The sequence below is a fragment of the Agrobacterium sp. CFBP 3001 genome (assembly GCF_027871605.1).
Taxonomy (GTDB): Bacteria; Pseudomonadota; Alphaproteobacteria; order Rhizobiales; family Rhizobiaceae; genus Agrobacterium; species Agrobacterium leguminum.
In genome coordinates this window covers 1-57,671 of the sequence record NZ_JAQAHD010000011.1, presented here as the reverse complement: position 1 = coordinate 57,671, position 57,671 = coordinate 1, and the positions used below count along the sequence as shown (strand labels likewise).

47 protein-coding genes, 2 tRNA genes and 1 other RNA gene (1 of these 50 running past the window's edge) are annotated in these 57,671 nt (G+C 60.0%); 38 read left to right on the top strand and 12 right to left on the bottom strand.

Annotation, left to right across the window (positions count from 1 at the left end):
• The 6 genes from PH605_RS15175 to tkt all read right to left on the bottom strand — a co-directional run.
• A protein-coding gene (locus PH605_RS15175) for a TRAP transporter large permease (RefSeq protein ID WP_142845343.1) crosses the window boundary here: on the bottom strand, positions 1–1,585 show its 5' portion. The gene continues 293 nt to the left of window position 1, outside the view; 1,585 of the gene's 1,878 nt are visible here — the first part of the coding sequence; it begins with the start codon at positions 1,583–1,585; its stop codon lies off the left edge, out of view.
• Between the two features lie 680 nt (positions 1,586–2,265).
• A complete protein-coding gene (locus PH605_RS15170) occupies positions 2,266–3,291 on the bottom strand; it encodes a class I fructose-bisphosphate aldolase (RefSeq protein ID WP_003523197.1) in 1,026 nt (341 codons plus the stop codon).
• A 191-nt stretch (positions 3,292–3,482) separates the two neighbouring features.
• The gene (locus tag PH605_RS15165; RefSeq protein WP_080854256.1) at positions 3,483–4,685 is read right to left on the bottom strand and encodes a phosphoglycerate kinase; all 1,203 of its coding nucleotides are present in this window, start codon (positions 4,683–4,685) and stop codon (positions 3,483–3,485) included.
• Between the two features lie 67 nt (positions 4,686–4,752).
• The gene (locus PH605_RS15160; protein ID WP_142845342.1) at positions 4,753–6,618 is read right to left on the bottom strand and encodes a potassium/proton antiporter; all 1,866 of its coding nucleotides are present in this window, start codon (positions 6,616–6,618) and stop codon (positions 4,753–4,755) included.
• Between the two features lie 329 nt (positions 6,619–6,947).
• On the bottom strand, positions 6,948–7,958 hold the full coding sequence (gene gap, locus PH605_RS15155) for a type I glyceraldehyde-3-phosphate dehydrogenase (protein WP_059755800.1): 1,011 nt from the start codon (positions 7,956–7,958) through the stop codon (positions 6,948–6,950).
• A 62-nt stretch (positions 7,959–8,020) separates the two neighbouring features.
• Entirely contained in the window at positions 8,021–10,003 is a 1,983-nt protein-coding gene (gene tkt, locus PH605_RS15150; protein ID WP_142845341.1) for a transketolase, read from the bottom strand.
• Positions 10,004–10,328: 325 nt separating this feature from the next.
• On the opposite strand from tkt, the gene PH605_RS15145 reads away from it, so the two are divergent.
• From PH605_RS15145 to PH605_RS15115, 7 genes are all read left to right on the top strand, one after another.
• Positions 10,329–10,601 carry a DUF4164 domain-containing protein gene (locus PH605_RS15145; RefSeq protein ID WP_035263131.1) on the top strand — a complete coding sequence of 91 codons (273 nt, stop codon included), beginning with the start codon at positions 10,329–10,331 and terminating at the stop codon, positions 10,599–10,601.
• A 10-nt stretch (positions 10,602–10,611) separates the two neighbouring features.
• The gene (locus tag PH605_RS15140; protein WP_003523207.1) at positions 10,612–10,989 is read left to right on the top strand and encodes a cell division protein ZapA; all 378 of its coding nucleotides are present in this window, start codon (positions 10,612–10,614) and stop codon (positions 10,987–10,989) included.
• A gap of 79 nt (positions 10,990–11,068) precedes the next feature.
• Positions 11,069–11,227, top strand: a non-coding RNA gene (ssrS, locus tag PH605_RS15135) — 6S RNA.
• A 230-nt stretch (positions 11,228–11,457) separates the two neighbouring features.
• Complete coding sequence (locus PH605_RS15130) at positions 11,458–12,720, top strand: hemolysin family protein (RefSeq protein ID WP_020812224.1); 1,263 nt, start codon at positions 11,458–11,460, stop codon at positions 12,718–12,720.
• The gene (locus PH605_RS15125) at positions 12,720–13,337 is read left to right on the top strand and encodes a 5-formyltetrahydrofolate cyclo-ligase (protein WP_065656491.1); all 618 of its coding nucleotides are present in this window, start codon (positions 12,720–12,722) and stop codon (positions 13,335–13,337) included. Before PH605_RS15130 ends, PH605_RS15125 begins: the two co-directional genes overlap by 1 nt.
• 174 nt (positions 13,338–13,511) lie before the next feature.
• Positions 13,512–14,336, top strand: a complete 825-nt coding sequence (locus tag PH605_RS15120) for a TIGR00282 family metallophosphoesterase (RefSeq protein ID WP_003523211.1) — start codon at positions 13,512–13,514, stop codon at positions 14,334–14,336.
• A 114-nt stretch (positions 14,337–14,450) separates the two neighbouring features.
• On the top strand, positions 14,451–15,293 hold the full coding sequence (locus PH605_RS15115) for an MBL fold metallo-hydrolase (RefSeq protein ID WP_059755787.1): 843 nt from the start codon (positions 14,451–14,453) through the stop codon (positions 15,291–15,293).
• A 38-nt stretch (positions 15,294–15,331) separates the two neighbouring features.
• On the opposite strand, the gene PH605_RS15110 is transcribed toward PH605_RS15115, so the two are convergent.
• Complete coding sequence (locus PH605_RS15110) at positions 15,332–15,835, bottom strand: pyridoxamine 5'-phosphate oxidase family protein (RefSeq protein ID WP_065656489.1); 504 nt, start codon at positions 15,833–15,835, stop codon at positions 15,332–15,334.
• A 194-nt stretch (positions 15,836–16,029) separates the two neighbouring features.
• Here PH605_RS15110 and PH605_RS15105 point away from each other — a divergent pair, with 194 nt between their 5' ends.
• Entirely contained in the window at positions 16,030–16,776 is a 747-nt protein-coding gene (locus PH605_RS15105) for a YebC/PmpR family DNA-binding transcriptional regulator (protein ID WP_003523214.1), read from the top strand.
• 54 nt (positions 16,777–16,830) lie between these two features.
• Here PH605_RS15105 and PH605_RS15100 read toward each other — a convergent pair whose 3' ends face one another.
• Together PH605_RS15100 and PH605_RS15095 are read right to left on the bottom strand one after the other, a co-directional pair.
• On the bottom strand, positions 16,831–17,832 hold the full coding sequence (locus tag PH605_RS15100; RefSeq protein ID WP_142845340.1) for an LLM class flavin-dependent oxidoreductase: 1,002 nt from the start codon (positions 17,830–17,832) through the stop codon (positions 16,831–16,833).
• A gap of 131 nt (positions 17,833–17,963) precedes the next feature.
• Complete coding sequence (locus tag PH605_RS15095) at positions 17,964–20,273, bottom strand: methyl-accepting chemotaxis protein (RefSeq protein WP_142845398.1); 2,310 nt, start codon at positions 20,271–20,273, stop codon at positions 17,964–17,966.
• Positions 20,274–20,520: 247 nt separating this feature from the next.
• On the opposite strand from PH605_RS15095, the gene ruvC reads away from it, so the two are divergent.
• From ruvC to PH605_RS14975, 24 genes are all read left to right on the top strand, one after another.
• A complete protein-coding gene (gene ruvC / locus PH605_RS15090; protein WP_003523217.1) occupies positions 20,521–21,033 on the top strand; it encodes a crossover junction endodeoxyribonuclease RuvC in 513 nt (170 codons plus the stop codon).
• A gap of 32 nt (positions 21,034–21,065) precedes the next feature.
• Positions 21,066–21,683 (top strand): Holliday junction branch migration protein RuvA, encoded by a 618-nt coding sequence (gene ruvA / locus PH605_RS15085; protein WP_003523218.1) that lies wholly within the window; start codon positions 21,066–21,068, stop codon positions 21,681–21,683.
• A gap of 125 nt (positions 21,684–21,808) precedes the next feature.
• Positions 21,809–22,849 carry a Holliday junction branch migration DNA helicase RuvB gene (gene ruvB, locus PH605_RS15080; RefSeq protein ID WP_031234297.1) on the top strand — a complete coding sequence of 347 codons (1,041 nt, stop codon included), beginning with the start codon at positions 21,809–21,811 and terminating at the stop codon, positions 22,847–22,849.
• A 52-nt stretch (positions 22,850–22,901) separates the two neighbouring features.
• Positions 22,902–23,120: a DUF2945 domain-containing protein gene (locus PH605_RS15075; RefSeq protein ID WP_080629651.1), complete on the top strand. Its 219-nt coding sequence runs from the start codon at positions 22,902–22,904 to the stop codon at positions 23,118–23,120.
• A gap of 36 nt (positions 23,121–23,156) precedes the next feature.
• Complete coding sequence (locus PH605_RS15070; RefSeq protein WP_142845339.1) at positions 23,157–23,738, top strand: DinB family protein; 582 nt, start codon at positions 23,157–23,159, stop codon at positions 23,736–23,738.
• A complete protein-coding gene (locus PH605_RS15065; RefSeq protein WP_078052024.1) occupies positions 23,735–24,259 on the top strand; it encodes an NUDIX hydrolase in 525 nt (174 codons plus the stop codon). Before PH605_RS15070 ends, PH605_RS15065 begins: the two co-directional genes overlap by 4 nt.
• Positions 24,256–24,792, top strand: a complete 537-nt coding sequence (locus PH605_RS15060; RefSeq protein WP_020812214.1) for an NUDIX hydrolase — start codon at positions 24,256–24,258, stop codon at positions 24,790–24,792. Before PH605_RS15065 ends, PH605_RS15060 begins: the two co-directional genes overlap by 4 nt.
• Complete coding sequence (gene ybgC, locus PH605_RS15055; RefSeq protein WP_065656478.1) at positions 24,789–25,229, top strand: tol-pal system-associated acyl-CoA thioesterase; 441 nt, start codon at positions 24,789–24,791, stop codon at positions 25,227–25,229. The genes PH605_RS15060 and ybgC overlap by 4 nt, the downstream gene beginning before the upstream one ends.
• 261 nt (positions 25,230–25,490) lie before the next feature.
• Positions 25,491–26,210 carry a protein TolQ gene (tolQ, locus tag PH605_RS15050; protein WP_003523238.1) on the top strand — a complete coding sequence of 240 codons (720 nt, stop codon included), beginning with the start codon at positions 25,491–25,493 and terminating at the stop codon, positions 26,208–26,210.
• Between the two features lie 52 nt (positions 26,211–26,262).
• Positions 26,263–26,721 (top strand): protein TolR, encoded by a 459-nt coding sequence (gene tolR, locus PH605_RS15045; RefSeq protein WP_003523240.1) that lies wholly within the window; start codon positions 26,263–26,265, stop codon positions 26,719–26,721.
• 9 nt (positions 26,722–26,730) lie between these two features.
• Positions 26,731–27,900, top strand: a complete 1,170-nt coding sequence (locus PH605_RS15040) for a cell envelope integrity protein TolA (protein WP_003523241.1) — start codon at positions 26,731–26,733, stop codon at positions 27,898–27,900.
• 20 nt (positions 27,901–27,920) lie between these two features.
• Complete coding sequence (gene tolB / locus PH605_RS15035; RefSeq protein ID WP_003523242.1) at positions 27,921–29,228, top strand: Tol-Pal system beta propeller repeat protein TolB; 1,308 nt, start codon at positions 27,921–27,923, stop codon at positions 29,226–29,228.
• 210 nt (positions 29,229–29,438) lie between these two features.
• Positions 29,439–29,972: a peptidoglycan-associated lipoprotein Pal gene (gene pal / locus PH605_RS15030; protein ID WP_003506243.1), complete on the top strand. Its 534-nt coding sequence runs from the start codon at positions 29,439–29,441 to the stop codon at positions 29,970–29,972.
• Between the two features lie 158 nt (positions 29,973–30,130).
• Positions 30,131–31,147 carry a tol-pal system protein YbgF gene (ybgF, locus tag PH605_RS15025; RefSeq protein WP_161987909.1) on the top strand — a complete coding sequence of 339 codons (1,017 nt, stop codon included), beginning with the start codon at positions 30,131–30,133 and terminating at the stop codon, positions 31,145–31,147.
• Between the two features lie 27 nt (positions 31,148–31,174).
• Complete coding sequence (tilS, locus tag PH605_RS15020) at positions 31,175–32,512, top strand: tRNA lysidine(34) synthetase TilS (protein WP_142845338.1); 1,338 nt, start codon at positions 31,175–31,177, stop codon at positions 32,510–32,512.
• 154 nt (positions 32,513–32,666) lie between these two features.
• Entirely contained in the window at positions 32,667–34,613 is a 1,947-nt protein-coding gene (gene ftsH, locus PH605_RS15015) for an ATP-dependent zinc metalloprotease FtsH (protein ID WP_065656475.1), read from the top strand.
• Positions 34,614–34,801: 188 nt separating this feature from the next.
• Positions 34,802–36,154: a phosphoglucosamine mutase gene (gene glmM / locus PH605_RS15010; RefSeq protein ID WP_142845337.1), complete on the top strand. Its 1,353-nt coding sequence runs from the start codon at positions 34,802–34,804 to the stop codon at positions 36,152–36,154.
• Positions 36,155–36,340: 186 nt separating this feature from the next.
• Complete coding sequence (locus PH605_RS15005) at positions 36,341–37,186, top strand: outer membrane protein (RefSeq protein ID WP_142845336.1); 846 nt, start codon at positions 36,341–36,343, stop codon at positions 37,184–37,186.
• A gap of 213 nt (positions 37,187–37,399) precedes the next feature.
• Positions 37,400–38,578 (top strand): phosphoserine transaminase, encoded by a 1,179-nt coding sequence (locus PH605_RS15000; RefSeq protein WP_065656473.1) that lies wholly within the window; start codon positions 37,400–37,402, stop codon positions 38,576–38,578.
• Positions 38,579–38,661: 83 nt separating this feature from the next.
• On the top strand, positions 38,662–40,257 hold the full coding sequence (serA, locus tag PH605_RS14995; RefSeq protein ID WP_003523252.1) for a phosphoglycerate dehydrogenase: 1,596 nt from the start codon (positions 38,662–38,664) through the stop codon (positions 40,255–40,257).
• A gap of 223 nt (positions 40,258–40,480) precedes the next feature.
• Entirely contained in the window at positions 40,481–41,569 is a 1,089-nt protein-coding gene (locus tag PH605_RS14990) for a Tim44 domain-containing protein (protein WP_142845335.1), read from the top strand.
• A 475-nt stretch (positions 41,570–42,044) separates the two neighbouring features.
• Entirely contained in the window at positions 42,045–43,235 is a 1,191-nt protein-coding gene (locus PH605_RS14985) for an OpgC family protein (protein ID WP_142845334.1), read from the top strand.
• Positions 43,236–43,441: 206 nt separating this feature from the next.
• Positions 43,442–44,638: a tRNA 2-thiouridine(34) synthase MnmA gene (gene mnmA, locus PH605_RS14980; protein WP_035264186.1), complete on the top strand. Its 1,197-nt coding sequence runs from the start codon at positions 43,442–43,444 to the stop codon at positions 44,636–44,638.
• 135 nt (positions 44,639–44,773) lie between these two features.
• Positions 44,774–44,850, top strand: a tRNA-Met gene (locus PH605_RS14975).
• 807 nt (positions 44,851–45,657) lie between these two features.
• Here PH605_RS14975 and PH605_RS14970 read toward each other — a convergent pair.
• Positions 45,658–45,732, bottom strand: a tRNA-Gly gene (locus PH605_RS14970).
• 253 nt (positions 45,733–45,985) lie between these two features.
• Between PH605_RS14970 and PH605_RS14965 the strand changes: the two genes are divergently transcribed.
• From PH605_RS14965 to pbpC, 6 genes are all read left to right on the top strand, one after another.
• Complete coding sequence (locus PH605_RS14965) at positions 45,986–46,495, top strand: prolyl-tRNA synthetase associated domain-containing protein (protein ID WP_142845333.1); 510 nt, start codon at positions 45,986–45,988, stop codon at positions 46,493–46,495.
• A gap of 54 nt (positions 46,496–46,549) precedes the next feature.
• The gene (gene trxA / locus PH605_RS14960) at positions 46,550–47,518 is read left to right on the top strand and encodes a thioredoxin (RefSeq protein ID WP_003523262.1); all 969 of its coding nucleotides are present in this window, start codon (positions 46,550–46,552) and stop codon (positions 47,516–47,518) included.
• A 69-nt stretch (positions 47,519–47,587) separates the two neighbouring features.
• Complete coding sequence (locus PH605_RS14955; protein WP_161987908.1) at positions 47,588–48,259, top strand: LON peptidase substrate-binding domain-containing protein; 672 nt, start codon at positions 47,588–47,590, stop codon at positions 48,257–48,259.
• A 10-nt stretch (positions 48,260–48,269) separates the two neighbouring features.
• The gene (locus tag PH605_RS14950) at positions 48,270–48,458 is read left to right on the top strand and encodes a Trm112 family protein (protein WP_003523265.1); all 189 of its coding nucleotides are present in this window, start codon (positions 48,270–48,272) and stop codon (positions 48,456–48,458) included.
• A gap of 118 nt (positions 48,459–48,576) precedes the next feature.
• Positions 48,577–54,033: an alpha-2-macroglobulin family protein gene (locus PH605_RS14945; RefSeq protein ID WP_142845332.1), complete on the top strand. Its 5,457-nt coding sequence runs from the start codon at positions 48,577–48,579 to the stop codon at positions 54,031–54,033.
• The gene (gene pbpC / locus PH605_RS14940) at positions 54,030–56,108 is read left to right on the top strand and encodes a penicillin-binding protein 1C (protein ID WP_161987907.1); all 2,079 of its coding nucleotides are present in this window, start codon (positions 54,030–54,032) and stop codon (positions 56,106–56,108) included. The genes PH605_RS14945 and pbpC overlap by 4 nt, the downstream gene beginning before the upstream one ends.
• A 149-nt stretch (positions 56,109–56,257) precedes the next feature.
• On the opposite strand, the gene PH605_RS14935 is transcribed toward pbpC, so the two are convergent.
• Together PH605_RS14935 and PH605_RS14930 are read right to left on the bottom strand one after the other, a co-directional pair.
• The gene (locus PH605_RS14935) at positions 56,258–56,554 is read right to left on the bottom strand and encodes a hypothetical protein (RefSeq protein ID WP_142845331.1); all 297 of its coding nucleotides are present in this window, start codon (positions 56,552–56,554) and stop codon (positions 56,258–56,260) included.
• 403 nt (positions 56,555–56,957) lie between these two features.
• Entirely contained in the window at positions 56,958–57,338 is a 381-nt protein-coding gene (locus PH605_RS14930) for a hypothetical protein (RefSeq protein WP_142845330.1), read from the bottom strand.
• Between the last annotated feature and the right edge of the window lie 333 nt (positions 57,339–57,671).

The following is a 57,671-nucleotide window of genomic DNA, read 5'->3' as shown; positions in this document are numbered from 1 at the left end:
TCATGAAAATCAGGATCGATACGACCATATAGGTCATCCAGCCGCCCGGCAGATCGGTGATCATCGCGGTCAGCTGGAAGGCAAAGCCGCTCTGCGTCAGCCCCCAGGCCATGGCCGAGGCGCAGCCGAGGATCAGCAGGATCGCCCCGGAAAGGGCGGCCGTCTCCACCAGCATGGAATAGAGCTTTTTGAGGCTGATGCCGCCATAAAGCACCGCACCGATAATCATCGCATAAAGCACGGCAATGGTGGAAACCTCGGTTGCCGTCGCCACGCCGCCGCCGACGAGGCTGCGGATGAGGAAGGGCAGAACCAGCGCCGGTGCTGCAATCAGCGCCGCCTTGCCGACCAGCGGCCACGGGGTGCGTTTTGCGCCTTCCATGTTTTCATGCCGCGCCTTCCAGCGGGCCAGAACGGCCAGCACCAGAAGCAGCACCATGGCGATCATGAAGCCGGAAGTGAACAGGCCGGCAATCGACACGCCCGCCGCCGAACCGAGAACGATCAGCACGATGGAGGGCGGAACCGTATCGGCCATGGCGGCGCCGGTGGCGAGCAGCGCAATCATTTCCTTGGGCTTGTGGCCACGGCGCTTCATTTCCGGAAACAGCGCCGGTGCAACCGTTGCCATATCCGAAACCTTGGAGCCGGAAATGCCCGAGACCAGAAACAGCGATCCGAGCAGCACATAGGACATGCCGGCGCGAATATGCCCGAACATCGAGGATAGCAGCTCGACAATCGCCTTGCCCATGCCGGTGGCATCGAGCACACAGCCCAGCAGCACGAAAACCGGAACCGAGAGCAGAATGATGCCCGACATGCCCTCGTCAATGCGCCCGATCATCACGATGGTCGGAACCCAGGTGGTAAAGGTCAGGTAGGCAAGCGTTCCAAGGCCAAAACAGAAGGCGATCGGTACGCCCAGCACCAGAAACACCGCCACGAACAAGCCGAGGAAGATCGCAAGATTGAAATTGCCGAAAGTTTCGAGCGTCGGCGATGCCAGATAGAGCAGGCCGGAGACGACCGCGACGGTGACAACGGCTGCGATGATGTCCCGCAGATTTTCCCTGCGGAAGAGATTGTTGAGGACCAGCAGCAGCATCAGACAGGCGCCAACCGGCAAGGCCGCGGCGCGGAAGGACATTGGAATATTCAGCGCTGCCGAGGTGACGACCCATTCCTCGATGGCATATTCTATCGCCGGCTTGATAATCGCCGCAAGAAATGTCGCTACCAGCACCAAAGCGAGCGAGTTGACATAGCCCAGAATGCGCTGCGGAAACATGTTGAGAAACAGCGTCAGGCGCAGGTGTTCGCTGCGATCGATGGCAATTGCCGCACCCAGCATGGCAAACCACAGGAAGCTCAACGACGCCGTTTCATCGATCCAGACGATTGGCAAATGCAGGGCATAGCGCGATGTCACACCCAGCAGAAGCAGGCCGATCATCACCGCCAGCAGCACCGCCGCGACAGCCTCGATGGGGCGCATGAACCATGAGCCTGTTACCGGCCCGGTATGCAAAAGCTCTCCATCGAGCACAAATACGTCGTCATTCGCGTTTGCGGTCATGGTCATCGGGGCCTCCTCTCCCACAGAACAACCTTCGCAACGGACTGCGGCAGACAAAGAGAGTTATCCGCGCCCAGGCCAATATCATGACCGACGCATCAGGATATATCTGTCATTGCCAGACCGGCCAGACCCCTCCAAAAGCCTGAAACTAGCGGTATATTGCCTCCACAATATGGACCGTTAAAAAACTATGCATTCGGGATACACAGGAAAAGTGCCGAAATCAACTGTATAAATGCAGTATTGCGCGGTTTTCATCGTAAGCTTATAGGTCCACATAGTGGATCATACTATAATTGATTGAAATTTATCTGTGATGTAACGAGCGCGCAGCAATTTCCGGGGCTTTTCGGAAGCCCGTCGAGACAAAATCGCTTATGATGCCGGGCGAGCCGGATGGTCTGGCGTTACGCGCTGAAGAAGTCGGAGAGCAAATCCGCTGCCTATTGCGGCAATGACGGTCATAAAGTCGTCAGGTTGCACGACTTGAGCGGATAAGGCTGCCCATGGTGGACATGCTTCCACTCAAGTAGCGATGCACAATCAAAACGGTGGAGAATTATCAGTCGGGTAAAATGAAAGACGATTGGGTCCGGGTGACGGAACACGAATGATCTTGCTTTATCAAACGAAGCAGCCGCCCGGTGGGGCGGCTGCTGTTTATCTGATGTTCTCTGTCAGCCTCAGGCTGCCTTTTCGAGTTCCTGCTTCCAGTTACCCTTGGCGGCGAGGCTGTTCATCGCGGCGCGGTGCGTGAAGGCGCGCTGGCCGGCGGCGACATTTTCCTGCTTGCCGCCCCATGTCTTGAGGGCCGTATCCTGAAGCGCGCGGCCGTAGGAATAGGTCAAAGACCAGGGCAGGTCGTAGCCGGCATTCATGGCGGAGAGATGGGCGGTTGCCTCTTCAGAGGACTGGCCGCCGGAAAGGAAGGCGATGCCGGGAACAGCCGAAGGCACGGTCGCCTTCAGAACCTTCACGGTCTTTTCCGCCACTTCCTCGACGGAAGCCTTGCGGGCCTTCTTGCCGTCGATGATCATGTTCGGCTTGAGGATCATGCCTTCAAGGTTCACGCGGGCATCGAACAGATCCGCGAAGACGGTCTGGAGAACCCATTGCGTGACTTCCGCGCAGCGGTCGATGTCATGCGTGCCTGGCTCGCCGTCCATCAGTACTTCAGGCTCCACGATCGGCACGATATCCGCCTGCTGGCAGAGAGCGGCGTAACGGGCGAGCGACTGGGAGTTTGCCTTGATCGAACCCCAGCTCGGACGCTGCTCACCAATGGTGATGACGCCGCGCCACTTGGCGAAACGCGCGCCGGCCTCATGATACTTGCGCAGGCGCTCGTAAAGACCGTCGAGGCCTTCGGTGATGAATTCATGCGGATGGAAAGCCATCGGCTTGGCGCCGATATCCACCTTGATGCCCGGCAGGCTGCCGGCCGCCTTGATGATATCCACGAAAGGCGTGCCATCGGCGGCCTTCTGGAACAGGGTCTCTTCATAAAGGATGACGCCGGAGATGTATTTCTTCATGGCGTCGTCGGAACGGAACAGCATCTCGCGATAATCGCGGCGGGCGGTCTCGGTGGACTCCAGATTGATGCTGTCGAAACGCTTTTTGATCGTTCCCGTGGATTCGTCGGCGGCGAGCAGGCCCTTGCCGTCGGCGACCATTTTGATTGCGATGTCTTCGAGACGTTCGGTCATTTGCTATTCTCCCAAGGCACAATAAATTTCCGATAACAGAAGTTCCAGGGCAGGGAAATGGCACGCTAACTCATTGAAACGATTGAAATGATTTCAATCGTTTGAAACTTTTCCTCCCGGTGCCGCTTACCAAAAAGCAAGGCCGGACAAGCATGGCTTGTCCGGCCTCGTGTCAGGCAAGTAGCATGAGTTTACTTGGCGGCGGTCAGGATGGCAACGCCCGGCAGTTCCTTGCCTTCCATCCATTCGAGGAAGGCGCCGCCGGCCGTCGAAACATAGGAGAAATCCTCGGAAACACCGGCATGGTTGAGCGCGGCCACGGTGTCGCCGCCGCCGGCGACGGAGACGAGCTTGCCGGCCTTGGTGCATTCCGCCGCGTGTTTTGCAGCGGCAACGGTCGCCGCGTCGAAGGGCTCGATTTCGAAGGCGCCGAGCGGGCCGTTCCAGACCAGCGTTTCGGCGCGGGAAATCCAGGCCTTGATGCTTTCAACCGATTTCGGGCCGACATCGAGAACCATGGCATCAGTGGGAATGGCGTTGATGTCGACGATTTCATTGGCCGCACCGGCCTTGAATTCGCGAGCGACGACGCCGTCCTCCGGCAGAACGATGGCGCAGCCGGATGTCGCAGCCTCGATCATGATCTGCTTTGCGGTCTCGGCGAGATCATGCTCGCACAGCGATTTGCCGACCTGCGCGCCGCGGGCGGCGAGGAAGGTGTTGGCCATGCCGCCGCCGATGACGAGGGCGTCGACCTTCTTGACGAGGTTCATCAGCAGATCGATCTTGCTCGAAACCTTGGCGCCACCGACGATGGCGACGACCGGACGGACTGGCTGGCCGAGGCCCTTTTCCAGAGCCTCAAGCTCGGCCTGCATGGTGCGGCCGGCATAGGCGGGCAGGTGGCGCGCCAGGCCCTCGGTGGAGGCATGGGCGCGGTGGGCGGCGGAGAAGGCGTCGTTCACATAGATATCGCCATTGGCTGCCAGAGCTTCGACGAAGGCCGGATCGTTCTTTTCTTCGCCCTTGTGGAAACGGGTATTTTCCAGAAGCAGGATATCGCCATCGTTCAGTTTAGCGACGGCGTCCGCCGCCGGTGCGCCGATGCAGTCGGTCGCGAAGGAAACGGCGTGATCCAATACTTCCTCGACGGCGGGTACGATCTGGGAAAGCGACATGTCGGCCACCGGTTCGCCCTTCGGACGGCCGAAATGGGCAAGCAGAATGACTTTTGCGCCCTTGGAGGACAGTTCCAGAATGGTCGGCGCAACGCGTTCGATACGGGTTGCGTCTGTCACCTTGCCATCTGCGACCGGCACGTTGAGATCAACGCGGACGAGAACGCGCTTTCCGGCAATGTCGTTGAGGTCGTCGAGGGTCTTGAAAGCGGGCATAGGTCGATCCTGATTTGTTGCGAGTTCGGCACGGACCATACTATGCCTGATTGACGACGCAAGCCGGTCAGGCCTCATTTTCTCTTACTGTATTCGCAGCGGCGGGGGCGCTTTCTTCAACGCTGGCGGAGCGTGGCTGGCGCTTCTCTGCCAGATGGTTGCGCACACGATTGAGGATTTCCGAAAAGCTGATGAAGATCGGCAGGCTGGTCGCCGGTTCCACCGGCTCGAGGGAGATGCCCACACCGGTTATCGCCTCGTGTTCGTCCAATGTGCGAACGATCAGGACGATGGAGCCGAGGCGCACGCGGTCGGCATAATCGGCCTTTCCGGCAAGGCGCGCTTCGATGAGTTCTGCGACGCTCATCGCCTGTTCGGCGGGCGAAAGCAGGCCGGGACCATAGGCTGCGTCCAGCTCCTTTGCCGGACGGGCGGGCGAGATCGCGAAGGTGCCGAAGAAATCGGCGTCGTCATCGGCAACCGGCAGGGCGCTGGCGAACAGTCGGTCGATAAGGCGGGAATAGCCGGGCGCGATGAAGAGGTAGACGAGATCGTTCTCCCGCAGCCGCCCGGCATATTGATAGCGGATCGATTTGCCGTCGCGCACCACCAGCGAGGGCATGGCCCAGCGCGGAATACGTTCGCCCTGCATGATGGCGCTGCCCTTGGCGACCCGGTAGGAGATCAGTTCATGATTGGCGGTGCCGGGCAGGTCGACTTCCAGCTTGTCCACCTCACCCATGCGCGGCGGCACGATCAGCCCGAGCCTTGTCGCCACCGGCTTGATGGTCCAGCCCTGCACCAGCAGCGACACCAGCACGATGATGAAGGCGGCGTTGAAATAAATCTGCGCATCGTCAAGCCCGCCGAGAATGGGCATGATGGCGAGCAGGATGGAGACTGCGCCGCGCAGGCCCACCCATGCCACGAAGGAGGTTTCCTGCTGGGTATAGTTGAAGGGCATCAAGCTCAGCCACACTGCAAGCGGGCGGGCGACGAAGATCAGGAAAAGCGCGAGCAGCACGGCCGGAATGGCGATTGCCGGAAACTGCGACGGGGTGGCGAGCAGGCCGAGCATCAGGAACATGATGATCTGGGCAAGCCAGGTCAGCCCCTCATGGAAACGGCGGATGGTTTCCTTGGCGAAAATCCGGCGGTTGCCGGCAACGATGCCAGCGACATAGACCGCCAGAAAACCGCTGCCGCCAATTGTGCCGGTGAAGGAAAAGACGAGCAGCGCCAGCGCCAGCACGAAGATGGGCGCAAGCCCGCGGTCGGCGGCGAACCGATTGACGACGGTGGCGATCATGACGCCGCCGAGCAGGCCGAAAATCACGCCAAGGCTCATCTGCTCAATGAAAAGCAGCAGAAAGCCGCTATCGATGCCGGCCAGCCCCTGGCCCTTGGCGATGACTTCGACCAGGGCAATGGTGAGGAAGATCGCCATCGGATCGTTGGTGCCGGATTCGACTTCCAGCGTCGAGCGCACCTGATCGCGGATATGGATGCCGCCGATGCGCAGCAGGAAGAACACGGCCGCCGCGTCCGTGGAGGCGACGATGGCGCCGAGCAGCAGGCCCTCAAGCCATGAAAGCCCGAGCAGCAGGGCCGCCGCGCCGGCAAAAAAGACGGATGTGAGGATGACGCCGACTGTGGCGAGAGCGACGGCGGGTGCCGCCGAAAGCCGGAAGGACTGGATGGATGTGCCGAACCCGGAATCGAACAGGATGACGGCAAGCACCAGCGAGCCGAGCATATAGGCCAGCGGATTGTTGGTGAATTCGATGCCGAGGCCGTCCACACCGGCCCCAAGGCCGATCATCAGGAAAAGCAGCAGCAGCGGCGCGCCGAAGCGGAAGGCGATAAGGCTCGAAAAGGCGGCGACGAGAACGAGAACGGTTGCGACCAGCAACAGAAGATAAAATGATTCCACGTCCACCGCCTCATTCAAACCGCGTTGATAGACCGCAACCCGTGGCGCAATGAATGCTCTGCGCGTCTGCAGTCAATGCCCCACGGGTTGCGGTCTGTCAGCGCTGTTTCGGGTGGCGTTGAAAGGCGACGCAAGGCGGGGTGTATCGAATGATACGGCAGGGCCGAAGTGCATTGCGCACGACCGTTATCCCTGTGTTTCTTGTCCGTCCCAAAGTGGACCAGACAAAGGCAGGAAATTGAAAACTTGGAGGCACCTGATAGGAAAATCGAAATAAAAAATCCGGCGAGATTGCTCCCGCCGGACCTGCATCCATTAATGCGTCTTCGTTAGATGGTCTTCGCGAAGGCGACGGCCGTGTCCGACATGCGGTTGGAGAAGCCCCACTCGTTGTCGTACCAGGACAGGACGCGCACGAAATTGCCTTCCATGACCTTGGTCTGGTCGTTGGCGAAGATCGACGAATGGCTGTCGTGGTTGAAATCGCGGGAAACAAGCGGCTCGTCCGTGTAGCCGAGGATGCCCTTCAGCTTGCCGTTGGCGGCAGACTTGATCGCTTCGTTGATTTCCTCAACCGTGGTGGCGCGCTTGGCAATGAACTTGAAGTCCACGACCGAAACGTTCGGGGTCGGAACGCGGATCGACGTGCCGTCCAGCTTGCCCTTGAGGTGCGGCAGAACGAGGCCAACGGCCTTGGCAGCGCCTGTCGAGGTCGGGATCATGGACAGGGCTGCGGCGCGGGCGCGGTACAGGTCCTTGTGCATGGTGTCCAGCGTCGGCTGGTCGCCCGTGTAGGAGTGGATCGTCGTCATGAAGCCATGGTCGATGCCAACGACGTCATCAAGAACCTTCACGACCGGCACAAGGCAGTTGGTGGTGCAGGACGCGTTGGAAATGACCAGATGGTCCTTCGTCAGCTGGTCGTCGTTGACGCCGAAAACGACGGTGAGGTCAGCGCCGTCAGCCGGAGCCGAAACGATGACGCGCTTTGCGCCGGCCGTCAGGTGAGCGGCAGCCTTGTCGCGGGCGGTGAAGATGCCCGTGCATTCCAGGGCGATGTCAACGCCGAGTTCCTTGTGCGGCAGCGTTGCCGGATCGCGAACGGCCGTCACCTTGATCGGCTTGCCGCCGCCAACGATGATCGTGTCGCCTTCTACCTTCACATCGGCCGGGAACTTGCCGTGGATCGAATCGTAACGCAGCAGGTGGGCGTTGGTCTCAACCGGGCCGAGGTCGTTGATGGCAACGACTTCGATGTCGGTGCGGCCGGATTCGACGATGGCGCGCAGGACGTTGCGGCCGATGCGGCCGAAGCCGTTAATGGCAACTTTTACAGTCATTTACAGTCTCCCGAACAAGAATGGGCGTGGTCTTTGCTGAATGGTGAGGGCTTGGGAAGCCCTCACGCAAGTTTTGCCTCGACTGCGGCGACAACGGCTTCCGCCGTGATGCCGAAGTGCTTGAAGAGATCCTTCGCCGGTGCGGACGCTCCAAAGGAGTGCATGCCGACGAATGCGCCGTCGGAGCCGATGAAATAATCCCAGCCCTGGCGGATGGCGGCTTCGACCGCGATCTTCACCGGAGCCTTGCCGATGATGGCGTTGCGATAGGTTTCCGGCTGTTCCTTGAAGAGCTCGAAGCAGGGAACGGAAACGACGCGGGCGGAAACGCCCTTGTCCTTCAGCGTTGCGGCGGCCTTCAGCGCCACTTCGACTTCCGAACCGGAGGCGAAGATCGAAACCTTGGCGTCGCTGGCGGATACGAGTTCGTAGGCACCGTAAGCAGAGAGGTTCTTCTCTTCATATTCCTTGCGTGAGGGCGCAAGGTTCTGGCGGGTAAGCGCCAGTGCGGAAGGACGATGCTTCTGTTCCAGCGCGAGCTGCCAGCATTCCGCCGTCTCGGTTTCATCCGCCGGGCGGAAGACGAGCAGGTTCGGAATGGCGCGCAGGGCTGCGATCTGCTCCACCGGCTGGTGGGTCGGGCCGTCTTCGCCGACGCCGATGGAATCATGCGTCAGAACGTGGACGACGCGGATGCCCATGAGGGCAGCCAGACGGATCGATGGACGGCAGTAGTCCGAGAAGATCAGGAAGCCACCGGCATAAGGAATGAGACCGCCATGCAGAGCGATGCCGTTCATGGCTGCTGCCATGCCGTGTTCGCGGATGCCGTAATGCAGGTAACGGCCGGAGAAGTCCGTCGGCGTGATGGACTTCATCTGGCTGGTCTTGGTGTTGTTGGACGGCGTCAGGTCGGCAGAACCGCCGATCATTTCCGGCAGAACGCCGTTGATGACTTCAAGCGAGTCTTCCGAAGCCTTGCGGGTGGCGACCGTCGGGTTGTTCTCGATGATCTTCTTCTTGAAGGCGTCAATCGAGCTGTCGAAGTTGCCGGGCAGGTCGCCGGCGAAACGGCGCTTGAACTCGGCCTTTTTGCCAGCTTCAGTGGCTTCGAGACGGGCTTCCCAGTCCTGGCGGGTCTTGGTGGAGCGCAGGCCGGCCAGACGCCATGCGTCGAGCACGTCTTCCGGGATGACGAAGGCTTCGGCTTCCCAGTTCAGGTGCTTGCGGGTGGCGGCGATTTCTTCGGCGCCGAGCGGGTTGCCGTGAACCTTGTGGGTGCCCTGCTTGTTGGGCGCGCCGAAGCCTATCACGGTCTTGCAGGCGATGAAGGTCGGGCGGTCGGACTTCTGCGCAGCTTCGATGGCGGCGGCAATCGCGTCCGGATCATGGCCGTCGACGCGGATGGTGTTCCAGTGAACGGCCTGGAAGCGGGCGATCTGGTCGGTGCTGTCGGAGAGGCCGACTTCGCCGTCGATGGTGATGTTGTTGTCATCCCAGAACAGAACGAGCTTGTTGAGCTTCAGGTGGCCGGCAAGCGCGATGGCTTCGTGGCTGATGCCTTCCATGAGGCAGCCGTCACCGCACAGGACATAGGTGAAGTGGCTCTGCAGGTCGGAGCCGAATTCCTCTTCCAGCTTGCGCTCGGCAATCGCCATGCCGACGGCGTTGGCGATGCCCTGGCCGAGCGGGCCGGTTGTGGTTTCGATGCCGGTCGCGTGGCCATATTCTGGGTGGCCGGCGGTCTTGGAACCGAACTGACGGAAGCGCTTGATCTCGTCGATCGTCATGTCCTCGTAGCCCGTCAAATAGAGCAGCGAGTAAAGAAGCATCGAGCCATGACCTGCCGACAGCACGAAGCGGTCGCGATCCGCCCAGAGCGGCGCCTTGGGATCGAATTTCAGGTAACGGGTGAAGAGAACGGTGGCGACATCAGCGGCGCCCATCGGCAGACCGGGATGGCCGGAATTGGCCTTCTCCACTGCATCCATGGCAAGAAATCGGATCGCATTTGCCATCCGGTTGTGTTTGTCGCGAGAAATCATGGCTTTTCCGTCTGTTTCCGGGTGAAAGGAGATAGTTTTACGCAACTATCCAAAAAGCGGGTTGATCCATAGCAGGTGAGGCCGGCAAGTCAATAAATCCACGGGCGTTTGCGGTTCGCTGAGGGAGAAAAAATCGTTTAGAAAATCGGGCATCCTGACAAAATCCGTGCGATAGGCGTTGCCGCCTCTTCGTTCATCCACAGAGCAAAACGTCTCAATGCACTGGTTTGATTGACGGGATGGTAAATCGGGTAATAACCTCGTGATTGTTGAAAAGGCCTGAAACCGGACGATTCGGCCGGTGGCGTGCGAGTTGGAAAAAACGATGTCGGCTGACAAGACCGTACAATCTGCGCTGACGGAGCTGAATGCTGCCATCACAAATCTCGAAAATGCCATCGATATGCGTATCGAGCGGCAAAGGGAGACGGGTGAGATCGATAACGAGGTCAAGCGGGTCCATGTCGACCGCGCGAGGCTCGCGCATGAGCTGGATCAGGCCGAGTTTCGTGCCAATCGTCTTGAAGAAGTCAATCGCGAGGTTTCCCGCCGGCTGGTGACGGCGATGGAGACGATCCGCGCGGTGCTGGATCGATAGGAGCGGGCTCATGGCGCAAGTCACAGTTATGATCGACGGCAAGGCCTATCGCATGGCGTGCGAGGCGGGGCAGGAAGACCATCTGACCGATCTCGCAACGAGGTTCGACCGGTATGTCGGGCACCTCAAGAGCCAGTTCGGCGAAATCGGCGATCTTCGCCTGACCGTTATGGCGGGCATCATGGTGATGGACGAGCTTTCCGAACTCAATCGCAAGATCGAGAAGCTGGAAGGAGAGGTCGCCTCCCTTTCCCGCAACCGCGACGGCATGGCCGAGCACCGGGCGAAATCAGACGAGATGGTGGCGCTCGCCATCGGCGATCTGGCCGACCGCCTGAACGGGATTACCGAAAAACTGCTGGCGCGGCCGAAGCCCGCCGCGCATTGATGGCCTGAAGGGTTCTGAGGCGGCAAAATTTCGCGCGCTGCCCTCTGGCGGTTTTCTCCGATCCGTCCTATATCTTCTATGCGTTCTGCGCTTCCCGACAGGAACCACAATCCCTGGGGCCATACTCGATCCAAAGGGAGCTGTCCCTGGCCAGTCCCGTGGGGCTGGACACACGGTGCCCACCTACTTTTGTAGGCACCCAGGATCGTAAATCTCCATCGGTCGCCGTGGATCGCGCTTGAAGTTTCGGATCAACCTCCGGGGCTTCCCTGTATCCTTGATATATTCGACAGTCATTTTTCATAACTGCCGGACGCGGCTTTTTTATATTGCCGTCATTGCAATGGCGGAACAATTCCCTATTATCCGGATTGGTATGTCTGTCATGCCCTTTAAAAAAGGGCGCTGCGGTCAAAACCGCGACGTGCCGTTCAACAGCCCAAAGAGCTAAACTTGTTTACTGAAATTATGATCGTGGTCCTGCTCACCGTATTGAACGGTGTGCTTGCCATGTCCGAGCTTGCCGTTGTCTCCTCCAGACCGGCGAGGCTCAAAGTGCTTGCCACGCAAGGCAGCAAGGGCGCCACAATGGCGCTCAGCCTTTCCGAAAATCCCGGACGCTTTCTTTCCACGGTGCAGATCGGCATCACGCTGGTCGGCGTCCTTTCCGGCGCTTTTTCCGGCGCCACGCTCGGCGCCCGCTTCACGGCGTGGCTTCTGGAGCAAGGCGTTCCCGACCGTGCCGCCGATGCGCTCGGCGTCGGCTCGGTGGTCGTCGCCATCACCTATCTGTCGCTGATCGTCGGCGAACTGGTGCCCAAGCAGATTGCGCTGCGCGATCCCGAAAAGGTCGCCGCCCGCGTCGCCCCCACCATGATGCTGCTGTCCAAGGTCGGCGCGCCGCTGGTGTGGCTGCTCGACCGGTCGGGCAAGGCCGTTCTGGCGCTTCTCGGCCATAGCGGTGAATCCAACGCTTCGGTCACCGACGATGAAATCCGCACGGTTCTGGCCGAAGCTCACAGCGCCGGTGTGATCGAGACCGAGGAATCGGCGATGATCACCAGCGTCATGCGCCTTGCCGACCGCAATGCGCGCGGCCTGATGACGCCGCGACGCGATGTGGAAGTGGTCGATATCGAAGACAGCGCCGAAGAAATCCGCGAGCAGCTTCGCCAGACGCAGCGTTCGCGCCTGCCGGTGCGCAACGGCGCTTCGGATGAAATTCTCGGTGTGCTTTTCGCCAAGGACGCTTTCGATGCGCTGGCTTCCGGCAAGGAACTCAACATTCGCGAGCTTCTGCGGGAAGTGCCGGTCGTATCGGATCTGACGAGCGCGGTGGACGTCATCCAGTCGCTGCGCCGTTCCACCGTGCATATGGTGCTGGTCTACGACGAATACGGCCATTTCGAAGGCATCATCAGCTCCGGCGACGTGCTGGAAGCCATCACCGGTGCGTTCCAGGAAGATGACGATGAGGAGCCGGCCATGGTCGAGCGCGAGGACGGTTCGTTCCTCGTCGCCGGCTGGATGCCCGCCGATGAGTTCGCTTATCGCATGGGTTTCCAGATTGACGAGGATGCCGAGTTCGAGACCGTTGCCGGTCTGGTTCTGGACGAGTTCCGCCGCCTGCCGGAACTGGGCGAACATGTCACCCGCAATGGCTGGCGTTTCGAGGTCATCGATCTCGATGGCCACCGCATCGACAAGGTTCTCGTGAGCCGGGCCGCCTGATGCCCGGTGACGTTGCCGAAAAAGCAAGGCTGCGCGGCGAAAGGCTCGCCGCGCGCGATGCGCTGACGCTGGCGGAGCGCCAGCAGAAGAGCCAGTCCATAACGGCCCATGGCGCCTCCGATATCCCCTTTGCACCGGGCACCGTAATTTCCGGCTTTATGCCGATCCGCTCCGAGGCCGATACCCGGCCGCTGATGGAGGCGTTGCGGACAAGGGGCGGGCGTCTTGTCCTGCCCGTTGTGCTGGATCGTGAAACCATCGTCTTCCGCGCCTTTGAGCCGGATACGCCGCTGGTGAAGACCGGCTTTGGCACGACCGGCCCGGGTGAGGATGCGGAGGTTCTCGATCCGGATATTCTGCTCGTGCCTCTCTCCGTCTTCGATGGCAAAGGTCAGCGGGTCGGTTATGGCGCAGGCCATTATGACCGCGCCATTGCGCGATTGCACGCCAGGGGTCGTCAGCCCGTGCTCGTCGGCGTCGCCTTCGATTGTCAGGAAGTGCCGTCCGTGCCGGCGGAGCCGCATGATGTGTCGCTTCACGCCATTCTGACCGAAAGCGGCCTGCGCTGGTTTTCCGCCCCATTGTCGATCTCCGATAGTGGGCAAAAGGCGCTTTAGCACTTTTTAAAAGATGGATTGCCGGTTAGAGGGTCTCCACTTTTCCTTGAATGGCGAAGACCCTCTAACTCTTTGTTTCGTCGCATTTGCGGACGGGAAACCGGGTTCCACTTTTCCTGGAAATGCACTAGAGGGGACGAAATATAGAAACATGCGCAAGATCGGGGCGGGTGAATGAGGCTTCTTTTTCTCGGAGATATGGTTGGCAAGACCGGACGCACGGCTGTCTGGGAGCGGTTGCCGGGGCTGATTTCCGACCTGAAGCTGGATTTCGTCATCGTCAACGGTGAAAACGCTGCCGGCGGTTTTGGGATCACCGAGGATATCTATCTCGAGACCATCAATGCCGGCGCCGATGTGGTGACGACCGGCAACCACGTCTGGGACCAGAAGGAAGCGGTTTCCTTCTGCGAGCGTCATGACCAGTTCCTCCGGCCCGCCAATTATCCGGATGGTACGCCGGGCAAAGGCTCGGGCATTTTTTATGCCCGCAACGGCGCGCGCATACTGGTTGCCAACATCATGGGCCGGGTCTTCATGCATCCGGAACTGGACGATCCCTTCAAGTCGGCTGAAAACATTCTTGCCGCCTGCCCGCTGAAGGAACAGGCCGACGCCATTATTTTCGATTTCCACGCGGAAGCGACCAGCGAAAAACAGTGTTTCGGCCATTTCGTCGACGGGCGCGCTAGTTTCGTTGTCGGTACCCACACCCATGTTCCGACAGCCGACGCGCAGATATTGAACGGCGGAACCGCCTACATGTCGGATGCCGGCATGTGCGGCGATTATGACAGCTCGCTTGGCATGGAGAAGGAAGAGCCGATCAACCGCTTCATTTCCAAAATGCCGAAGGGCCGTTTCGAGGCAGCCAGCGGACCTGCGACAATCTGCGGCGTCGGCGTGGAGATTTCCGACCGAACCGGACTGGCGGAAAAGATTGCGCCGCTGCGCATCGGGCCGCGGCTTTCTGAAACCCTGCCGTCCTTCTGGGTTTAATCTTCCCCCGAAGCGTTCACAATGACGAGAGGGCGAGCCTTCCACTGCTCTTGTAACTGGACGCTCGCCAAAACCTGCCCCATCCTCTCAGCTTCGCAAGTTCAGGGGAGTGGCATGATGCTGCGCGTGCTAATGCTTGCAATAACGGGGCTGATCGCCTGTTCGGGAGCGGCCTTCTCCCAGACGGCGAGCCGCCCTCCCGTCAGCCAGTGCCAGGCGATCGCCAGCAACATTCCGGGCGTCATGTTCGCGAGCTTCAATCCGCCGGGTGTTCAGCTGGCGCAGGCGACGGCAAAGGAAGAGGTGAAGATCAGCTTCATCGGCCATTCCACCTATCTCATCGAAAGCCCCGGCGGTGTGACGATCGCCACCGATTATAACGGCGTCTATCGTCCGCCCGTCACGCCGACGGTGGTGACGATGAACCGGGCGCATTCGACGCATTTCACGCTCAGTCCGGACCCGGCCATTCAATATGTGCTGCACGGCTGGAGCGATACGCCGGGAGAAAAGGCCGAGCACAAGGTTCTGGTGGGCGATGTCTATATCCGCAATGTCGCAACCGACATCCGCAACCGCTGGGGCGATTACGAATCCTTTCAGGAGAACGGCAATTCCATCTTCATCTTCGAGGTTGCCGGGCTGTGCATCGGCCATCTCGGGCATCTGCATCATGAGTTGACGGATACGCATTATGCCGAGATCGGCCGTCTGGATGTGCTGATGGTGCCGGTGGATGGCGGGCTGACCATGGGTGCCGACAGCATGAGCCGGGTGGTCAAGCGCCTGCGCTCCGCGCTGATCCTGCCGATGCACCGCACCGGCCCGCCACTGGAGCAGTTTCTGACGATGTTCGGCGAGAGTTTCCGCATTGCCTATGCGACCGATCCGGTGATCCGGGTTTCGATGAGAAACCTTCCCCGCCAGCCGCAGATACTGGTGCCAAAAGGCATGTAGCATGGCGACGGGCGGGGAAGGCCGGGGGGAGCCATTTATCAGGCAAAAGTGAGGTGCTGGCGGACGCCGACGTCAGGCGTCTTGTCATCCGACATGTTCGCCTTGGCGATTTCCCAGCCGAATTTCAGCGTGCTGTCCGTCGAAGCCCAGATATCGGCATCGTCGACATGCAACGCCAGCATGATCAGTTGCGGGTCGCTTTTGCCATGTTCGTACCATGCGGCGGTGACCGAGTTCCAATATTCGTCGATCTTGGTCTTGTCGTCGCGCGCTTCGAGGATGCCTGAAAGGCAGGCGTGGTAGTCATGGTCCTTGCCCACCACGCAGAAATGCGCCCGGGAGCCGGATTTCAGCGATTTCACCAGATCGGTGTCTTTTTTGGAGAAAAACCAGACGGTGTTGGTCTTGGGGTCAGCATGAGGCGCCATGGGCTGCATGTGGTTGTGCAGTCCTTCGAGACCGAGCATGCCGGCATGGACGGAATTGATCTCGTCCCAGAGCTGGCGGGCCGGTGCTTCTCGTGCTTCAGTCAGGCTGACCATATGTTTTCTCCTTCGGGTCTCATGTTGCGACGGAGGAAAAATGTCCTGTTCCGCCGCGTTCATGATCAGAACGAAGAGCGGATAAATCGGTTCCTTCCGTTGTTGCAGCAAGAGAAAGCGCTTGCGGGGTTGAATGGCGCGGCTATCGCACTTATAAGGCCCGCAATCTCCAAATTACGACAATCAGGTTTTCCATGGCTGGTCATTCACAGTTCAAGAACATCATGCACCGCAAGGGCAAGCAGGACTCCGTGCGGTCCAAAATGTTTTCCAAGCTTGCGCGCGAAATCACCGTTGCGGCAAAGACGGGCATGCCCGACCCGAACATGAACCCGCGCCTGCGTCTGGCAATCCAGAACGCCAAGGCACAGTCCATGCCGAAGGACAATATCGAGCGTGCGATCAAGAAGGCGTCCGGCGCCGATGGCGAAAACTATGACGAAGTCCGTTACGAAGGTTACGGCCCGGGCGGCGTCGCCGTCATCGTCGAGGCCCTGACGGACAACCGCAACCGCACTGCCTCCAACGTTCGCTCCATTTTCACCAAGGCCGGCGGCGCTCTTGGCGAAACCGGCTCGGTCTCGTTCTCATTCGATCGGGTTGGCGAAATCTCCTACAAGGCTGAAGTCGGCGATGCCGACAAGGTCATGGAAGCCGCCATCGAGGCCGGTGCCGACGACGTCGAATCTTCCGAGGACGGCCACACCATCATCTGCGGTTTCGAAGCGATGAACGAGGTTTCCAAGGCGCTGGAAGGCGTGCTGGGCGAAGCCGAAAGCGTCAAGGCCATCTGGAAGCCGCAGAACACGGTGCCGGTGGATGAAGAAAAGGCGCAGTCGCTGATGAAGCTCATCGACAATCTCGAAGACGATGACGACGTGCAGAACGTCTACTCCAACTTCGAAGTGTCCGAAGAAATTCTCGCCAAGCTTTCCGCCTGACGTCTCATATTTCAAAAAAAAAGCCCCGGTGGCGTCCGCTCCGGGGCTTTTTGTTTAGGCGGCCTTCTTTATGGAGGTCCGCACGTCAGCAAAAATCTCCACGGATCGCAGCCGCTTTTCGATGTCATGGATTGGCATGGAAACGATCAGCTCATCCGCCTGCGTTTCCGCCAGGAAACCGTCGAGATGGCGCTGGATCGTCTCAGGCGAGCCCACGGCGGCGAAACGAAGCGTGTGTTCGACCGAGAAACGTTCCATCTCGTTCCAGTAATCGTCCATGCTGTGCACCGGCTTCGGAAACTGCGTGCGCACGTTGCGGCGCAGGTTGACGAATTGCTGCTGCGACGAGGTGAAGAGATACTGCGCCTCCTCGTCCGTATCGGCGCCGACCCCCATCACACCCACCATCACATAGGGCTTGTCCAGCACTTCTGAGGGCTGGAAGCGCTCGCGATAGATATGGATCGCTTCCATCAGCATGTCAGGGGCAAAATGCGAGGCGAAGGAATAGGGCAGGCCGAGGGCTGCGGCGAGATGTGCGCTGTAGGTGCTGGAGCCGAGCAGCCAGATCGGCACATTCGAATTCATGCCTGGCACGGCAAGAATCGCCTGATCCTGCTGCGGCGGACCAAGGTAACGCTGGAGTTCGACGATATCGTGCGGGAAGTTTTCCGCGCCGGCATCGAGATTGCGGCGCAGCGCCCGTGCCGTGCGCATGTCGGTTCCGGGCGCACGGCCAAGACCGAGATCGACACGGCCGGGAAGCAGCGCCGCAAGCGTGCCGAACTGCTCGGCGATGACGAGCGGGGAGTGGTTGGGCAACATGATGCCGCCGGAGCCGACGCGGATATGTTTCGTGGCCGCGCCCACATGGGCGATGACGAGCGATGTTGCCGCACTGGCAATGCCCGGCATGCCGTGGTGCTCCGCCAGCCAGATGCGGTTATAGCCGTGTTCTTCGGCCTTTATCGCCATTCGGCGGGAGTTTTCAAGCGCCTCGCTGACGCTCTCGCCTTCGCCGATGGGCGAAAGGTCGAGAATGGAAAAGGGGATCATCCGACGCTCCTGCGAAATTGAAATCTTTAGCTGCGGATGTAAGGCGCGTGTCCCGATTTACCAGTGAAGTCGCGCAGAATTGAAGGATGGTTCAAAAAAATTGGGGCCTCCGAAGAGGCCCCTTTGCTTTTTCAGCCTGCCCGCCGAATTTGTCGGGCATTGTGATCGCCCGCCGCATCCCGGTCGGAAGCCAGCGTGAATTGTCCAAGCCTGCCGTCCATTTCGCCCGCTTCGGAGGCGAGATTGTGAATGGCGGCCGTCGTTTCTTCCACCATGGCGGCATTCTGCTGGGTCATGGTGTCAAGGCTGGCGACGGTGCTGTTGATTTCCGAGAGCGTGTTCGCTTCCTCGCGGGTGGAGTCCATGATCTCCTCGATGCGCGTGCTGATGGTCTGCACATGCTTGCCGATGCCGGACAGCGACGTGCCTGCTTTTTCCACCAGCGCCACGCCGGCGGAAACCTCGTCGGTGGAACGTTTCAGCAGGCTGGTGATCTCCTTTGCGGCCGCTGCCGAACGCTGCGCCAGTTCGCGCACCTCCTGCGCCACGACCGCAAAGCCCTTGCCGGCTTCGCCCGCACGGGCTGCCTCAACGCCGGCATTGAGGGCGAGAAGATTGGTCTGAAAGGCGATTTCATCGATGACGCCGATGATCTGGTTGATCTGGCGTGACGAGGTCTGGATCGCCTCCATGGCGGCGATGGTCTGCTCCATCACGCGGCTGGATGCCGTGGCCTCCGCGCTGGCGTCGCGGGCTATCCGCGTTGCCTGTTCGGCGCGTTCGATCTGGTCGCGGACGGCTTCGGTGATCGCCTTGATGGCGCTTGCCGTTTCGGTGATGGAAGCTGCCTGTCGCTCGGTACGTTCGGCGAGCTGGTCGGCACCCACCCGCATCTCCTCGGAACCGCCACGAACGGCGGCGGAGTTGCCGCCGATGGCCTGCATGGTTTCGCTGAGCCGGGAAAGTGCAGTGTTGAAGTTATGGCGCAGGCTTTCGAGATCGTCGGGGAAGACGGTTTCGATACGATAGGCGAGGTTGCCGTTCGCCAGCCGGTCCAGACCTTGATCCAGGGAATGCACGACCATCTGCAGGGTGCCGGCCTCGGCCTCCCGTTCCGCAAGATGCGCGCGGCGGGCCGTTTCGGCTTCCTCCCGCGTGCGCGATGCGGTTTCTTCCATCTCCCGCTGCAGGATGAGCTTTTCGCGGAAACTGCCAAGCGCCTGCGCCATGCGGCCGATCTCGTCCTTCCGGTCCTGATTGCCGATCTCCGCATCGAGACGGCCTGCGGCCACTTCGCCGGTCAATCCTGCAAGCTTTTCCAGCGGTGCGAACAGGCGTCGCGCAAAGAAGGCCGTCGCCGCGCACATGGCCGCCAGAACGCAAAGGCCGATCACGGCGAGCGTGCCGGCAATCGAAACCGAGCCCGCATTCAATTCGCTGCGCAGCATGCTTTCCACCGCGAGATATTTTTCCCCGGCAAAGGAGAATGGGCAGGCATAGGCATTGGCCTCGCCATCGGCACGGTCGATCTTGGCAATCGTCATGCCCGTCGTATTCAGCGCTTGTACATGGAAGCCATAGATTGCCGGATCGAGGCCGACCAGCCTGTTGCCCTCCACGCCGATAACCTTGCCATCGGCGGAAACGATCGCGGACTGTTCGGAACTGCCGGCCGTCACACCCTTCGTGAGGATCTGGCTGAAGACCTCTTCCTTGACCCGGAAGAGGACGATGCCCTTGAAAGCGCCGAACTTGACGACGGGAACGCCGAAATAAATGCCGGCCTCTTTCGTGGCGGCATCGATGCGCAGGCCGGAGAAGCTGGTCTGGGCCACGTCGTTCACGGCCTTTTCGGCATTTGCGGCGCCGCGTGCGAAGGCCGCGCCGAGGCCGCTTTCCGCCCAGGCGCTACCGGTGACGGTTTCCCCGAAAGCCGATCCTTTCAGGTAAGAGTAATAGACCGTGCCTGCGGGATCGATGAAGAGAACGTCGCTAAACGGCGTTCCCTGCAGATAACCGCCAATATCCGTCTGGGTTTTTTCATGGGTGGAATAATAAAAGCCGCTCGGGCTTTCCGGCTTGATTAGCTTTTCCTTTTCGCCGAAGGGGTTTTCCGTGACGAAGACGCGCTGCAGTTCCGCCTTCGCGTCACCGGAGTTTTTCTGCACGGTCGCCCAGCCGCTGCGCATGGAAACGACAGCCATCTGAAGGGATTCGATCTTGGCGATGGAATCCGCCTGCGTTTTCAGCTGCTCAAGACGCTCCTGAAGCATGTCGCCGCGAAAGACGAGAATGCTCTCCATGGATTTCGACGCCTGTTCTTCCAGAACGCCGCTGCTGCTCTGGTAGCCGAGAAGCGTCAGAGCCCCGGTCGAGATCGCCATCAGCGCCAGGAAAATCGCCAGCACTTTGGTGGATATGGAATGAAAACGGTTCAGCATGGCCGATGCAGCCCCCAATGCCCGTATCAGTTCCCGCGCCATGCATGTGGCGCCACCGGATGGCTGATATGGCTCAGATATTATGCTGCGGATCATCATGTCCGCAGCTCCCCTTTTTTATTTTGTGGGGGGAACAATGCGGTACGCGATTTAAGCAGAGGTAAATGCTGCACTGCAAATTTGATGAATGTTGTCGTTTTGTTCACTTATCGCTGGCAGGGTCGCAGCCGGAAAGATAAGGTGCCTCATGCAAAAGACGATTCGAATCATCGGCATTGACCCCGGATTAAGGCGCACCGGCTGGGGGGTGATCGACACCCTCGGCAACAGCCTGCGGTTTGTCGCCTCCGGCACGGTGACGTCGGACGGCGATATGGATCTGGCCTCGCGGCTCTGCCAGCTACATGACGGGCTGGCGGATATCGTGCACAGCCACCAGCCCGACGAGGCGGCGGTGGAGCAGACCTTCGTGAACAAGGATGCGGTTGCGACCCTGAAACTCGGCCAGGCGCGCGGCATCGCCATGCTGGTTCCGGCGCGCGCAGGGTTGCCGGTCTTCGAATATGCGCCGAACGCGGTGAAGAAAGCCGTCATCGGTGTCGGGCACGGCGAAAAGCAGCAAATTCACATGATGCTGAAAATCCTGATGCCGAAGGCCGAATTCAAGGGTAACGATGCGGCGGACGCGCTCGCCATCGCAATCTGCCACGCCCATAATCGCGGCGGTGACAGGATGCGGCGACTGCTGGCGGCCGGTTGAATATTTAAAGTCTCATTGCAGCGGGCGGCATCATGATCGGAAAACTGAAGGGCAGCATCGAGGAAATCGGCGCGGACTATGTGCTGGTGGATGTGCACGGCGTCTGTTACGTCGCCTATTGTTCGGCGCGCACGCTGTCGAAAATCGGCTCCGTGGGGGAGGCGGTGGTGCTGTTCATCGAAACCTATGTGCGTGAGGACCAGCTGAAGCTCTTCGGTTTTCTCTCGGCGCTGGAGCGGGAATGGTTCAACCTGCTGCAGAGCGTGCAGGGCGTGGGCTCGAAAGTGGCCTTGGCCGTTCTTTCCACGCTGTCACCCTCCGAACTGGCCAATGCCATTGCGCTACAGGACAAAACGATGATCTCGCGCGCGCCCGGTGTCGGGCCGAAGGTGGCGGTGCGTCTTGTGACCGAGCTTCGCAACAAGGCTCCGGCCTTTGCGGGAGAGGCTTCCGCCTCAATCGGCCTCAAGCAGGAGCTTGGCGAAGGCGTCGCATCCGCGCCGGTAGCGGATGCCGTCTCCGCGCTCACCAATCTCGGCTACTCGCGCGACCAGGCCGCCAACGCGGTTGCCGCGGCGCTGAAGAACGGCGGGGAGGGCGGCGACAGCGCCAAGCTGATCCGGCTCGGGCTGAAAGAGCTTTCGCGGTAGGCTGGGCGCGGTACACATGCTGGTCGGGCGCGATGTTGAATTTCGTGAAGCGCCTTGGCGTGACAGTCATGATATAGCGGCGAAGACCACCTCATGAATTCGTTTAGAACAATGGAATGCCCTGAATGAGCGATGCGGACAGACTGATTTCGGCGGACAAGCGCGGTGAGGACATCGACACCACCCTGCGCCCGCAGTCGCTGGACGATTTTACCGGCCAGGCGGAGGCCCGCGCCAATCTCAAGGTATTTATCGAGGCGGCCAAGAACCGTGGCGAAGCGCTGGATCACGTGTTGTTCGTCGGCCCGCCCGGTCTCGGCAAGACCACGCTGGCGCAGATCATGGCCAAGGAACTTGGCGTCAACTTCAAATCCACCTCCGGCCCCGTCATCGCCAAGGCAGGCGATCTCGCCGCGCTTTTGACCAATCTCGAGGAGCGCGACGTTCTCTTCATCGACGAAATTCACCGTCTCAACCCGGCGGTGGAAGAAATTCTCTATCCGGCAATGGAGGATTTCCAGCTCGACCTCATCATCGGTGAAGGACCGGCGGCCCGTTCGGTGAAGATCGATCTTTCCAAATTCACCCTTGTCGCCGCGACGACCCGTCTTGGGCTTTTGACGACGCCGCTGCGTGACCGCTTCGGCATCCCCGTCCGGTTGGCTTTCTACACTGTGGATGAGCTGGAACTGATCGTCCGGCGCGGCGCACGGCTGATGGGGTTGAACATGACCGACGAGGGCGCGCGCGAGGTGGCAAGGCGTGCCCGCGGCACGCCGCGTATCGCCGGACGGCTACTGCGCCGCGTGCGCGATTTCGCCGAGGTGGCGCGGGCGGAAGCCGTTACCCGCGAGATCGCCGATGAGGCCTTGACCCGGCTTCTGGTCGACAAAATGGGTCTCGACCAGCTCGACATGCGGTATCTCACCATGATCGCGGTCAATTTCGGCGGAGGCCCGGTTGGCATCGAAACCATCGCCGCCGGCCTTTCGGAGCCGCGCGACGCGATCGAGGATATTATCGAACCCTATATGATTCAGCAGGGCTTCATCCAGCGCACGCCGCGCGGTCGCATTCTGACCGGCACGGCCTGGAAACATCTGGGCATGCAGCCACCCAAGGATCTTGAGGCGGCGCAGTTCCGGCTGACCCTGGAGGAGGATTGAGGGAACAAGCCCGGCGTGCCGGCATTTGATCGTCTTTGGCACGGAGATGATCATGTCGGTGTATCGCAAGGGCACGAAGGTCCGGTGGAACTGGGGCAGTGGCACCGGTGAAGGTAAAATTGTCGAGACTTTCACGGATGATGTCGAACGCACCATCGCCGGCTCCAGAATAAAGCGGAAGGCGAGCAGGCAGGAGCCTGCCTATCTGATCGAACAGGAAGACGGCGCCAGGGTTCTGAAAAGCAGATCGGAGCTTGAGCGCGTCGATTGAACGACGCCGCCCTTCGGCGGCAATGGAGGAGCCTTCATGTCTTACGATCCGCTGCGGGTCTTCCGCAAACTCGCGCGCAACAACCGGCTGGCCAATTTTCGGCTGCATCAGGCCTGTCTTCAGCTTTCGCAGGAAGCGTTCGTCGCCTCCCGCGTGAGTTTCTTTCCAACGCTGCGGGCGACGCTGAACCACATCTACACCGTCGACCGTTTTTATATCGATGCCCTGCAAGGCGGCACGCTCGGCCTTGCGGCCTTTGCTGAAGAAGAGCCTTTCGCCACCATGGCGGATCTGCGTGTCGACCAGACGGAGTTGGACGAGGTGCTGATCGCATTTGTCGACAGCCTCGATGAAGACGGCCTTGTGGCTAACGTCAATGTTCACCGCGGTGCGCGTATACAGCATGATCGCTGCGACGATATCCTGTCGCATCTCTTCCAGCACCAGACGCATCATCGCGGGCAGGCGCATGCGATGTTGTCCGGCACCGCGCTCAAGCCGCCGCAACTGGATGAATTCATTGTGGGAGATGACGCAAAGGCGAGAAAAGATGAGATGGATGCGCTAGGGTGGACAGAAACCGATTTGATGTTTCCAGCCCGCAGGTCAGCGCCATGACACACGATACCAAGCAGGACACCCGCATCCGCATCAAGTTCAAGCCGAAGCGCATTTTTCAGATGCGGGTCGCGGGACTGGCGTTTCGCGATGGCCACGTGCTCGTGCACCGGGCGTCGCATGAAAAATTCTGGACCTTTCCGGGCGGCCGCGCCGAAATGGGCGAACGCTCCGAAGAAACGCTGGCGCGCGAAATGGTGGAAGAGCTTGGCGTCGAGGCCAAGATCGGGCGGCTTCTCTGGGCGGTCGAAAATTTCTTCCACTACGAAGGCAAGGACTGGCACGAACTCGGGTTTTATTACCTGATGGACCTGCCGGAGACGCTGGCCTTTCATCCGACCGATATCATTCACCGCGTTCAGGACGGCGATAACGAGCTGGAGTTCCGCTGGGTCGCCGCAACCCGTCAGGCATTGACCGAGCTTGATATTCCGCCCTATTTCATCGCCGACGAAATAGAGCACCTGCCGAAGGCCACGAGACACCTCGTCTGGCATGACGGCGATCTGGACGATAAATGACCTCTGCCCCTGAACGTCACATGATCCGGCTGGACCGGAAACCGCAGCTTTTCAGCATGCGCGTGGCGGCGCTGATCTTTCAGAACGGCCATGTTCTCGTCCAGCGCGGTGCGAAGGACAGTTACTGGGCCTTGCCCGGCGGCCGTGCCGAAATCGGCGAAAGCTCGCAGGAAACCATCATCCGCGAGATCGGCGAGGAGCTTGACCGGGATTGTTCGGTCGAACGTCTTCTCTGGTCGGCCGAGAATTTTTTCGCCTATGACGATTTTGCGGCGCATGAACTCGGATTTTATTATCTCGTTTCGCTTCGCCAGCCCCTGCCGTTCCATGAAAGCGATATCGTGCATCGGGTGCTGGATGGTGTCGAGGTGGAGTTCCGCTGGCTGCCCGCGCAGCCTTCAGCACTTCTGAAGAGCGATCTGAGGCCCCGTTTCATCGCGGAGCGTATCGAAGCGCTGCCGCAACGGCATGAGCATCTTATTGTCCGCGAAGGACGCCGCGATGCAGTTGAAATTCCCAAGGAGATAGTATGAGCGAGCTTGTGGTTTCGCTTTCGGGTGAGCTTATCGAACATGGCCACCGCCTGACGCAGCGTGTCTATTACGAGGACACGGATTTCTCCGGCCTCGTTTATCACGCCCGCTACCTGCATTTTCTCGAACGTGGCCGCACCGATTACCTGCGCTGCCTCGGCTGCGAGCAAAGCGCGCTTCTGACCGCTGACGAAGAAGGTCTGGTCTTCGTCGTGCATCGCATGGAGATCGATTTCAAAAGCCCGGCGCGGATGGATGACGTCTTGACGATCACGACTATCACCGAGAAGGCCGGCGGCGCGAAAATGGTGCTCAATCAGGAAATCCGGCGCGGCGAAACACTGCTGGTCGCCGCCAAGGTCATCATCGCCGTCATCAACGCCAATGGTCGCCCAAGGCGTCTTCCGGAGACAGTGGCGGAAAAATTCCTGAAGTAATTGGCGGTTCCATCCAGTAAATCCATCTGGCGTGGCCCGGTTGTAACACTCCTTTAACCATAATGGTGTCTTACTTTAGCAACTGGCATTTGTGCGGCGCACGCCTTCCTTTCACCAAATTTATTGGCAAGTAAGGCTTACTGGCAAGTATCGGGGTATGGCTAAGGGGTTGGCGGCTGTTGCCGCAGGACTTCGAGCGTTAACACGCGTTTGAATCGCCCGGTCCCGTACCGGGCGTTTGGATTCGGGGATTGGATATTTATGGAACAGGCAGGTTTGGCAGCGGCGACGCACGATGTAAGTCTCTGGGCACTGTTTATGCAGGCGGGCCTCATCGTGAAGCTCGTGATGATCGGACTTATCGCCGCCTCGGTCTGGACGTGGGCGATCGTCTTTGACAAATATGTGAGCTTCGGCAAGGCAAGACGCCAGTTCGACCAGTTCGAACAGGTCTTCTGGTCGGGCCAGTCGCTCGAAGAGCTTTATCGCACGCTGGCGGAACGCCAGAACGGCGGTCTTGCGGCGATTTTCGTTTCCGCCATGCGCGAATGGAAGAAATCCTTCGAGCGCGGCGCACGCTCGCCCATCGGTCTGCAGATGCGCATCGACCGGGCGATGGACGTGACCATGGCGCGTGAAAGCGAACAATACGAGGCGCGCCTCGGTTCGCTCGCCACCATCGGTTCGGCCGGTCCCTTCATCGGTCTCTTCGGTACGGTTGTGGGTATCATGACCTCGTTCCAGGCGATTGCCGGTTCGAAGTCCACCAACCTTGCGGTCGTGGCGCCGGGTATCGCCGAAGCGCTTCTGGCAACGGCCATCGGTCTTGTCGCGGCTATTCCCGCCGTTATCGCCTACAACAAGTTCACGGCCGACGCGCACAAGCTTTCCGCCCGCATGGAAGGTTTCGCCGATGAGTTCTCCGCGATCCTGTCGCGCCAGATCGATGAAAAACTTCAGACGCGGCAGGCCGCCCAGTAAGCGGCCGCATGCTGTGCAGTAATTTGCCGCAAGGCAAAATGGAGTAAATGATATGGGTATGTCAGCAGGTGGCAGCGGCGGCGGTTCCGGTGGACGCCGGGGGCGCGGCGGACGACGCAGGGGCGGCGCGATCAGCGAGATCAACGTGACGCCGCTGGTCGACGTCATGCTCGTGCTGCTCATCATCTTCATGGTGGCAGCGCCGATGATGACGGTCGGCGTGCCGATCGATCTGCCGCAGACATCCGCCAATGCGCTGAACTCGGACACGCAGCCGATCACCATTTCCGTCAACGCCAATGGCCAGATCCATTTGCAGGAAACGGAAATTCAGGCGGCAGAAGTGGCCGACAAGCTGCAGGCAATCGCCACGACAGGTTATAACGAGCGCATCTTCGTGCGCGCGGATTCCGTTGCCGCATACGGCGTCGTCGCCGATGTGATGGCGCGCATCCAGGCGGCGGGCTTCAAGAATATCGGCCTTGTGACCCAGCAGAAACAGGACAATTGACGTAAAACGATGAAGGGCAGCCTTACCACATCCGCGATCGTGCATGCGTCGCTTCTGGCTTTCGCCCTCGTTTCCCTGGGCTCGCCGGAGCCGCTTGACGTGTCGCAGGCCGAGGCTCTGCCGGTGGAACTGGTGCCCATCGAGGAGCTGAGCCAGATCCAGCAGGGGGACAAGAACGCGCCGAAAGCGGAAAAGTCGGCCCCCGTTCCGACCACGCGTCCGGATATCGTCGAGAACGCCCAGAACGTCGGCAACAACACGGTCGATCTTGACGCGCCGCCGACGCCGACCACCAAGCCGAACGACAATATCAGCGCTGCCGCTCCGCCAAAGCAGGAAAAGCCGCAACCCGTCGTCGACACCAAGGCGAACGAGGTGAAGGAAATCGTCAAGGAAGAAACCTCGGCTCCGAAGCCGCAGGAAATGGCCGCCTTGCCGCAGACCAAGCCCGAGATCGCGCCGCAGCCGAAGACGGAGCCGCCGCCGCAGGAAACGAAGGCCGAAGAGCCGCCGCCCGCGCAGCAGGAACCGGCCGAAATTCCCGTGCCGCAGAACGTGCCGCGCCCGAATTCCCGTCCCGAGCCGCCGAAGCCGGAAGAGCCGAAGCAGGCCGAGACCAAGCCTGCCGAGCAGAAGCCCGCGGAAAAACCGGCCGAGACCAAGCCCGATCAGGCGAAGTCCACCGACAAGCCTTCCGACAAGAAGCCCGGCGAGAAGAAGCAGGAGACTGCGAAATCGGCTTCCTCGAAGGAAAGCGATTTTAACGCTGACGATATCGCTGCGCTTTTGAACAAGCAGGCGCCTTCGGGTGGCGGCGCCAAGCGCTCCACCCAGCAGGCCTCGCTTGGCGGCAAGAAAACGACGGGCGGTTCGACGCTCAGCCAGACGGAAATGGATGCGCTGCGTGGCGCGATCCAGAAGAACTGGCAGATCATTCCCGGCATGGCGGATGCCTCGGACGTTCGCGTTCGGGTCACCATGAAGCTCGACCGTGATGGAACCATCATCGGTCGGCCCGAGATCGAGGCGACCGGCGGTTCCGAAGGAACGCGCCGTGCTCTTTCCGGCGGAGCCTATCGCGCCATCATGCGTTCTGCTCCGTTCACCAACCTTCCTGCCGACAAATATGACGCATGGAACGAAGTTGTCGTGAACTTCGATCCCAGTGAATTGCTATGAATGCTGAAAGGCCTGGCAACATGAAGATATTTTCGCCGATCCGGCTGGTGCTCGCTGTCGCGGCCCTCATGTCGGTTTTCTCCGCACCGGCTTTTGCGCGGGTGGAAATCAACATCAACAAGGGCAATGTCGAGCCGCTGCCCATCGCCATCACCGACTTCATGTCGAGCGACGGCATCGGCGCGCAGGTTTCCGCGGTCATTGCCGCCGACCTGCAGCGTTCCGGCCTTTTTGCGCCGGTCAACAAGAACGCCTTCATCGAAAAGATCAGCAATCCGGATCAGCAGCCGCGTTTCGAGGACTGGAAGGTCATCAACGCCCAGGCGCTCGTGACTGGCCGTGTCACGCGTGAAAGCGATGGCCGCCTGCGCGCCGAATTCCGCCTGTGGGATACGTTCGCCAACCAGCAGATGACTGGCCAGCAGTTCTTTACCCAGCCGGAAAACTGGCGCCGCGTCGCCCACATCATCGCTGATGCCATCTATGAGCGGATCACCGGTGAAAAGGGCTACTTCGACACCCGCGTCGTTTTCGTCTCTGAAAGCGGCCCGAAGACGGCCCGCAAGCGCCAGCTGTCGATCATGGACCAGGATGGTTTCAACGTCCGCAATCTCACCAACTCGAACGACATTGTCCTGACGCCGCGTTTCTCGCCGAACCGTCAGGAAGTGACCTACATGTCCTTCGAAGGCCAGCAGCCGCGCGTCTACCTGCTGCAGCTGGAAACCGGACAGCGCGAAGTTGTCGGCAATTTCCCCGGCATGACCTTCTCGCCGCGCTTCTCTCCGGATGGCCAGAAGGTCATCATGAGTCTGCAGCAGGATGGCAACGCCAATATCTACACGATGGACCTGCGCTCTCGCACCACGACACGGCTGACGAACACGTCGGCGATCGATACGGCGCCGTCCTATTCGCCCGACGGTCAGCGCGTCGCCTTCGAAAGCGACCGCGGCGGCCGCCAGCAGATTTACGTCATGAATGCCGATGGTTCCGGCCAGCAGCGCGTTTCCTTCGGCGATGGTTCCTATTCCACGCCGGTCTGGTCGCCGCGCGGCGATCTGATCGCCTTCACCAAGCAGTCGGGCGGCAAGTTCTCGATCGGCGTGATGAAGACCGACGGTTCGGGCGAGCGCATCCTGACCAGCGGTTTCCACAATGAAGGCCCGACCTGGGCGCCGAACGGCCGCGTGCTGATGTTCTTCCGTCAGAACGCCGGTGCGGGCGGTCCGCAGCTCTATTCGATCGACCTGACGGGCTACAACGAACAGCTCATCAAGACGCCGACTTTCGCTTCGGATCCAGCATGGTCGCCGCTTCTGGACTGATATGACTGCCATGACGGCGCCGGTTCATGCCGGCGCCGTCATGTTTTACTTGATACCATGGGGAAGTGCGCCTCTTTCTTGCCGCAAAGTGTTGTGAGGGAGCAAAAAAATGGGACATTTCCTTTCTGTTAACCATAAGCGTTTGCCGGCTATTAACCGCGATCAGTTAGTGTCCGGCAACGTTATTGAAATCCTAAGGAGAGACCGGCGATGAGCCGTACACACATTTCGGCACTCAGCCCCATGCAGAAACTGGCCCGTAACCCGGCTGTCATCGCCATGACGCTCGCGCTCGCTCTCGCAGGCTGCGCGAACAAGAAGAACATGCCGAACAGCGCCGGTGAACTTGGCCTTGGTGGCGCGGGCTCCGCAACGCCGGGCTCCCAGCAGGACTTCACGGTCAATGTCGGCGACCGCATCTTCTTCGACACCGACTCGACCTCTATCCGCGCTGACGCCCAGCAGACCCTGCAGCGCCAGGCTCAGTGGCTCGCCCGTTACCCGAACTACGCCATCACCGTTGAAGGCCATGCCGACGAACGCGGCACGCGCGAATACAACCTGGCGCTTGGCGCCCGTCGTGCGGCTGCAACCCGCGACTTCCTGGCTTCCCAGGGCGTTCCGGCTAACCGCATGAAGACGATCTCCTACGGCAAGGAAAAGCCGGTCGCCGTTTGCGACGACATCTCCTGCTGGTCGCAGAACCGCCGCGCCGTGACGGTTCTCGGTGGCGCGGGCATGTGATTGCCTGACGTTATTGTGATCTTGAATGAAAGGCGGTCTTTGGGCCGCCTTTTGTTTTTTTCATAGTTTGGCCGAAGTTAAGTTGCTTTTTCGGTTGATATGGAAAAAATCCGGCTTGCGCCATTCCGGTGCAAATCAGTTAGGGCAGGACGAATGAGATGAAGAAACTTGTCGTGGCGGGAATGCTGGGGCTTGCAGCCTGCACCGGCTTGAGCGGCATCGCCGTTTCGGGTCCGCTGTTCGGTGCGGGGGGTAGCTTCGGCACGATCAACTCTCAGCAGCCCCCGGTCGTCCGGGTTCAGGCCAATGAAGCCTATCGGGTTCAGCAGCTTGAAGAACAGATCCGGCAACTCAACGGCCGTATCGAGGAAATGAGCTTCCAGCTTCTGCAGATGCAGGAAACGATCCGCAAGGCGCAGGAAGACAATGAGTTCCGCTTCCAGGAACTGGAGAGCGGTAATGCCGGCGGCAAGGGTGCAAGCCCGACCGCTGCGCCGAAAAAGAAGGCGGAAGCCAGTCCGGTCAATCCGGCCTCACCGCCGACCGACGACGTTGCAACGATCATCGAAACGCCACCCGAGGGTGGCGCTTCCGTTTCTTCGTCTGCTCCCTCCACCGCTCCGACAGGCGCACCGGGAGAGACGACGCTCGGCTCCATCGAGCTTGATTCCAAGGGAATGCCGGTTGGCGGCACGTTGAATCAAGGCGCTAATAATTCCTCTGCCAGCCTTCCGGGCGTCAGCACGGGCAATAGCCAACGCAAGACGGATCCGGTGAATACGGCGGCGCTTACCAGCGAAGGCGATATTTATCAGGCCGCTTACGGCCATGTTCTTTCCGGTGACTACAAGCTGGCGGAACAGGGGTTCCAGCAATATCTGCAGGGTTATCCCAAGGGCACGAAGGCCGCCGATGCGAGCTTCTGGCTGGGCGAAGCGCAATATTCCCAGGGCAAGTTCAATGAGGCCGCAAAGACCTTCCTGAACGGCCATCAGGCCTATGGCAAATCGCCGAAGGCGCCGGAAATGCTGATGAAGCTCGGCATGTCGCTTGCCGCTCTCGACAATACCGAAACCGCCTGCGCCACGCTGCGCGAGGTGCCGAAGCGTTATCCCAATGCTTCCAAGACTGTGCTGAGCAAGGTTGCCAGCGAACAGAAACGGCTGAGCTGCTGATTTTTCCCTGCCGTGGCGGGTATTTCCATGCCGGTTGATGCCCGCATTCTGAACGAAAAGACTGTTGCGCCGCTCGCGGCGGCAAGGTCTTTTGTCAAAAATCTCCACACACCCGCCCATATGCTCATCGCAATCTCCGGAGGCAGTGATTCCACCGGTCTGTTGCTGGCCTTGCATGAGGCAATGGCGGAGACGGATCGGGATGGCTTGCGCCTTTCCGCTGTCACCATAGACCATGCGCTGAGAGCGGAAGCCGCCGATGAGGCGCGCAAGGTGGCGATGCTCTGCGCCGAGCTAGGCATCCCCCACGTTACCCGCCGATGGGACGGCATCAAACCGGCCTCGGGCCTTTCCGAAGCATCCCGGCTTGCCCGCTACCGCCTGATTGCCGAGGTCGCCCGCGAGACGGGCGCCGATCTTGTCGTGACGGGACATACGGTCGGCGACCAGCGCGAAACCGTGGCGATGCGCGCTGCCCGCAGCGGCGGCTCTGACAATCTCGGTCTCTCCGGCATGGCGGATGCGGTCTTATACGATGGCCGCCACTGGATCATGCGGCCGTTCCTGATGTGTGAGAGGCAGGCGATCCGTGGCTATGTGTCCTCCCGCTCGCGCGGTTGGTTTGACGATCCGAGCAATGAAAATACCCGATATGAAAGGGTGCGTGTACGGCAGACGCTTCCCGTCTCTCCTGTCCGGATCGATGCGGAAACCTCTCTCAAAAGGCAGGTGCTTTCCGAAACAACGGCTGCTTTCCTGCGGGGGCATACACAGGTTTTCCATGTTGCGCTCGCCAGATTGGCCAGCGATGGCGTCAATCCTGATCTTCCCGAGTTCCGGCATGGGCTGGCGGCGCTGATCGCAACCCTTGGGGGAAGGGCATATTTTCCGGCCGCAAGCAGCATGGAACGCGTTCTGCTGTTTCTCAAAACGGCTGAACTTGGGCGACTGACGGTCGGTCGCGTCCTGCTCGATCGCCGGCGGGACGGGCTTTATATGTTCCGTGAGCAGCGAAATCTGCCGGAGCTTGATATTGGCGCACATGAACAGAGACTGTGGGACAATCGTTTCCTCGTGAAGAACGGATCGGCTTTTCCAGTCCACGTCAAAGCGCGCAGGGCGAGCGATGCTGCGGAAGCGGCTTCGCTTTTTCCGTCGGTACCGGCCGGGGTGGCGAAACAGGCGATTGCGGGGCTGCCGCAAATTGCCGCAGCGGCCGATGAGCCGGGTTCGCGGGCCGAGGCCGTAACCGTCACGCCGAGGCTCGCACCTTTCGATCTGTTCCTGTCGCGTTTCGACCTTGAGTTGGCGAATGCAATCGCCAATTTATTCGGGCGGACGGCATACCCACAGCCCCCGGTTTAAATCCGGCCTCTTTTTCGTGAATTGCCTTGGAATAGTTTTTACACCAAAACGCATCAGATAACGCCGTTCGCCTTGGCAACGGGAGATGTCGTCCTTATGTTAGGGGCACATTATAGCGGGCAGCAAATTTGTCCGTGTGAGTTCGGGGAGTTCGATGAACCCAAATTTCAGAAATTTCGCCTTGTGGGCCGTGATTGCCCTCTTGCTGATCGCATTGTTCAGCATGTTCCAGACATCGCCGACGCAAACGGGTTCGCGGGAAATTCCGTATTCCCAGTTTCTTCGCGATGTGGATTCCGGGCGAGTTCGCGACGTGACCGTCACCGGTAACCGGGTTCTCGGAACCTATACCGAAAACGGCACGGCCTTTCAGACCTATTCCCCCGTCATCGATGACAGCCTGATGGAGCGCTTGCAGAGCAAGAACGTGACCATCGTGGCGCGTCCCGAAAGCGACGGTTCCTCAGGTTTCCTGAGCTATCTCGGCACGCTTCTGCCGATGTTCCTCATTCTCGGCGTCTGGCTGTTCTTCATGCGGCAGATGCAGGGCGGCTCGCGTGGTGCGATGGGCTTTGGCAAATCCAAGGCCAAGTTGCTGACGGAAGCCCATGGCCGCGTGACGTTCGATGACGTTGCAGGCGTGGACGAAGCCAAGCAGGACCTCGAGGAAATCGTGGAATTCCTGCGTGATCCCCAGAAGTTCCAGCGCCTCGGCGGTAAAATCCCGCGCGGCGTGCTGCTGGTCGGCCCTCCGGGTACCGGTAAGACGCTTCTCGCGCGTTCCGTCGCCGGCGAAGCCAACGTGCCGTTCTTCACCATTTCCGGTTCGGATTTCGTGGAAATGTTCGTCGGCGTCGGCGCAAGCCGTGTGCGTGACATGTTCGAGCAGGCCAAGAAGAACGCGCCCTGCATCATCTTCATCGATGAAATCGACGCCGTCGGTCGCCATCGTGGCGCCGGTCTTGGCGGCGGTAACGACGAACGCGAGCAGACGCTGAACCAGCTGCTGGTCGAGATGGACGGTTTCGAGGCAAATGAAGGCATTATCCTCATCGCCGCCACCAACCGTCCTGATGTTCTTGACCCCGCACTTCTGCGTCCCGGTCGTTTCGATCGTCAGGTCGTCGTGCCGAACCCGGATATTGTCGGCCGCGAGCGCATCCTCAAGGTGCATATCCGCAACGTGCCTCTGGCGCCGAATGTCGACCTTAAGGTTCTGGCCCGTGGTACCCCCGGTTTTTCGGGTGCGGACCTGATGAACCTCGTCAACGAAGCCGCCCTCATGGCTGCCCGCCGCAACAAGCGCGTGGTCACCATGCAGGAATTCGAAGACGCCAAGGACAAGATCATGATGGGTGCGGAGCGCCGCTCTTCCGCCATGACCGAGGCCGAAAAGAAGCTGACCGCCTATCACGAAGCCGGACATGCCATCACCGCACTGAAGGTTGCCGTGGCCGATCCGTTGCATAAGGCGACGATCATCCCGCGTGGCCGCGCGCTCGGCATGGTCATGCAGCTGCCGGAAGGCGACCGTTACTCCATGAGCTACAAGTGGATGGTATCGCGCCTCGTCATCATGATGGGTGGCCGCGTTGCCGAAGAGCTGACCTTCGGCAAGGAAAACATCACCTCCGGCGCGTCTTCGGATATCGAGCAGGCCACCAAGCTTGCCCGCGCCATGGTAACCCAATGGGGCTTCTCCGATGCTCTTGGCCAGGTGTCCTATGGTGAAAACCAGCAGGAAGTCTTCCTCGGCCATTCCGTTTCGCAGTCGAAGAACGTCTCCGAAGCGACGGCCCAGACTATCGATACGGAAGTTCGCCGCCTGATCGACGAGGCTTATGGCGAGGCTCGCCGCATCCTGACGGAAAACCACGATGGTTTCGTTGCGATTGCCGAGGGTCTGCTTGAATACGAAACCCTGACGGGCGACGAGATCAAGGCCCTGCTGAAGGGCGAAAAGCCCGCCCGCGACCTGGGTGACGATTCTCCGGGCAGCCGTGGTTCGGCCGTGCCGAAGGCAGGCACCAAGAAGGACGGCCCGACCGAAGCCAAGGGCGACGGCGAGGCCGAGGGCGGCATGGAGCCGCAGCCGCATTGATCGTTCGCGCAAGCTAAAAATTGTAAAAGGCCATCCGGGTTTCCGGGTGGCCTTTTCATTTTGGTAACAAGATATAAGCCATTTTTGCGCTAATTTACGTGCTGTTTATCGTGGTTTGTGGCATCTAGCCAAAACGCTTCCGGCTGTTTCAGCTTTTGCCGGAATGCTGGAAAAGATTTGGAGTTCAAATGGCACGCCGTTATTTCGGAACCGATGGTATCCGCGGACAATCGAACGTCTTCCCCATGATGCCTGATCTGGCGATGCGGGTGGGCATTGCCGTCGGGACGATTTTCCGCCGTGGCCATCATCGCCATCGCGTCGTCATCGGCAAGGATACGCGTCTTTCCGGTTATATGCTGGAAAACGCTCTGGTTGCCGGCTTCACCGCAGCCGGCCTTGATGTATTCCTCCTTGGCCCCATCCCGACGCCGGCCGTCGCCATGCTAACCCGCTCGCTGCGCGCCGATATCGGCGTGATGATCTCGGCCTCGCACAATCCCTTCTCCGATAACGGCATCAAGCTTTTCGGACCGGATGGTTACAAGCTTTCCGATGAGCTGGAACTGGAGATCGAAGACCTTCTTGACAAGGATATCTATGCGCAGCTTGCCAAGCCGAGCGAGATCGGCCGCGCCAAGCGCGTGGACGGCGACATCTATCGTTATATCGAATTCGTCAAACGCACCCTGCCGCGCGACGTGACGCTGAGCGGACTGCGGATCGCTATCGACTGTGCCAATGGCGCGGCCTACAAGGTGGCGCCCGCTGCGCTCTGGGAACTCGGCGCAGAAGTCGTCACCATCGGCAATGAGCCGAACGGCATCAATATCAATCTGGAATGCGGCTCCACCCACCCGGAAGCGCTGCAGAAGAAGGTGCATGAAGTACGGGCCGATATCGGCATCGCGCTCGACGGCGATGCGGACCGCGTCATCATCGTCGATGAACGCGGCGAGATCGTCGATGGCGACCAGCTGATGGCCGTCATCGCCGATAGCTGGGCTGCCGACAACACGCTGCGCGGCGGCGGTATCGTGGCGACTGTCATGTCGAATCTCGGGCTGGAACGCTTCCTGGGCGACAAGGGCCTTACCCTTGCCCGTACCAAGGTGGGCGACCGTTATGTCGTCGAACACATGCGTAACCACAATTTCAACGTCGGCGGTGAGCAGTCCGGCCATATCGTGCTGTCGGACTATGGTACGACGGGCGATGGTCTTGTTGCGGCCTTGCAGGTTCTCGCTAAGGTCAAGCGCTCCGGGCTCACGGTCAGCGAAGTCTGCCGCAAGTTCGAGCCGGTGCCGCAGCTTTTGAAGAATGTCCGTATTTCCGGCGGCAAGCCGCTGGAAAACCCTGTCGTGCAGCAGGCGATTGCGGATGCGGAAAGCGCATTGGCCAATAATGGTCGCCTCGTCATCCGCCCCTCGGGCACGGAGCCGCTGATCCGCGTCATGGCGGAAGGCGACGACAGCGCGAAGGTGGAGCAGATCGTCAATGATCTCGTCGGCGTCATCGCCAATGCCCGCTCGGCGGCGTGAGCCTTCGAGACAGTAACGCCCAAAAAGCCGGCTCTGCAGCCGGCTTTTTCTTTGAGTATTTCCTAATAAATATAGTGAATGATCGTGGTTAATCGGGACTTAACCATTTTACGTCAATCTCCATGACTGAACAGTTCACTGGCATCTGCTGCCGAAACCGCACGTGCCTCTTCTGGAGTGGAAGTCATGAAAAACGCCCTGGCCGGATTTCTGGCCGTCCTGCTGACCGGTACAAGCGCTATCGCTGCCGATCTTTATCAAGCTGAGCCTAGACCGGCCTACGTCGATGCACCCGAGGTTACTGTTACCCAGGCGAGCGGCTGGTATCTGCGCGGCGATGTCGGTTATTCCTTCAACAAGCTGCGCGGCGCCCATTATTATCAGGGCGGCCCCGGCGGCTACCTCGCGGATTTCGATACCGCGACGATCAAGGACAGCTATGTCATCGGTGCCGGTGTCGGTTATCAGTTCAACAACTATTTCCGCAGTGACGTGACCTTCGACTATATGGGTAAGTCGGATTTCCGCGGCTCCACGAGCGGTTTCTGCGGTTCCGTTCCCGGCCGCTGCGTCTCGGAGGACCTTAGCTCGGTTCGCGCCTATACTCTGATGGCGAATGCCTACGTCGATCTCGGCACTTACGGGCGGGTGACGCCTTATGTCGGTGGTGGTATCGGCGGCTCCTACGTCAAGTGGGACAAGCTGCGCAACACATCCTGCAGCGTCAATGGCCTAGGCTGTGACCCCACGACCGAACATGGTGGCAAGGGCAAATGGCGCTTCGCCTATGCTCTGATGGCCGGCGCATCCATCGACGTCACGTGTAATCTGAAGGCCGATATCGGCTATCGTTTCCGCCACATCAACAAGGGCGATATGTTCGCTTATGAGAATGGCGGCGGTCCGGGCCGTGACAAGGGCCTTTATTCGCATGAAGTGCGCGTCGGTGGCCGTTATGTCTTCAACGGCTGCGATACCGCACAATACATGCCGCCCGCCGATATTCCTCTGCAGCCTGCCGTTTATAAATAAACGTCACGCCCAGCTGGTAGTTTCAGACCGTCCGCATCCTCCGGGTGCGGGCGGTTTTGTTTTACCGGCATCTGACACGGGGGCATGACGCATATGGACCAAAATTCTTCTGCGTAGCGACATATTCCGCTTGACTGGGATCGGCCAGAGGAATAGCAACGGCGTCAGGACACCTCTCCCTAACGAGAGGCGCCTATCTGAAAGGGTAGTTAAATGACAGATATCGTGAAGCCGGACGTCCGTCCGGGCAATACGCATTTTTCCTCTGGTCCCTGCTCGAAGCGTCCCGGTTGGTCGCTAGATGCTCTCTCTGATGCGCCGCTCGGTCGCTCGCATCGCGCCAAGGTTGGCAAAGCCAAGCTGAAGCAGGCCATCGATCTCACCCGTGAAGTTTTGAACGTTCCTGCCGATTATCGTATCGGTATCGTTCCCGCATCCGACACCGGCGCCGTTGAAATGGCGCTCTGGTCGCTGCTCGGTGAACGCGGCGTCGATATGCTCGCCTGGGAAAGCTTCGGTGCGGGCTGGGTCACCGACGTCGTCAAGCAGCTGAAGCTGAAGGACGTCCGCAAATTCGAGGCCGATTATGGCCTGCTGCCGAACCTTGCCGAAGTCGATTTCGACCGCGATGTGGTTTTCACCTGGAACGGCACCACCTCCGGCGTTCGCGTTCCCAATGCCGATTTCATCCCGGCTGACCGCAAGGGTCTGACCATCTGCGACGCCACTTCGGCGGCCTTCGCACAGGACATGGATTTTACGAAACTCGACGTCGTCACCTTCTCCTGGCAGAAGGTTCTGGGCGGTGAGGGCGGCCATGGCGTCATCATTCTTTCGCCCCGCGCTGTCGAGCGTCTCTTGAGCTACGCGCCGGCATGGCCTCTGCCGAAAATCTTCCGCATGGTTTCCGGCGGCAAGCTAATCGAAGGCATCTTCACCGGCGAAACCATCAATACGCCGTCCATGCTCTGCGTTGAAGATTACATCGACGCGCTGCTGTGGGCGAAGAATCTCGGCGGCCTCAAGGCGCTGATCGGCCGTGCCGATGCCAATGCCAAGGTCATTTACGACTTCATCGAGAAGAACGACTGGATCGCCAACCTGGCCGTCAAGCCGGAAACCCGCTCCAACACCTCCGTCTGCCTGAAGATCGTTGATCCCGAGGTACAGGCGCTGGATGCCGCCGCACAGGCCGATTTCGCCAAGGGCGTTGTCGCCCTGCTCGAAAAGGAAAATGTCGCCCTCGATATCGGCGCTTACCGTGACGCCCCGTCCGGCCTGCGCATATGGGCCGGCGCCACCATCGAGACGGCGGATATGGAAGCCGTCATGCCCTGGCTCGCCTGGGCCTACCAGACGCAGAAGGCAGCCCTTTCCAAGGCTGCCGCCTGATTTTTGTACCGGCCCTGCGCTGATGCAGGGCCGCACATTCCCCGCTTTCAAAACTGCACCGCTTTTCAAGGAGCCCGTGAACCATGGCACCTCGCGTACTCGTATCCGACGAACTGTCGGAAACCGCCGTCCAGATCTTCCGCGATCGTGGCGTCGAAGTCGATTTCCAGCCGAAGCTCGGCAAGGACAAGGACAAGCTTGCCGAAATCATCGGCAACTACGATGGTCTCGCCATCCGCTCCGCCACCAAGGCAACCGAAAAGCTGATCGAGGCTGCGACCAACCTCAAGGTCATCGGCCGCGCCGGCATCGGCGTCGACAATGTCGATATTCCGGCCGCCTCGCGCCGCGGTATCATCGTCATGAACACGCCTTTCGGCAACTCCATCACAACGGCAGAACACGCGATTGCGCTGATGTTCGCAGTTGCCCGCCAGCTTCCGGCAGCCGACAGCTCCACGCAGGCCGGCAAGTGGGAAAAGTCGAAATTCATGGGTGTCGAAATTACCGGCAAGACGCTCGGCGTCATCGGCGCCGGCAATATCGGCTCCATCGTCTGCTCGCGTGCACTCGGTCTCAAGATGCATGTTCTCGCCTATGACCCCTTCCTGTCCCCGGAACGCGCGCAGGAAATGGGCGTCACCAAGGTTGAGCTGGACGAACTGCTGGCCCAGGCCGATTTCATCACCCTGCACGTGCCGATGACCGACAAGACACGCGGCATCCTCAATGCCGAAAACCTCGCCAAGACCAAGAAGGGCGTGCGTATCGTCAACTGCGCCCGTGGCGGTCTGGTGGATGAAGCGGCCCTTGCCGATGCCATCAAGTCCGGCCATGTCGCCGGCGCCGGTTTTGACGTGTTCGAAGTCGAACCCGCCACGGAGAGCCCGCTTTTCGGCCTGCCGAACGTCGTCTGCACACCGCATCTCGGTGCTTCGACCACGGAAGCGCAGGAAAACGTCGCCCTTCAGGTTGCCGAGCAGATGTCGGATTACCTCGTCAAGGGTGCGGTTTCCAACGCCATCAATATGCCGTCGATCACGGCTGAGGAAGCGCCGCGCCTGAAGCCGTTCATCCGTCTGGCGGATGTTCTCGGCTCCTTCGTCGGTCAGGTGCAGGAAAGCGCCACCAAGGAAATCGAAATCCTTTATGACGGCGCAACTGCCAGCATGAACACGAAGGCATTGACCAGTGCATTGCTGGCCGGCCTGATCCGCAGCCAGGTTGCGGATGTGAACATGGTTTCGGCCCCGGTCATGATCAAGGAAAAGGGCATCATCCTCTCCGAGGTCAAGCGCGACAAGACCGGCGTTTACGACGGCTACATCAAGCTGACGGTCAAGACGGAAAATCAGATCCGCTCGGTTGCCGGCACGGTGTTCTCGGATGGCAAGCCGCGCTTCATCCAGATCAAGAACATCAACATGGATGCCGATGTTGGGTCGCATATGATCTACATCACCAACACCGACGTTCCCGGCATGATCGGCTTCATGGGCACCACGCTCGGCGAGGCTGGCGTCAACATCGCCAACTTCCAGCTCGGCCGTGAAAAGGAAGGCGGCGACGCCATCGCGCTGCTTTATGTCGACGGCCCGGTTTCCGAAGCCGTGCTGGACAAGCTGCGCGCCAACCCGGCGATCCGCCAGGTCAAGCCGCTGACGTTTAACGTCGACTGATCTATCGTTCCTCCCAAGGGGACAATAAGACCCGGCGCAGGGGAAACCCTGTGCCGGGTTTTTCGTATTTCCCGTGTCTGTTTCGTCGCAAAATACGGGCTACTATCGCATTGGTTGCATATCACAAAAAATTTAAGCCAACTGGTCTAAAAATGATGATCATGAGTTGCTATATCGCCTGCTGACATGCCGCTCATGGGAGGGCGGCCAACAGGAGATAACGATGTTTGCTGCCTTTCGGCGCTTCAAGGGTTTGTTCGCAGTCGCCGCGCTCGGTATCGCGGTGTCTTTCGTGGCGGTTGATATGGCGGAAGCGCGTCGCGCCAGCGGCGGTTTCGGCAGCCGCGGCACGCGGACCTATTCCGCTCCGCCTTCGACCAGCACGGCCCCCGGCCAGACCGCGCCGATCAACCGCAGCATGACCCCCAATACCAATCAGGCAGCGCCGAGTGCTGCTCAGCCGGCCCGTCCGGGCGCGCAGGCGCCGCAACAGAATCGCGGCCTGTTCGGCGGCATGATGGGTGGTTTGATGGGCGGCCTGTTGATGGGCGGTCTGTTCGGCATGCTGCTGGGTGGCGGTTTTGGCGGCATGGCCGGTTTCTTCGGCATGCTGTTGCAGGTGGCGCTGATCGGTCTTCTGGTCATGCTCGCCATGCGTTTCTTCGCCTCGCGCCGTCAGGGCCAGCCCGCTTATGGCTCGGCCGTTGGGTCGCAGCGCACGGATCATTCCGGTTCCTCCTATAATGGCGGTTCGCAGGCGGGTTCTGCCGCTTCCTCGTTCAAGATTCCGAAGATCGGCGCGCTGGCCGGCGCTGCGGGCGGTGTGGCCGCCACTGCCGCAACGGCAAAGCCTGCGCCTCATGCCTCCGCGCCCCATGCCAATGCCATGTCGGAAGGCGATGAAATTGGCATCACCCAAGGCGATCTCAAAACTTTCCAGAAAATGCTGGAAGACGTGCAGGCCGCCTATGCCGCCGAGGATTACGGCACATTGCGCAAGCTGACGACGCCGGAAGCCATGTCTTACCTCGCAGAAGAACTGAGCGACAACGCCACGAGCGGCGTGAAAAACGACGTTCGCGATGTGACGCTGCTACAGGGCGATGTCGCCGAAGCATGGCACGAAGAGGGCCAAGACTATGCAACGGTGGCGATGCGCTACTCCGCTATCGACGTGATGCGCGACCGCACCTCCGGCAAGGTAATCGAAGGTGACGAGCACCAGCCTTCTGAAGCGGTGGAGATGTGGACCTTCGTTCGTCGCCCCGGAAACGACAACTGGCAGGTGGCCGCTATTCAGGCCGCTGCCTGACGAATCGGAATGTGTTTAACAGATAGAGGCCCGGCGGTTTGGCGACCGCCGGGCCTTTGTTCGTCTCGCTTCCAGAAAGCATGGTCACGCCGAGGCTCGCTCCGCAAAAGGGGCGGAAAGATGCGGTCAAAAAAACGACTGATAAATCTAATGGGTGATATCTCCACCGCTCATCGGCGGTGAATTCCGCTTCGCCCTGCTATGCAACGCTTTGAGCGCTGCCTGTCGCGGGCATGTTGCCCGCGCGTGGCTCATCCGCTCCACGGAATTGCCTTTTTTTATTCATCCGGCATTCAGTTCCTGCATCCTAACCAGAATGCATACACGTCAATGTGACTTTTCGTGCCGGTTCTAAACCGCTTTGGAAAGGGAACCTCAGGCGCAAAACAGCGTTGACAATCCAATCCCCGGCCCTTCCCAAGCCGGGCTGGGTGGCTGGGCAATGCACGCCCTGCGAGAACGGAGAGCTATCGAGATGAAACGCTTTGACCTGATCGACGGGATGCGTGGTTACTTCCTCGTCTTCATGCTGATCAACCATCTGGTGTTTGCCGGCGGTTTCTGGATGGTGGAAATCAATCACCGGCAGTTTGCCTTTGTCGAGGACGCCCAAGGCTTCGTGTTCCTGTCCGGCCTGCTGATCGGCATGGTCTATGCGCGCAAGATGATGAAATACGGCTATGATGCCGGTAAACAGATGATCTGGAACCGGGCGCTTGAGCTTTATCGTTACGCGATGGGTCTCGTCATCGCCGTGCTGTTCTTCCGCATGGTCATCCCGCATGCACCCTATATCTGGTACAACTGGCTCGGCATGACGTCGTTCGACGACCCGCTGCGACTGGCGGCGATTGCGACATTCCTGTTCCAGCCGACCTTCATGGATATTCTGCCGCAATATATCGTCTACATGATCTTTGCGCCTGTGCTGGTGAAGCTCTGCCTTGACGGCAAGTGGGCCTATGTCATGGCCGGCTCCCTGCTGGTCTGGATGGCCGGTCAGCTCGGCCTGCAGCAGATCGTGACGACCCCCCTCAACGAACTCGTGAAGGGTGCGGACGAGCAGGGCATTCGCGTCAGCTTCAACCTGCTCGGCTGGCAGCTCGTATTCTATTCAGCGCTGGTGATGGGCGCGATGACGGCGCAGAACCGCATTCCGTGGAAGGCGATCTTCTCGCCTGAGCATACGTGGCTGCCGAAAGCGGCGCTCGTCATCTGCCTGTTCTTCATGCCGCTGCGCATCGCTACAGCCTGGGGCCTGATGCCGGAATTCATGATGGGCAAATTCTCCACCATGGAAATCCGCGCCGATTTCGGTCCGGTCTATCTCATCAACTTCCTCGCCGTCGGCGTCGGCCTGACCTGGCTGGTGATCGCAGGTCCGAAGCATCATCGTCCGCTCGTGCGCTCCATCGCCGAGGGCGTCATCTGGGTGCTGTCGCTGAAGTTCCTGCAATTGCTCGGCCGCCATTCGCTTCAGGTCTATGTCTGGCACGTGGCCATCGTCTATGGCGTCTATTATCTGGACGGCCGCACGGCGGAACTGTCTCAGCTCAACAAGACCCTGATCGCCTTCACGGCTATCGGACTGCTGGCCCTGCCAGCCCTGTGGCGGGAGCGCGACAAGTGGTTCGGCAGCAGCGGCCAGAAGACGGCCGGCGCCTGAGGGCCGGTCCCAGCCCGAATCTGACGGCTTTGCGGGGCGGTTTTCCGCCCCGTACTTGCGTGCGCGGCCATTCCTTTCTATATGCAGCCCTTAAATCCGCAGGATGACGAGACAGGACGGCCCCATTGATGGCCAGGTTTCTCGCGGCGGATGACCGACAGGCGGCGGGGCCTTTACCCCCGTTATGACTGACGATGGGAAAAAACGTGAATACGCTCGATTTTGACAAGAGGCCGGAAGATACCCGGATCGTTGTCGCCATGTCCGGTGGCGTCGATTCTTCGGTGGTGGCCGGTATCCTCAAGCGCGAGGGCTATGATGTCCTCGGCATTACCCTCCAGCTCTATGACCACGGTGCTGCCGTGCACCGCGCGGGCTCCTGTTGCGCGGGGCAGGATATAGACGATGCGCGCCGGGTCTGCGAAACGCTCGGCATTCCCCATTATGTGCTGGATTACGAAGCGCGGTTCCGCGAAACCGTCATCAACCCCTTTGCCGAAGCCTATGCGATGGGTGAAACGCCGATCCCCTGCGTGGCCTGCAACCAGACGGTAAAATTCGCCGATCTGCTCGCCACGGCGCAGGAACTGGGCGCCGATGCGCTGGCGACCGGCCATTATATTCGTTCGCGTCCCAATCCCGTTTCCGGCCAGCCGGGGCGGCGTGCGCTTTATCGGCCGATCGACAGCGACCGTGACCAGAGCTGGTTCCTGTTTGCAACCACGCAGGAACAGATCGATTATCTGCGCTTTCCACTCGGCGGCCTCTCCAAGGCCGAGACGCGCGCTCTGGCGGAAGATATGGGGCTGGTCGTCGCCAAGAAGGCTGACAGCCAGGACATCTGTTTCGTGCCGCAGGGCAAATATACCGATATCATCAACAAGCTGAAGCCGAATGCGGCTTTGGCGGGCGATATCGTCCATCTCGACGGGCGCGTGCTCGGCCGCCACGATGGTATCGTGCATTACACGATCGGCCAGCGCCGAGGCATTGGTGTCGCGACCGGGGAGCCGCTTTATGTCGTGCATCTCGATGCACGCGGCCGCCGGGTCATCGTTGGCCCGCGCGAAGCGCTGGAAACCCGCCGGGTCTATCTGCGTGACATGAACTGGCTGGGCGACGGCGAGTTGGCGAGCGATGCCGGGCAGGGCTTTGCCTGTTTCGCCAAGGTGCGCTCCACCCGCCCGCCGACGGAAGCGATGCTGCATGCGGACGAAAACGGTATCTATGTGGACCTGATGACCGGAGAGGCCGGTGTCGCTCCCGGTCAGGCCTGCGTGCTTTATTCCGCACCGGGGGCCGATGCCCGCGTTTACGGCGGCGGTTTCATCGAACGGTCGGAACGCTCGGCGGAAGCCGAGGCGTCGCTGAAGGCGCTTCTGGAAAAGCCGGTTGCCGCCTGAAACCATTCGCTTTTTGCAGCGATGCGGAAAGCGAATTTTTTGCGCATCTTGCGCTTGACACCTTGGGGAGCGGCACCTTATAAGCCGCTCATCCTGATGGAACGGCCGGTCACATGACTGTCACGTTTCCCCTGTGGCGGGGTAGCTCAGGTGGTTAGAGCAGCGGAATCATAATCCGCGTGTCGGGGGTTCAAGTCCCTCTCCCGCTACCACTTTCCTTCATGCGAAAAATCCAAACCGAACGATTATGCGCCCATGTTTCATTGATTTTCCGAGCCGGAGAAACAATGGATCCGATGGTGCCTGCCGGTAAGTTATGCCCAAAAAAAGGGAAACCCGCTTACTGCCAAAACGCAGCCAGCGGGCCTCAACCTTTACCCCCTCCCACAAGGGCGGCTGCACAAAAGCACATTGAATGAATTATGGCAAGATCAAGGCGACCATATTGTTGCGGTTGATGGCCCTGTTCGCCAGTTTAGTGGCGGATGGCAGAGCGTGACCTGTTCCGTGTGCCGTTCGTAAGGGGAGCGATAGGACACGATATTTTCGGTGCAGCGCATTTCCGCGCAATTGGAATAGGTATTTTCGATCCGCTGCGGTCGATAATGTGCTTTGTGCGGTGAAACCCGTTCCTCACGATAAACCGTCATATCGGCGGCAGGCGATATGCCGGGTATCGACAAGGTCGCGACTGCGGCAATCAAGAGAATTCTTCCAGGATGTGCGGACATGGCTCTTCCCCGCGTTGAACAACGCAGGAGAACGTGCTGCGCACATAAGCTGTTCCAGGGACATCGGCAAAAAAATGCCCGCTCATCGCGGGCAATCAGAGGGGAACTGAGGTTAGGAGCCTCGGGTCTGAAACGGACATCTTCGTCATAAGTTCCACTTGCGGAATAATTTCCGTCGCACCTTGCCGACAAGGGCTGCGCAGGCCGAGTTTCAAGCCGCACGACACGGAACGATGCGACACGCGCGAACGACGATACTTTGATGATGATTCTATCTTTAGGGAAGTTTGGAGCGGGCGAAGGGATTTGAACCCTCGACCCCAACCTTGGCAAGGTTGTGCTCTACCCCTGAGCTACACCCGCTCAAATCCACCGGTCCGGGGTAGTTCGCTGAACCGTGGGCCGCCAAGCGGCGACGGGCGCTATATCGCTCAATCGATTTTGGAATGCAACAGGGAAATGACAAAAACGCGAAAATTTCTTTGAGAAATGCGACAAGCGGCGGAAATGATTGAGAATTTTTCATCCCGCTGTTTTTTCCTGCGTTGCCAAGCGTCGGTTGCCCGCTTAATCAGGAAACAAGGATAGTGGAATCGGCAGAGGCAGGTGGCAGGATATGGCGGAAAATTCCCGAAAGACGGCATCGGAGCTGTTCGAGTTTCTCGACGGACTCGGCATTTCCCACACCACGAAGCAGCATGAACCGGTGTTTACCGTCGCCGAATCCCAGTCGCTGCGCGACCTCATTCCCGGCGGCCATACAAAGAACCTCTTTGTAAAGGACAAGAAGGATCAGTATTTCGTTCTGACCGTTGAGGAAAATGCGGTCGTCGATCTGAAAAGCGTTCACAAGACCATCGGTGCGGCAAGCCGCGTGTCCTTTGGCAAACCGGAAAAGATGCTTGAATATCTGGGCGTCGCGCCGGGCTCGGTGACGGTGTTCGGAGCCATCAACGACACCGACAGGCAGGTCACCTTCGTGCTCGACAGCGGGCTTCTGGAAAACGAGCTGGTCAATGGCCATCCGCTTTCCAACGACCAGACGACAACGATCGCGTCCACGGATCTCATTCGCTTTCTCGAGGCAACCGGACATGCGCCGCTTGTCTTGAAAGTCACCGAGTGAGATACGATCTTTGCTTCAAATAAGACATATGACAGAGGTTTACGGGAGACCGGCATGAGCGGCGAAAATAATCCTTACGGCGGTTCCTATAGCGGGCAGATGACCGCAAGCGCCCATCATAATGGCGAGCTGAACGGTGCGGCCTCCGGCCACATCAAGGACACCACGACGGCGGGTTTCTCCAGGGACGTTCTTGAGGAATCGCGCCGCCAGCCGGTTCTGGTGGATTTCTGGGCGCCCTGGTGTGGTCCGTGCAAGCAGCTGACGCCGGTGCTCGAGAAGGTCATCAACGAGGCGAATGGCCGCGTGAAGCTCGTGAAGCTGAATATTGACGACCACCCGTCGATCCCCGGCCAGCTCGGCATCCAGTCCATTCCGGCAATCGTCGCCTTTGCCGACGGCCGGCCGGTGGATGGCTTCATGGGTGCCGTGCCGGAAAGCCAGATCAAGCAGTTCATTGAGAAGATCGCCGGGCCTGACGCGGGCGATCCCAAGGCCGAGATCGAGGCTGTTCTGACGGAAGCGAAGCAGCTTCTGGCGGATGGCGATTTCAACGGCGCGGCGCAGCTTTTCGGCGCCGTCATGCAGGCCGATCCGGAAAATCCGGCAGCGATTGCCGGTATCGCGGAATGCATGATCGCCGCCGGTCAATATGAGCGGGCAAGCGAACTGCTCTCTTCGCTGCCCGCGGAACTCAATGAGGATGCGGGTATTCAGCTCGTTTCGAAAAAGATCGCGCAATATGAGGAAGCCCGTAAAATCGGCGACCCCGTGGCGCTGGAGCGCGAGCTTGCGCTCGATCCCGATCGTCACGAGGCGCGGGTGAAGCTTGCCAAGGTGCTGAATGCTCAAGGCCGGCGCGATGAGGCTGCGGACCATCTGCTCTACATCATGCGCAAGGACCGGACCTTCGACGATGACGGCGCGCGCCGCCAGCTTCTGGAGTTTTTCGAGGCCTGGGGCTTCAAGGATCCGGCAACCGTTGCCGGCCGCAGGAAGCTTTCGGCGATACTGTTTTCGTAATGCGGGCATATCCCGGCCGTGGCGGTTGATCCGCCGGCCGGGCAGCAGTGAACAGGGGGCTTGATTCCCATGCATGTCGGAAATGCGAGATATGTGAAGAACGACGATCTGCCGGAAACCGTGCCGGTCTTTCCATTGCCGGGCGCGCTGCTTCTACCGGAAGGCCATCTTCCGCTCAATATTTTCGAGCCTCGATATCTCGCCATGATCGACCGGGCTTTGGCCGGCCATCGCATCATCGGCATGGTGCAGCCCGCGCTGCATGTCATCGAGGCGGGGCTTGAGGGCGGTCCGCTTAGCGCGGTCGGCTGCCTCGGCCGCATCACGTCCTTTTCCGAAACCGGCGATGGCCGTTATATCATTTCGCTCACCGGCGTGTGCCGTTTCCGCCTGCTGGAAGAGGTGGAGGCGGGCAAACCCTATCGCAGCTTCCGGCATGCGCCCTTCATCGCCGATCTTTCCGGCGAGTATGACGAGGATGCGGTGGACCGCGAAAACCTGCTCCGGGTATTCCGCTCGTTTCTGGATGCCAACCAGCTGGAGGCGGATTGGGAAAGCGTGGAAAGGGCGGGCAATCGCGTTCTCGTCAATTCGCTTTCCATGATGTCTCCCTTTGGACCGGCTGAAAAACAGGCGCTGCTGGAAGCGCCGGACCTGAAGACGCGGGCCGAAACATTGATCGCCATTACCGAGATCGTTCTTGCCCAGGGATCGGGCGAGGGCGGCAACGTGCTGCAATAGGACCGCCGCCATGGACGACAGGATGAGCAATGTCGATCCCAAGCTGCTGGAGCTTCTGGTCTGCCCTTTGACGAAAGGGCGTCTTGCCTATGACCGCGCCCGCAATGAACTCATCTCCGAGAGCGCGAGGCTTGCTTATCCGATCCGCGACGGCGTGCCGATCATGCTGATTTCGGAAGCGAGAAAAATAGAAGACTAACCTTCCCGCTTGCCCGCCTTCACACATTGCGTGTCGCGAATTGACGAAGATGCGTTGACAACCATGCGTGGATTTGACCAGAGTCCCGCCCGACATGTCTGTTGCGGGGAGAAAACTGATGTCGTTGCGCGCGCTCGTCCGGATTTCGCTGGTTGCGGTCTCAACCGCCCTGTTTTTTCAGCCAGCCATGGCGGCGGAACCCTCCCGCAAGGTCGTTACGACTCAAAATGGCGATTATTTCGGCTTCGATCTCAGGACGGAGCAAAATGTCTCGCTGGAGCAATGCGGCGAGATTTGCGTCGGCGATACCGCCTGCAAGGCCTTTACCTACAATCCCAAGGTGAAATGGTGCTTCCTCAAATCGGATTTCAATCAGCTGAACGCCTTCCCCGGCGCGGTTGCCGGCAAGATCGTGGAAGTGGCCGCGGAAGCCGATATCGGCGCGCCGCAGCGCCTGTCCTTCGTGATCGACAGCCTGCAGCAGGAAGCGCGCCGGCTGAAATCCGGCCTTGCGGCAAATGAGGGTGAGGGCGAACAGGGCCTGGAAGCCCTCGTGGAAACGGCGCGCCAGCAGGCAGCCGCCGGCAATATTCCCGATGCGGTCACGACCTATAAACAGGCCCTTGCGATCACACCTGACGATGGGGCGCTCTGGGCGGAACTGTCGGAAAAGGCCGCGCAGGTCACCGATAATTATTCGATAGCGGGACAAGCCGCTTCCGCTGCCATCAATGCCTATCAGCTCAGCCGCACGGTCAGCGCTCGTACTGAGGCCCTGAACCGGCTGGCGAAGGCTTTTGAGCGAACCCAGAATTATCGCGCGGCACTCAATGCCTATAAGGAAAGCCTTGCGCTTACCGACAATGCGCAGACCAAGGCGGCCTATGCCGATCTGCGCACGCGGCAGGGTTTCCGCGTCATCAACAATACCGTGGATACCGATAGCATCAGCCCGCGCGCCTGCGTGCAGTTTTCCGAGCCGCTGGTGAAGAACGGCGTCGATTACTCCTCCTTCATCACGCTGGATGGGGCAGCGCCCAAGGCCATCGAGGCGAAGGGCAGCGAGATTTGCGTGGAAGGCCTGACCCATGGCCAGCGTTACAAGATCGCGTTTCGCGCCGGCCTGCCGTCTTCGGTGGAAGAGCCTCTGGAAAAGCAGGTCGATCTCGATATATACGTGCGTGACCGTGCCGCCAGCGTGCGCTTCACCGGCGAGAATTTCGTGCTGCCGGGCACGGCGCGCCGCGGCATTCCAATCGTCTCTGTCAATGCCGACAAAGCCGACCTGAAGCTTTATCGCGTCGGCGACCGCAACATCACCTCGCTTCTTTCAAACTCGCAGTTTCTGACGCAGATGGACGGCTACAACGCCGACCGTATCGAAAACGAAATTGGCGAGCTTGTCTGGCAGGGCTCAATCGATATCCAGCCCGATCTCAACAAGGATGTGGTGACGAGCTTCCCGGTGGATGAGGCCCTGCCCGAGCGCAAGCCCGGCATCTATGTGCTGACCGCCGTACCGCCGGGCACCGCGCCGGAAACCTGGGATTCGCGCGCCACGCAATGGTTCCTCGTATCCGATACCGGCATAACCACCTATGCCGGAACCGATGGGCTGAATGTCTTTGTCCGTGCACTTGGCAGCGCCAAGCCGCTGGCAGATGTGGATTTGCAGCTGCTCGCCAAGAATAACGAGGTGCTGGGCACTGCGAAGACCGATGCGGACGGCCGCGCGGTGTTCTCAGCCGGCCTAATGCGCGGCACGGCGGCGCAGGCGCCTGCGATTCTGACGGCGCGCAACGGCGACAACGACTATGTGTTCCTCGACATGACCCGCGCCGGCTTCGATCTTTCGGATCGCGGCGTGACGGGCCGTGCAGCCCCCGGCGCCATCGACGTGTTCAGCTGGACGGAACGCGGCATCTACCGCGCCGGCGAGACCGTGCATGCCGCAGCCCTTGCCCGCGATGTCGACGGCAAGGCAATCGAGGATCTGCCGCTCACTTTCATCTTCTCGCGCCCGGATGGTGTCGAGGACCGGCGTTTCGTCAGCGACGGCAAGGCGCTCGGCGGCCATGCGGTCGATCTGCCGTTGCAGGCAAATGCCATGCGCGGCACCTGGACGCTGCGCATCCATACCGATCCGAAGACGGCTGCCATCAGCGAAAAGAGCTTCCTCGTCGATGATTTCGTGCCTGACCGCACAGAGTTCGACCTCTCGAGCAAGGCAAAACAGATCGACCCTGGCGCGGAAACGGCAATCGATGTCGATGGCCGTTACCTCTATGGCGCGCCCGCAGCCGGCCTGACGCTGGAGGGCGAGGTCGCCATCAAACCGACGCGCACCAGCGCCGATTTCGAAGGTTATTTCTTCGGTCTGGCCGATGAGGAAAGCGAAGAGGAAAACCGCACCACGCTTGCCGATCTGCCGGCGCTGGACGAAGAGGGCAAGGCGAGCTTCAATATCGATCTGACCGACCTTCCCTCCACAACGCAGCTTCTTTCCGCCAACATCACCGTGCGCATGCGCGAGGCCGGCGGCCGCGCCGTGGAGCGCTCCCTGACGCTACCCATCAAGGCTGAAGCGCCGGTCATCGGTATCAAACCGCAATTTTCCGGCGATCTCGCCCAGAATTCCGTTGGCCGTTTCCACATCATCGGCGTCAATGCTGACGGTGCCAAACAGGCGATGAGCGGCCTCAACTGGAAGCTCATCAAGGTCGAGCGGAACTATCAATGGTATCGTCAGGGCAATTCCTGGCGTTACGAGCCGGTGGAATATACCAAGCAGCAGGAAGCCGGCAGCTTGTCCGTCGATGCCAATGGCGGCGAGATTTCCGTGCCTGTCACCTGGGGTCGCTATCGGCTGGAAGTGGAGGGCGCCGGCAATGGCGCGCCTGTCTCCAGCGTTGAGTTCGATGCCGGTTTTTATGTCGAGGCAAGCTCGACGGAAACGCCGGATGCGCTGGAAATCGCTCTCGACAAGCAGAGCTACAAGATCGGCGATACGGCCAAACTCAAGGTTTCCTCGCGTTTTGCCGGCGAGTTGATGGTGACTTCCGGTTCGGAAAAGCTGATTGCCGTGCAGAATGCCGAGATCGGCGAGGATGGCGGCGAGATCGACATTCCCGTCACCGAGGAATGGGGTGCGGGCGCTTATGTGACAGCCACGCTATTTCGTCCCGGCGACGCGCAGGAAAGCCGTATGCCGATGCGCGCCATCGGCATCAAATGGCTCGCCGTCGATCCGGCCGAGCGCAAACTTGCCGTCACGCTTGGCGCGCCGCAGAAAACGCTGCCGCGCCAGCCGCTTGAAATTCCGATCACCGTCGCCGGTGCCGGCGTGGGCGAAAAGGCCTATGTCATCGTTGCGGCAGTCGATGTCGGCATATTGAACCTTACCCGCTATGAGCCGCCAAAGCCGGATGAATGGTATTTCGGCCAGCGTCGGCTGGGGCTGGAAATCCGCGACCTCTATGGCCGCCTGATCGACGGTTCGCTCGGCGCCACCGGCCGGTTGCGCACTGGTGGTGACGGCGGGCAGGCAGCCCTTCAGGGCAGCCCACCCACGGAAAAGCTCGTGGCCTTCTTTGCCGGTCCGGTCGAACTCGACGCAGACGGCAAGGCGACGGTGAGCTTCGATATTCCGCAGTTCAACGGCACGGCCCGTATCATGGCGGTGGCCTGGACGAAGACAGGCGTGGGACATGCCGTCTCCGACGCCATCATTCGCGATCCTGTCGTGGTCACGGCCAGCGCGCCGAAATTCCTCGCTCCCGGCGATGTCTCGCAATTGCGGCTCGATATCGCCAATACCGATGGCGAGCCCGGCGATTACCGGCTGGATGTGACCAGCAATACGGCCTTGACGGTCGATCAGGGTGAGATGTCGCAAACTCTCGCGCTTCAGAAAGGCGGCAAGTCTTCGCTGACGGTCCCGCTTACGGGCGAACAGCCCGGCAATGGCGCGATCACCATCAAGGTTTCCAATGCCGCCGGTCTTTCACTGGAGCAGGTTCTGAACGTTCCGGTGCGTCCGGCCGTTCTGCCCGTCACAACGCGGCGCGAAATCAAGATCGCGCCCAATAGCAGCCTGACGATCAATGGCGATCTTCTGGCCGACAGCATGCTGCTCGGCTCTTCCGTCGCGGTCAATGTCACGCGCTCGCCCGCCTTCGATATTCCGGCGCTGGTGATGATGCTGGACAAATATCCTTACGGCTGCGCCGAACAAACGACGAGCCGCGCTTTGCCGCTGCTTTACGTTTCGGAACTGACAAAGGATAGCGGCCTTGCAGAAGACCCCGATACCCGCAAGCGCGTGCAGGAGGCGATCTACCGCGTGCTGTCCTTCCAGTCGAGTTCGGGCAGCTTCGGCCTCTGGTCGCCGGGTTACGGCGATCTGTGGCTCGACGCCTATATCAGCGACTTCCTGACAAGGGCGCGTGAGCAGAATTACGATGTGCCCGAAGCCGCCATGGTGCAGGCGCTGAACAACCTGCAAAACGGTCTTTCCTATGACAGCAATGTCAAGGATCGCGGCAACGAGATCGCCTATTCGCTTTATGTGCTGGCGCGCAACCGCAAGGCGGCGATCAACGATCTGCGTTATTACGCCGATACGGCGCTTGCCGATTTCGCCACACCGCTTGCCAAGGCGCAGGTTGCCGCTGCCCTTTCGCTTTATGGCGACCAGACCCGTTCGAAGAGTGTGTTCGGCGCTTCGCTCGATATGGCAAGCCGTGCAACCAATGTCAGCTTCGCCCGCGCCGATTATGGCTCGGCCCTGCGTGATGGTGCTGCAACGCTTGCGCTTGCGGCCGAAAGCCGTCCGGTTCCGGCCGTCGTGCCGCAGCTTGCCGGTGCGGTGGCGAAGGAATGGGAAAAGAAGCCCTATACCAGCACCCAGGAACAGGCATGGATGCTGCTGGCCGCCCGCGCCGTGAAAGGCGAGGACAAGGATATCCGTCTCGATGTGAACGGCGATCTGCAGACCGGCGGCTTCGGCAAGCGGATGAGCGGCGATGAATTGCTGGCCGCACCCTTGAAGATCGCCAATGCCTCGGCCGATCCGGTCACGGCCGTCGTCACCACGGTGGCGCCGCCGGCGCAGCCGCTTGCCGCCGGCGGTGAAGGCTTCACCATCACCCGCACCTATTATTCCATGGATGGCGAGGAGGTGAATCCGAGCGAGGTGGTCCAGAACGAACGTTATGTCGTGGTGCTGAATGTGGTGCCGCAGAATAACTGGCAGTCGCGCATTCTGGTGACCGACCTGCTGCCCTCCGGTTTCGAAATCGACAATCCGAGCCTTGTCAATTCGGCTGAGCTTTCGAATTTCGACTGGCTGCCGGAAACGGAAGCGGCGCATACGGAATTCCGCTACGACCGTTTCGTGGCGGCCTTCGACCGCTCGGCCGGCGACAGTTCGGAAATTGCCCTTGCCTATGTGGTCCGCGCCGTTACCCCCGGCACCTACGATCATCCGGCAGCTTCGGTTGAGGATATGTACCGGCCACAATTTGCCGCCCGCACGGCAACCGGCCGCATGGAGGTGCGCTCGGCAAACCCATGAGGCGGAAGAAGGCGATCATTGTCGGCATGATGACGGCCGCGTTGCTTATGGGCGGCGCGGCCTTCGGTCTCGATGCGCTGGACAAGGCCTATCCGCCGCCGCTGGACGCTGCGCAGCAACGATCCTTCGAGGTTCTGGACCGTGACGGCAAGCTGTTGCGCGCTTTTGCGACAGCCGATGGCCGCTGGCGGCTGAAAACCTCGGCCGCCGAAGTCGACCCACAGTTCCTGCGCATGCTGGTGGCCTATGAAGACCAGCGTTTCTATGAGCATCACGGCGTCGATACCTGGGCGCTTTTGCGCTCCGCCTGGCAATTGGCCAGCAACGGCCGGATCGTTTCCGGCGCATCGACGCTTTCCATGCAGGTGGCGCGGCTGATCGAGCCGCGCGCCGACCGGTCGTTTTCGGCGAAATTCCTGCAGGCCGCGCGCGCGCTCCAGATCGAGAGAAGGCTCAGCAAGGCGGAAATCCTCGATCTCTATCTGAATATCGCGCCCTATGGCGGCAATCTCGAAGGCATTCGCGCCGCAAGCCTCGCCTGGTTCGGCAAGGAACCGGGCCGGCTCGATACGGCGGAGGCGGCCCTGCTTGTCGCGTTGCCGCAATTGCCGGAAAAGCGCCGTCCGGATCGTTTTCCGGAGGCGGCGAAGCAGGCGCGGGAGCGTGTGCTGCAACGGCTTGCCGTGGAGCGCGTGGTGGGTGAGGGGGAAGCGGAACGGTCGGCTCTTGCGAATGTGCCCGCCAACCGGCGAGACCTGCCGGCTTATGCGCCGCATATGGCCGTCGCCGCACGGGTGAAATTCCCGAATACTGCCGAGGTGCGCTCCACGCTGACGCTGCCGATCCAGCGGGAGCTGGAGGGTGTCGCCCGCCACGCGGCGGAAAAGCTTGGCGACAGGGTCTCCGTCGCCATCGTCATGGCCGATGCGCAGAGCGGCGATATTCTGGCGGAAGTGGGCTCGGCGGATTATCTCGATACGGCAAGACGCGGTTTCGTGGAGATGAGCCGGGCCGTTCGCTCGCCGGGCTCCACCCTCAAGCCATTCATCTACGGCCTTGCCTTCGAAGACGGTCTTGTCGGGCAGGAAACCATCATCGAGGATCGCCCGGCCGACTTTTCCGGTTACAGGCCGCGCAATTTCGACATGCATTATCAGGGCGATGTCAGCATCCGGCAAGCGCTGCAACTGTCGCTCAACGTGCCTGCCGTCAAGCTGCTGGATGCCGTTAGCCCCTCGGCGCTGATGGTGCGGTTCCGGCGGGTGGGCGTCAAACTCGTGCTTCCCGCCAATGAAGCGCCCGGGCTTGCCATCGCCCTTGGCGGCGCGGGTGTTTCGCTGGTCGATCTGGTGCAGCTTTATGCGGGGCTTGCCGGCGGCGGCGATCCCGTGCGGCTTGGAGACGGCGTCCGCTCGGACCCGGAACGGCTGGAGGGGGACCGGTTATTCTCCGATGCCGCGATCTGGAACATCTCCGACATCCTGTCCGGCGTGCTGCCGCCGCTCGGCATGAAACAGCGCGGCATCGCCTACAAGACCGGCACCAGCTATGGCTATCGCGATGCCTGGTCGGTGGGGTATGACGGGCGGCATGTGGTCGGCGTCTGGGTCGGCCGGGCCGATAATGGCGCGGTGCCGGGCATTGCCGGTTATGCGACGGCCGCCCCGATCCTGTTCGAGGCTTTCGAAAAATCCGGCGTGGCGATCACGCCGATGCCGGCCGCACCTTCCGGTGTCGCGCGGGTCGCGGTCAATGAACTCCCTGCCAACCAGCGGCGTTTCACCACGACGGCCAGCGGCCTGCTTTCTGCTTCAAGACGTGAAAGCGCCCCGCGCATCGTTTACCCGCCGGAAGGCGCGCGCGTGGAGCTTTCCGGCCAGTCGGGCATCTCGCCGCTGGTACTGAAGTTGCAGGGCGGGCGCGCACCCTTCCGCTGGCTCGCCAATGGTTTGCCCTTGCCGAACGCATCCCATCGCCGCAACAGCGAATGGCGGCCGGAAGGCCAGGGATTTTCCACACTGACGGTTATCGACGCCGACGGCCGCGCCTCGAGCGTGCGGGTTTTCGTCGAATAGCAGGGATGTCCAACTCCACAAGGGGTTGCCCCGGGCTTGTGTCAGACAGCGCCTCGAGCGTCTCGTCAGTTCTTTTTCGCCGTCTTGACAAAGATATGTAGCAAGCAATTGTACAAGAGTGACGACGAAGATGATGTGCCTAAGTTCTATTACGCCACATCGAGTGAATGGCGGTGGATCCGCTGCTGAAGCGAAGCCACAACGGCTTGTAGAAATTCCCGGCGCCTGGGATTGGTCGTTGCCGTCAGTGTCACCTGTAGCCGGCTTGTGATGTTGTTCAGAAAGCCAACGTGATTAAAACTATCGGCGGCGATATTGATCTCCACCTCGTCCATGTAATGCGCCAGATGCGGTTCCAATACGAGATTTGCATCCGTCTGATAGCAGGCAGCCATCTGTTCTCCAAGCGTGGACATCTGCACATATGGACCATATTCGTCGATCATCAAATCTCCTTCCTCTAGCGCAACTAATTTTGACAGGCGCTTCATCATCACAGATAGGAAATAGGAAGCAATTGCCCGCTTTCAACGTTCCCTTTTGAAGCTTTTAATTTCTCGTGTTCGTGAAGGATGTCACTAAGACTCCGGTCGAAGTAGAGACCTGCCAAACGGCTATCAGCCGCGCTGGGCCGCGCTCAATGATTGCGCTCCGTTGATTTGTCGCTGTGACGGTAATTTCCCCTGATTTCATTGAGGAATTTTAGAAGGTATCCCAAAGGTCAGGGCGAATTGCTCCGATAGGTGTGTCCAGAAACTAAAGTGCTGGAACTGCAGGCCATAAAAAAGCCCGCCGAAGCGGGCCTTCCAAACTAAGATTGTATGTGTTCATCGAAAGATGATCTTCGTTTTATTGCCAGTGCGCCACGTCCGATCTCCGATAGAATCTCGAGTTTCTACCGGTCGGTTCATAAATGGGTCGCACTCCCTCGGCCTCGAGTTTTTGACGAAGGATGCCGGGAAAGACACCGGCACGGTCCGACAAAAGAGCGAGACAAATATTTTCGGCGATGAAGGCATCCACGGAATGAGCGAGGATGTATTGTTGCTCACGCCGAGTAGCAGGATTGATCCGGGTTTCCGTCTTTAGATAACCGAGGTGCAGCAGTTCGCTGATCGTGCCTCTTGCCGTCCCGATCCGGCGTTCTGTGTCTCGGACATTGAGGTGTCTATGACTATCGTTTTGAACGTTGCCATTCAACGATGCCACGTCAGGAATAGAGCGGTTCAAGTAGGCTCTGACTTCCTCCCAATCCACAAGGAGGTTGAAGAGAGTAGTTCGACCACCTTTGAAATGAAGGCTTTTCAGAGAACCTTCCAAGCCCAATTTGAGGATGGTCTCGGTTTGGCATGACCTGCCACTGAGAATTTCCTCCAGATTGGATTAGAGTCCGGCCCATCTTTGAACCGCCCCAGGTTTCTGGACCATCTGAGGCTAGAGTTTTCCGGCTTCTGAACCGCCCCAGGTTTCTGGACCATCTGAGGCTAGAGTTTTCCGGCTTCATTCAGGGAGGCGGGCTGGTTGAGCCTCCTGATTTCATCAGCGAGATCGGTACCTTATTGC

What these genes read in the sequence shown, in the direction of transcription:
- ybgF (WP_161987909.1), top strand. Translation starts at nt 30,131, where the DNA reads ATGAAGAAACTTGTCGTGGCGGGAATGCTGGGGCTTGCAGCCTGCACC.
- PH605_RS14955 (WP_161987908.1), top strand. Translation starts at nt 47,588, where the DNA reads ATGCATGTCGGAAATGCGAGATATGTGAAGAACGACGATCTGCCGGAA.
- tkt (WP_142845341.1), bottom strand. Translation starts at nt 10,003, where the DNA reads ATGATTTCTCGCGACAAACACAACCGGATGGCAAATGCGATCCGATTT.
- PH605_RS15000 (WP_065656473.1), top strand. Translation starts at nt 37,400, where the DNA reads ATGACAGATATCGTGAAGCCGGACGTCCGTCCGGGCAATACGCATTTT.
- PH605_RS15145 (WP_035263131.1), top strand. Translation starts at nt 10,329, where the DNA reads ATGTCGGCTGACAAGACCGTACAATCTGCGCTGACGGAGCTGAATGCT.
- pbpC (WP_161987907.1), top strand. Translation starts at nt 54,030, where the DNA reads ATGAGGCGGAAGAAGGCGATCATTGTCGGCATGATGACGGCCGCGTTG.
- ruvC (WP_003523217.1), top strand. Translation starts at nt 20,521, where the DNA reads ATGCAAAAGACGATTCGAATCATCGGCATTGACCCCGGATTAAGGCGC.
- tolQ (WP_003523238.1), top strand. Translation starts at nt 25,491, where the DNA reads ATGGAACAGGCAGGTTTGGCAGCGGCGACGCACGATGTAAGTCTCTGG.
- PH605_RS15105 (WP_003523214.1), top strand. Translation starts at nt 16,030, where the DNA reads ATGGCTGGTCATTCACAGTTCAAGAACATCATGCACCGCAAGGGCAAG.
- gap (WP_059755800.1), bottom strand. Translation starts at nt 7,958, where the DNA reads ATGACTGTAAAAGTTGCCATTAACGGCTTCGGCCGCATCGGCCGCAAC.
- PH605_RS15140 (WP_003523207.1), top strand. Translation starts at nt 10,612, where the DNA reads ATGGCGCAAGTCACAGTTATGATCGACGGCAAGGCCTATCGCATGGCG.
- PH605_RS15120 (WP_003523211.1), top strand. Translation starts at nt 13,512, where the DNA reads ATGAGGCTTCTTTTTCTCGGAGATATGGTTGGCAAGACCGGACGCACG.
- PH605_RS15115 (WP_059755787.1), top strand. Translation starts at nt 14,451, where the DNA reads ATGATGCTGCGCGTGCTAATGCTTGCAATAACGGGGCTGATCGCCTGT.
- tilS (WP_142845338.1), top strand. Translation starts at nt 31,175, where the DNA reads ATGCCGGTTGATGCCCGCATTCTGAACGAAAAGACTGTTGCGCCGCTC.
- PH605_RS15130 (WP_020812224.1), top strand. Translation starts at nt 11,458, where the DNA reads ATGATCGTGGTCCTGCTCACCGTATTGAACGGTGTGCTTGCCATGTCC.
- PH605_RS15075 (WP_080629651.1), top strand. Translation starts at nt 22,902, where the DNA reads ATGTCGGTGTATCGCAAGGGCACGAAGGTCCGGTGGAACTGGGGCAGT.
- PH605_RS15005 (WP_142845336.1), top strand. Translation starts at nt 36,341, where the DNA reads ATGAAAAACGCCCTGGCCGGATTTCTGGCCGTCCTGCTGACCGGTACA.
- trxA (WP_003523262.1), top strand. Translation starts at nt 46,550, where the DNA reads ATGAGCGGCGAAAATAATCCTTACGGCGGTTCCTATAGCGGGCAGATG.
- ftsH (WP_065656475.1), top strand. Translation starts at nt 32,667, where the DNA reads ATGAACCCAAATTTCAGAAATTTCGCCTTGTGGGCCGTGATTGCCCTC.
- PH605_RS15060 (WP_020812214.1), top strand. Translation starts at nt 24,256, where the DNA reads ATGACCTCTGCCCCTGAACGTCACATGATCCGGCTGGACCGGAAACCG.
- PH605_RS14985 (WP_142845334.1), top strand. Translation starts at nt 42,045, where the DNA reads ATGAAACGCTTTGACCTGATCGACGGGATGCGTGGTTACTTCCTCGTC.
- PH605_RS14965 (WP_142845333.1), top strand. Translation starts at nt 45,986, where the DNA reads ATGGCGGAAAATTCCCGAAAGACGGCATCGGAGCTGTTCGAGTTTCTC.
- PH605_RS15170 (WP_003523197.1), bottom strand. Translation starts at nt 3,291, where the DNA reads ATGACCGAACGTCTCGAAGACATCGCAATCAAAATGGTCGCCGACGGC.
- ruvB (WP_031234297.1), top strand. Translation starts at nt 21,809, where the DNA reads ATGAGCGATGCGGACAGACTGATTTCGGCGGACAAGCGCGGTGAGGAC.
- PH605_RS14950 (WP_003523265.1), top strand. Translation starts at nt 48,270, where the DNA reads ATGGACGACAGGATGAGCAATGTCGATCCCAAGCTGCTGGAGCTTCTG.
- PH605_RS15110 (WP_065656489.1), bottom strand. Translation starts at nt 15,835, where the DNA reads ATGGTCAGCCTGACTGAAGCACGAGAAGCACCGGCCCGCCAGCTCTGG.
- pal (WP_003506243.1), top strand. Translation starts at nt 29,439, where the DNA reads ATGAGCCGTACACACATTTCGGCACTCAGCCCCATGCAGAAACTGGCC.
- tolB (WP_003523242.1), top strand. Translation starts at nt 27,921, where the DNA reads ATGAAGATATTTTCGCCGATCCGGCTGGTGCTCGCTGTCGCGGCCCTC.
- PH605_RS15165 (WP_080854256.1), bottom strand. Translation starts at nt 4,685, where the DNA reads ATGCCCGCTTTCAAGACCCTCGACGACCTCAACGACATTGCCGGAAAG.
- PH605_RS15125 (WP_065656491.1), top strand. Translation starts at nt 12,720, where the DNA reads ATGCCCGGTGACGTTGCCGAAAAAGCAAGGCTGCGCGGCGAAAGGCTC.
- PH605_RS14935 (WP_142845331.1), bottom strand. Translation starts at nt 56,554, where the DNA reads ATGATCGACGAATATGGTCCATATGTGCAGATGTCCACGCTTGGAGAA.
- PH605_RS15070 (WP_142845339.1), top strand. Translation starts at nt 23,157, where the DNA reads ATGTCTTACGATCCGCTGCGGGTCTTCCGCAAACTCGCGCGCAACAAC.
- tolR (WP_003523240.1), top strand. Translation starts at nt 26,263, where the DNA reads ATGGGTATGTCAGCAGGTGGCAGCGGCGGCGGTTCCGGTGGACGCCGG.
- serA (WP_003523252.1), top strand. Translation starts at nt 38,662, where the DNA reads ATGGCACCTCGCGTACTCGTATCCGACGAACTGTCGGAAACCGCCGTC.
- PH605_RS15095 (WP_142845398.1), bottom strand. Translation starts at nt 20,273, where the DNA reads ATGCTGAACCGTTTTCATTCCATATCCACCAAAGTGCTGGCGATTTTC.
- PH605_RS14945 (WP_142845332.1), top strand. Translation starts at nt 48,577, where the DNA reads ATGTCGTTGCGCGCGCTCGTCCGGATTTCGCTGGTTGCGGTCTCAACC.
- PH605_RS15065 (WP_078052024.1), top strand. Translation starts at nt 23,735, where the DNA reads ATGACACACGATACCAAGCAGGACACCCGCATCCGCATCAAGTTCAAG.
- glmM (WP_142845337.1), top strand. Translation starts at nt 34,802, where the DNA reads ATGGCACGCCGTTATTTCGGAACCGATGGTATCCGCGGACAATCGAAC.
- PH605_RS15100 (WP_142845340.1), bottom strand. Translation starts at nt 17,832, where the DNA reads ATGATCCCCTTTTCCATTCTCGACCTTTCGCCCATCGGCGAAGGCGAG.
- PH605_RS14990 (WP_142845335.1), top strand. Translation starts at nt 40,481, where the DNA reads ATGTTTGCTGCCTTTCGGCGCTTCAAGGGTTTGTTCGCAGTCGCCGCG.
- ybgC (WP_065656478.1), top strand. Translation starts at nt 24,789, where the DNA reads ATGAGCGAGCTTGTGGTTTCGCTTTCGGGTGAGCTTATCGAACATGGC.
- PH605_RS15040 (WP_003523241.1), top strand. Translation starts at nt 26,731, where the DNA reads ATGAAGGGCAGCCTTACCACATCCGCGATCGTGCATGCGTCGCTTCTG.
- ruvA (WP_003523218.1), top strand. Translation starts at nt 21,066, where the DNA reads ATGATCGGAAAACTGAAGGGCAGCATCGAGGAAATCGGCGCGGACTAT.